This is a genomic window from Kitasatospora sp. NPDC004745 (assembly GCF_042873275.1).
In the GTDB taxonomy this organism is placed as follows: domain Bacteria; phylum Actinomycetota; class Actinomycetes; order Streptomycetales; family Streptomycetaceae; genus Kitasatospora.
Window position 1 is genome coordinate 162,795 of record NZ_JBIALK010000011.1, and the last position, 54,374, is coordinate 217,168.

Sequence of the window (54,374 nt, forward strand, 5' to 3'; positions counted from 1 at the left end):
GCGCCGGTGGCGCGGCGGTGCGCCGGTGGCCGGGCACCCGACCACCGGGGTGGGCGGACCACGGGCTGGACGGTCCCCGCGGCCGCCCCCGCACGGTGCGAGGATGGCCGCAGTACCGAGGGTAAGGAGCGGCCATGGGCGCCAGCGCAGCACACGGACAGAAGATCGCCTTCCTGGGCACCGGCAAGATCGGCGAGGCCCTGCTCTCCGGTCTGCTGCGGGCCGGCAAGGACCCGGCGGACGTCCTGGTGACCGCCCGCCGCCCCGAGCGCGCCGCCGAACTGGCCGCCCGCCACGGCGTGGTGGTGGTCTCCAACGCCGAGGCGGCGAAGCTCGCCGACACCCTGATCCTGGCCGTCAAGCCGCAGGACATGGGCAGCCTGCTGGAGGAGCTGGCGCCGCACGTCGCCGCGGACCGGCTGGTGATCTCGGCCGCGGCGGGCGTCCCCACCGCCTGGTTCGAGGAGCGGCTGGCGGCCGGCACCCCGGTGGTCCGGGTGATGCCCAACACGCCCGTCCTGGTGGACGAGGGGATGAGCGTCATCTCCGGCGGCTCGCACGCGACGGAGGAGCACCTGGAGCGCGCCGAGGAGATCTTCAGCTCGGTCGGCAAGGCGCTGCGGCTGCCGGAGTCCCAGCAGGACGCGGCCACCGCGCTGTCGGGCTCCGGGCCGGCCTACTTCTACTTCCTGGTCGAGGCGATGACCGACGCGGGCATCCTGCTCGGTCTGCCCCGGCAGGTGGCGCACGACCTGATCGTGCAGTCCGCGATCGGCGCCTCGGTGATGCTGCGGGACTCCGGGGAGCACCCGGTGAAGCTGCGCGAGGCGGTCACCTCGCCGGCCGGCACCACCATCGCGGCCATCCGGGAGCTGGAGAACCACGGGGTGCGGGCCGCGCTGCTGGGCGCCCTGGAGGCGGCCCGGGACCGCTCCCGGGAGCTCGCCTCCGGCGGGAAGTAGCCGGACCCGGGACGCGTCCCGCGGATCACCGCCGGGGCGAGGTCCACGAGGCGCGCCCCGGGGGCGCCGAGTCCGCGCCGGGGCCCGCCGCGGCCCGGTGCGCGGAAAGTCGCTGTGCGGCCCCGTGCACGGAAGGCCCCTGCGCGGCCCCGTGCACGGAAAGTCCCTGCGCGACCCCTCCCGCAATCGCGGCCCACCCCCTACGCTCTCGCCAACATCGTCGTACCGGCCGGTAGCGAGGTCCCGCATGCGTGAGGCGCCACCCGCGACACCCGAGACACCCCCCGGGGCCCCGCCCGCGGCACCGCCCGCCCTGCGCGCCGGGCGGGCCGCGCTCGCGGTGAGCTTCCTGCTCCAGGGCGTCACCTTCGCCCTGCTGGTCACCTGCATCCCGGAGATCCAGCACCGGTACGGGCTGAGCGACGGCCTGCTGCCGGTCTTCCTGGCCGCCGTGCCGGTCCTCGCCGGGGTCGGCTCGATCACCTCCGAGCAGCTGGTGAAGCGCACGGGTGCCCGGGCCGTGCTGCGGGTGGTCCAGCCGCTGGTGTGCCTCAGCCTCGCGGGTGCCGGGCTCGGCGGCTCGCTCTGGCAACTCGCCCTCGCGCTGGGCGCGTTCGGGCTGCTGGTCGGGGCGCTGGACGCCAGCATGAACATGCTGGGGGTGGGGCTGCAGCACCGCTACGGCCGGTCGATCATGATCGGCTTCCATGCCGCGTTCAGCCTCGGCGGCATCGTGGGTGCGGCGGTCGCCGGGCTGGGCTCGCACTACGACCTGGGCCTGCCGGTGCTGTTCGGCACCGCCGCCGCGGTGATCGCCCCGCTGGCCCTGCTGACCGGTACCAGGTTCGCCGGGCCGGTCGAACTCGGCGACGCCGTCCGGGAGGCCGCCGAGGCCGCCGCCCGCTCCATCCCCTGGCGGCCGCTGCTGCCGCTCTGCCTGGCGATGGCGTTCGCGTACATCGCGGACGCCTCGGTCTCCAACTACAGCGTCAAGTACCTGACCGACGGCCTGGGCAGCGCCGAGGACGTCGCCAAGCTCTCCTACCTCGGCTACATGGTGGCGATGCTGCTCGGCCGGGCCCTGGGCGACCGCGCGGTGCAGCGCTGGGGCGCGGTCGCGGTGGTCCGGGCCGGTGCCGGGCTGGCCGCGCTCGGCTTCGCGCTGGCCGCCGCGGCGCCGGCGCCCTGGGCGGGCATCGCCGGGTTCACCGTGCTGGGCTTCGGCATCTGCGCGATCATCCCGCAGGTGTTCGCGGCCGGCGGCCGGCTGTTCCCGGCCGACTCGGACGCCGCGGTGGCGCGGCTGAACCTCTTCAACTACGTGGGGTTCCTGATCGGTTCGCCGCTGGTCGGGGCGCTGGCGGACGCCGGCTCGTACCGCTGGGCGCTGCTCGCCCCGATGCTGCTGGTGCTCGCCGTGCTGCCGCTGGCCGAGCGGTTCTCGCCGGCACCGGCGTTGGCCCCCGCCCCCGCCGGCTGAGGGCGGGGACGGGGGCGGGGCGGGGCGGGCAAGGGCGGGCGGGATCAGCCCAGGATCGTGGTCGCCAGGCTGGCGGTGCCGTAGGCCCAGCCCTGGTCCTGGGCGGTGGAGGTGCCGCCCACCTGGCCGAACTCGTAGTAGACGTAAGGCGCCCAGTTCACCGTGTACGGCGTGGTGGCGTCCCACGGCGGGGTGTCGGTGATCTTGACGGTGAGCGTGACGGTCTTGGTGGCACCCGGCACGATCGGCGCGTTGAAGTGGAAGCTGGCGCTGTTCCCGCTGGTCGTGCAGTCGACGGTGTCGCCGGCGCAGCCGGTGACGGTGAAGGCACCGTTCAGCTGGTTGGCCGGCCAGGTCGGCTGGATGGACTCGTAGGCGAAGTAGATGTCGCTGGTCTCGTTGTTGGTGAGGGCCAGCGTCAGGGTCAGCTGGTCACCGGCCTTCGCGGTCGACTTGTCGACGCTGAAGTTGGTCCCGTTGACCGTGGCGGAGGCCGGTTGGGCGGCAAAGAACACACCAAGTCCCAGTATTGCAGCGAGAATTACCCCAAGGCGTTGCACGCTGAATGGCTTCATGGCGGAGAGCATAGGTACTCGCACAGCTCTTGTCTGTACCGCCTCAACAAATCACCTCCACCGTTGCCGCACGCGCGCACCACACCTGCCGTACGCGCACCGCGTGACCAGCGCCGCGTCCGCCGCCCCGGCGCGCCCCGCGGGCGGCCCGGCCACCCCCACCCACTACGGTGGAGGCCATGCCCGAAGCCGAGCGTGACACCCCCTGCGGCCTGCACCTCTTCTGGGACGAGGCCGTCACCGCCTACGACTTCGGCCCCGGCCACCCGATGGACCCGACCCGGCTGGCGCTCACCATGCGCCTCGTCGAGGCCCTCGGCCTGGACGCCGGACCCGGGGTGACCGTCCGGGCCGCACCGCCGGCCGGCGAGTCCACCCTGCACCTGGTGCACACCCGGGAGTACGTGGAGGCGGTCAAGCACGCCGCCGCCCACCCCGAGCTGTCGGACCCCCGGCACGGGCTCGGCACCGACGACAACTGGGCCTTCCCGGCGGTCCATTCGGCCTCCGCGCTGATCGCGGGCCAGTCCGTGGCCGCCGCCGAGGCGGTCTGGCGCGGGGAGACCCCGCACGCGGTGAACTTCGCCGGCGGGCTGCACCACGCGATGCCCGCCAAGGCCTCCGGCTTCTGCGTCTACAACGACCCGGCGCTGGCCGTCGCCCGGCTGCTCGAACTCGGCGCCGAACGGGTCGCCTACGTCGACGTGGACGTCCACCACGGCGACGGCGTCCAGCAGGCCTTCTGGGACGACCCCCGGGTGCTCACCGTCTCGCTCCACGAGCACCCCGCCACGCTCTTCCCGCAGACCGGCTGGCCCACCGAGACCGGCGGCCCCGACGCCCCCGGCACCGCCGCCAACCTCGCGCTGCCGGCCGGCACCGGCGACGCGGGCTGGCTGCGCGCCTTCCACGCCCTGGTGCCCGAGCTGCTCGCCGCCTTCCGGCCGCAGGTGCTGGTCACCCAGCACGGCGCGGACACCCATCTGGAGGACCCGCTCGCCCACCTGGCCGTCACCGTGGACGCGCAGCGGCTGATCGCCGAGGAGCTGCACGGGCTGGCCCACCGGCTCACCGGCGGCCGCTGGATCGCCACCGGAGGGGGCGGCTACGCCGTCGTGGACGTCGTGCCGCGCAGCTGGACCCATCTCGTCGCCACCGCCGCCGGGCGGCCCGTCGACCCGGCCACCGAGACCCCGGAGGCCTGGCGCGCCGAGGTCTACCACCGCACCCGCCGCCCGGCCCCGCTGCGGATGACCGACGGCGCCCGGCCGGCCTGGCGCGACTTCGACGCGGGTTACGATCCGGCCGACCGGCTCGATCAGGCCATCCTGGCCAGCCGCCGCGCGGTGTTCCCCCACCACGGCTTGCTGGCCTGAAACCGGTCCGCCGGCTCCCGCCCTGCGTACGGGCGCTCCGGCGATCCGCCGAGTGACTACGTACTGCAACAGTCCTATCTCTCACCGTACGAGGACTGCACCTCCCCTCTTCCCACTGGTACCACCCATAACTACTCTGGGGATACACGTGTGCCGGTGGAGTCACCGGAGGGGAAGCCGGTGCCTTGCACACGGGTAAGGGTCGGGTGATGGTCATGAGTTCCGGCGAGCGTCCCCTGCAGGAAGTCGTCTTCCTGACCGTGGCGGAGGTTGCCTCGGTCATGCGGGTGTCCAAGATGACGGTGTACCGCCTGGTGCACAGCGGAGAGCTGCCGGCCATCCGGGTCGGACGGTCCTTCCGGGTGCCCCAGCAGGCGGTGCACGAGTACCTCAAGGAGTCCTACGTGCGGCTCGAGAGCGCGTAGACCGAGGGCGGCGGGGGCCGGATCCGCGACCGCGGATCCGGCCCCCGTTCGCCGCAGATTTTCCGCGTGTTTCCCGGTCATGGGGACCACGATTACGGCCCTGGCCCCGTGGACGGTAGGCTAGGCCCTCCGTCAGTCGTATGGACTCCGTCTCGTCACGGGCGAGAGTCTCAGTGAGCGAGGGTTGTTCCGTGGGCTCTGTCATCAAGAAGCGTCGCAAGCGTATGGCCAAGAAGAAGCACCGCAAGCTTCTGAAGCGGACTCGCGTTCAGCGTCGCAACAAGAAGTAAGCGCCCCCGGCCGCGCTCAGCGCGCCAGGCGCTTCCACCGCCCGCCCAGGCCCTCGCGGCCCGGGCGGGCGGTGTCGTTTCACGGCCCGGCCCGGCGGCGCGGTACGGTGCACGCAGGCCGCTCGGCTTCTGGGAATGGGGTGCAGCACCGTGGGCGTGGTCGTACTCGTCACCGGCGTGGCGCGCCATCTCGGTGCCCGCTTCGCCGCCGAGCTCCGCCGCCGACCGGGGGTGGACCTGGTGGTCGGCGTGGACGTGCAGCCGCCCGGGCTGCCGGTCGAGGAGCCGGACGGGCCCGCCGCCGAGTACCGCTTCCACCAGCTCGACCTGCGCCGGCCCGCGGTCTCCCGGGTGATCGCCGAGCACGGCGTGGACACCGTGGTGCACCTCAGCGTCAGCGCCACCGGTCTGGGCTCCACCAACCGCTCCGCGGTGAAGGAGTCCAACGTCATCGGCACCATGCAGCTGCTCGGCGCCTGCCAGAAGGCCCCCGGGGTGCGCCGCCTCGTGGTGAAGTCCACCACCGGCGTCTACGGCTCCGCGCCCCGCGACCCGGCGGTGTTCACCGAGCGGATCCAGCCGAAGAACCCGCCCGGCGGCGGCTTCGCCAAGGACGCCTCGGAGGTCGAGGGGTACGTCCGCGGCTTCGCCCGGCGCCGCCCGGACGTCGCGGTCACCGTGCTGCGCTTCGCCAACATCGTCGGCCCCCACGCGGACACCCCGCTCAGCGAGTACTTCGCGCTGCCGGTGCTGCCGACGGTGCTCGGCTACGACCCGCGGCTGCAGTTCGTCCACGAGGACGACGCCGTCGAGGTGCTCTGCCGGGCCGCCGGTGAGGCCGTTCCGGGCACCGTCAACACCGGGACGTTCAACGTGGCGGGGGAGGGTGTCCTGCTGCTCTCCCAGTGCGCCCGGCGGCTCGGCCGGCCGACGCTCCCGCTGCTGCTGCCCGCGATCAGCTGGATGGCCGGGATGGCCCGGCAGACCAGACTGGTCGACGTCTCGCCGGAGCAGCTGCGGCTGCTCACCCACGGCCGCGTGGTGGACACCACCCGGCTGCGCGAGACCTTCGGCTACCGCCCGGCCTTCACCACCACGGAGGCCTTCGCCGACTTCGCCGCCGCGCAGCGGCCCGGCCTGCTGCCGCCCGAGCGGCTCGCCGCCGTCACCGACCGGCTGGCGGGCCTGCTCGGCCCGGAGCGGGCCTCCGGCGAGCGGACCCGTACCGACCGCCCCCGTCCACCGAGGAGCTGAACCCGCGATGAGTGCCGCAGCCGAGAACGCGCCGGGCGAGGCGAGGGTCATCCCGATCGAGTCCGCCCCCAGCTGGACCGCGCCCGAGGGGCCCGGGCTGGCCGACCGCCTCGCCGACGCGGTCGGCGGGGCGCTGTCCGGACAGCTCGGTCCGGCCGCCACCCGGCTGTTCGGCAAGGGCTGGGAGGGCCGGGCCGCGGACCGGCTGGCCTTCCTGCGCCGCCGGATCACCGGCGACTACGAGGTGGACGAGTTCGGCTTCGACCGGGAGCTCACCGAGGAGGTGCTGCTCGGACTGCTGCGTCCGCTGGCCGAGAAGTACTTCCGGATCGACGTCCAGGGCGTCGAGAACATCCCGGCGGAGGGCGGCGCGCTGATCGTCGCCAACCACTCCGGGACGATCCCGCTGGACGCCCTGATGACCCAGGTCGCCATCCACGACCACCACCCGCAGCGCCGGCACCTGCGGATGCTCGCCGCGGACCTGGTGTTCGTCCTGCCGGGCGTCAACGAGCTGGCCCGCAAGGCCGGCCACACGCTGGCCTGCAACGAGGACGCCCAGGCGCTGCTGGAGCGCGGCGAGGTGGTCGGGGTCTGGCCGGAGGGCTTCAAGGGCATCGGCAAGCCCTTCGCCGAGCGGTACAAGCTGCAGCGGTTCGGCCGCGGCGGGTTCGTCTCCTCGGCGCTGCGGGCCGGGGTGCCGATCGTGCCCTGCTCGATCGTCGGGGCCGAGGAGACCTACCCGATGATCGGCAACGTGAAGACGCTGGCCCGGCTGCTGGGCCTGCCGTACGTGCCGATCACCCCGACCTTCCCGTGGCTGGGGCCGCTGGGCGTGCTGCCGCTGCCGACCAAGTGGACCATCAGGTTCGGCGAGCCGATCGCCTCCGACGGGTACCCGCCGGAGGCGGCGGACGACCCGATGCTGGTCTTCGACCTGGCCGACGAGGTGCGCGAGACCATCCAGCACACGCTCTACAAGCTGCTGGTGCAGCGCCGCTCGGTGTTCTTCTGACCCCGCCGCCCGCGGTCCGGTGAACGGCGCGGACGGCACGACCGAGGGCCCCGGCGGGGATCGCCGGGGCCCTCGACGCCGTTCGGTCAGCCGCCGAGGATCCGCAGCCCGGGCAGCAGGCCCGGGATCAGCGGGGGCACCTCGACGCCCTGGGGCTGGCCGCTGACCGGGGCGCTGGGCGTGCCGGTGGGCGGCTGGGGAACCTGCGGCGGGGCCGGGTCGGCGCTGGGCGAGGGCTTGCCGCCGGTGAGCCCGCTGGTGAGGTCTCCGACGAGCCCGTTGACGGCGTCCGGGGCACTGGTGGGCAGGGTGCTGGGCAGTCCGCCGCCCTTGGCGCCGCTGCCGCCGGGGGTGCTGGTCCCGCTGCTGGCCGGGGCCCGCTCGGTGCCGCCGGGGCGGCCCGCGCCGCCGCTCGCCCCGGTGCCGCCCTTCTGGGCCGGTCCGGTGTCGGGCGCGGTGCCCGGGTCGCCGGCCGTGGTGTCGGCGGGTGCGCCGCCGGTCGGTCCGGCCGTGCCGCCGCCCGCTCCGGTGCCGGTCTTCCCGCCGTTCTTGGTGGCGGGCGGGACCAGGCGCAGGGGCGCGACGTCCTCGCTTATGTCGTCGAAGAGCTGGCTCACCAGGTGGGCCTGCTGGGTGAGCTGGACCGGCAGCTGCCCCTCCAGTTCGGCCCAGCGGCCGTCCTCGTCGTGGGCGAAGCCGGCCAGGGCGCGCATCGGGTCGAGCGAGCCGTTGCTGCGGTAGACCGAGCGGAGCAGCTCGCGGCCCTTGAGGGCGTCGGCGTGCATGTCGTCCAGCGCGCGGCGGACCCGCTCGACGGTGCCCGGGCTGAGGGTGCTGCCCTGGTCGCCGTGGCCGACCAGCGTCCTGACCTCGCCGAGCCGGGTGGCGGCGTTGTCGAGCAGCAGTTCGCCGCGCTCGGAGTCGGTGTCCGCGAGGTCGAGCCGCAGCCCTTCCAGGCCGCGCTTCATGCCGTACAGCGTGTCCCCGGGGAGGGCGTTGGAGCTGGCCGCGGCGGCGCCGGCGAGGCTGCCGACGGCGAGCCCGGCGACCAGTCCGCCGATCGCGAACCGGCGGCTCCAGCGGCCGCGCGGTGCCGTCCGGATCGCCCGGTGCCGGCGCTGGCGGGGCACCGCCGCGCCCCCTCCGCCGGCGAAGGCCTGCTCGAACGCGGCCATCAGCTGGGCGCGTTGGACGGTCCGGACCTCCCGGTCCAGGGCCGGTCCGGGCAGGGCTCCCAGTACGTCGGTCAGCCCGACCAGTTCGGCCGTCGCGGCCGAACCGGAGCCGCCGGCAGCGGTGGTGGCCGATTCGGCGTCGTCCGCTCCGCGTAGCTCCGCCTGGTGGGCCTCCAGCGCCTCGGCGAAGGCCTTCGCCCGTCGGTGCTCCAGCACGTTTGCCGTCACGGGCCACACCTCCCTTCGTCGTTGTCGACACCCCGGCCTGCCGGACGGTTGCCTCGGCGGGCCAAAGCCACTCCATCGGGTGACAGGTCGCAATTCGGCTTGACCGCACGCCTGGTGGGGGCTTGCACGCTGGCCAACGAGTGGTGCGGGCGGTGGGTTACGCACGGCTGATCATCGGACCGACCGTTCACCCGGACGTGTCGGTCGCGCACGGATGGTGACGGGCCGGCGGGCCCGCCCTCCGCTATGCCGCCCGCGGTCACCGGCACCGCCGCCTCACCGCGCGTCCGGCGGCAGCAGCCTGGCCAGGGTTCGCACGGCGCGGTACTGGAGGGTCTTGATGGCGCCCTCGTTCTTGCCCATGATCCGGGCGGTCTCGGCCACCGAGAGCCCCTGCAGGAAGCGGAGCGTGACGCACTCCTGCTGCTGCGGGTTGAGCCGGCGCACCGCCTCCAGCAGGGCGGCGTTGGAGAGCGACTCCAGCACCGACTCCTCCGGGCTGCGCTCGCACTCGTTGGAGTCGAGCATCTCGCCGGTGGTCACCTCCAGCCGGAACCGGCTGGACTTGAAGTGGTCCGCGACGAGGTTCCGGGCGATGGTCACCAGCCAGGCGCCGAAGTCCCGGCCCTGCCAGGTGAAGGTGCCGATCCGGCGCAGCGCCCGCAGAAACGTCTCGCTGGTGAGGTCCTCGGCGGTGGCCCGGCTGCCGACCCGGTAGTAGATGTAGCGGTAGACGGTGTCCGCGTAGTGGTCGTACAGCCGGCCGAAGGCCTCGCTCTCGCCGGCCTGGGCGCGCTCGACCAGCTCCATGATCGGGTTGTGCTCGGTCTCGTAGCCGGGGCTGGGTGCCGTCCGGGTGCGGCCGCGGCCGACGCCGGCGGTGCCGCTGCGGCCGCGCGAGCCGGTGCCGGTGGAGCCGGCGGCGGTGGTCCGCAGCGCCAGGCCGGCGGCCTGCGGCTGCCCGAACGGAACGCCGGCGGGCACGAGTTGGGGCGAGACGGAGAGCTGGCTGCGGAGCAGGCTGCGCAGCAGGTCCAGGCCGGTGGAGATCTGCCGGTCGGTGGCGGGGCGACCGCGGAGGCCGGTGCGGGGACGCAGGGGCGCGGACGACGGGCGGGAGGGTGCAGGCGCGTCGTTCCGGACGGGTGGGTACACGGGACTCCCAGAGGCAGAACTGTGGACGGATCACCTCCGCCTGCGCGGAGAGCACGCCCGCGCCGCCCGTTCGAGCGGGGCGCGTGGGTGACGTGCATCCAGGAGAGAATAACGCTTTGTGCAATGACAGCTACACCGTGTGGTCGAAGTGGTCGCTTGGGATCCATTTGGCGCGCATATTCGGCTGACACTGACCGAAGCTGTCATCGTTCATCCGGCTCAACGTGATCGAACGGGCGCTCAGGGTGACCAATTCGGTGGTCCGGCGGGCGGTTTCCCTGTCTTGGCGCTCGGCAACCCCCGACTTTCCCGGCCTGGCGAACGATCAGAACCGGTCACCGGCTTGCAAGTTCGCTCATGGCGTCCGGAAAGCCCTGTGGCGGGCGGCAGTTCGCCCGTACGAGGGTCCAGGTCAGAGCCCCCGTTGACGGCTGGTCGCCCGCACGGGGGAGGTCCGCCCGGGGGTGGTCGGAGGCGGGAGGAGGCGGTCGGAGGAGCGCCCGGGAACGGCCGTCAGGCGCAGCTGCGGCGCCGGTGCAGGGCCACCGCGGCGGCCGTCGCGCCGGCGAGCACCCCGACCGCGACCGCCGCCGGCAGGCCCACCCGGGCCGCCTTCCGGCCGGTCCGGAAGTCCCGTACCCGCCAGCCCTGCGCCCGGGCGTGGCGGCGCAGCGCGCCGTCCGGGTTCACCACGTACGGGTGGCCGACCAGCGAGAGCATCGGGATGTCGTTGGCGGAGTCGCTGTACGCGGCGCAGCGGTCCAGGTCCAGGTGCTCGCGGCGGGCCAGCGCCCGCACCGCGGCGGCCTTGGCGGGCCCGTGCAGCAGCTCGCCGACCAGGCGGCCGGTGTAGCGGCCGCCCTCGGCCTCGGCGACGGTGCCCAGGGCCCCGGTCATGCCGAGCCGCCCGGCGATCACCCTGGCGACCTCCAGCGGGGCGGCGGTGACCAGCCAGACCCGCTGGCCGGCGTCCTGGTGCATCTGCACCAGGGCGCGGGTGCCGGGCCAGATCTTGTCGGCGACGACCTGCTCGAAGACCTCCTCGCAGAGCACCTCCAGGTCGGCCGTGCTCTTGCCCGCGACGATGCCGAGGGCGGTGTGCTGGGCGTCCGAGATGTGGTCCGGGTCCTCGGCGCCGTGCAGCCGGAACCAGGCCTGCTGCCAGGCGAACCGGGCGATGTCCCGGCGGGTGAGGAAGCCGCGGCGGTAGAGGCCGACGCCGAGGTAGAAGATCGCGGCGCCGCGCAGGATGGTGTTGTCGCAGTCGAAGAAGGCGGCGGCCCGGGGGTCGTCCGGCTCGGGGGTGTGGTTCCCGGCCGGCGCCTTGGGGGCCTTCCCGGGGCGGTCCTCGGCGCCTTCCGCGGCGGGGCCCCCGGTGCCGGCGTCCGGTTGCGGCTCGGCCCGCAGGGCGGCCTCCGCCGCCTCGGCGGCGGCCTCGCCCGCCAGGGCGGTCCGCTCGCTGGGGGAACGCCTCGCCTGGGTGAGCCTTCGGAGCACGGCCATGTCATCGAGCATAGCCAGCCGGGCGAGGAGCGGCCGTGACGGCGGCGTGCCCGTGCGGTGAACACCGGGCGGCGCCCCCGGCCGGCCCGGGGGTCGGGCGGCCGGGGCCGGGGCGGTGGCCGGTCGGGCGCACAATGGCCCGGTGAGCCCACTGCTGCGACGTGACAAGAGCCCCCGGCCCTCGCCGGCCGACCGCACCGTGACCCTGGTCGGCAAGCCCGGCTGCCACCTGTGTGACGAGGCCAGGGAGGTGATCGTCCGGGTGGCGGGCGAGCTGGGCGCGAGCTTCGAGGAGAAGGACATCACGCAGGACGAGGAGCTGTACCGGCGCTACTGGGAGCAGATCCCGGTCACCCTGATCGACGGGCGGCAGCACGACTTCTGGCGGGTCGACGAGCGCCGCCTGCGCGCCGCGCTCGGCGGCTGACCGGCCCTCCGCGGCGCCTTCGCGCCCCCGCCACTCGGCGGGGGCGCTTCGCCGAATCGTTGCCAAAGACACCCCGGTTCGGCTTGGGCCGGGGCCGCTTCGTCGGCTTACGATCGAACGCGTTTGCGCCCGAGGGGGGCTGAGCACACGAGGAGTGCCGCCATGCTTCCCGGTCCGACCCCTGGGACGCCCGAAGCCCCGTCGGGGGCGGGGGGCTTCGCCGTGGTGGACGTGGAGGCGACCGGCCGCAGCCCGTGGCGGCACCGGGTGGTCGAGATCGCCGTGGTGCTGCTGGACGAGGGGCTCCGCCCGGAGGCGGAGTTCGCCACCCTGCTCGACCCGCTGGGCCCGGTCGGGCCGACCCACGTGCACCGGATACACCAGGCGGACGTCGAGGGCGCCCCGCGCTTCCGGGAGATCGCCCCGCAGCTGCTGGAGCTGCTGGCCGGCCGGGTCCTGGTGGGCCACCACGTGAGCTGCGACCACGCCTTCCTCGAGCGCGAGTTCGCCCGGATCGGCGTGCCGCTGCCGCCCGTCCCCCTGCTCTGCACGATGCGGCTGGCCGGCGCCCACCTCCCGGAGGCCCGCGGCCACGGCCTGGCGGCCTGCGTGGAGGCGGCGGGCCTGGGCTGGTACCCGGCGCACACGGCGCTGGGCGACGCCCGGGTGACGGCCGAGCTGCTGCGGTACTGCGCGGGGGTGCCGGGCTGCCCGCCGGACGACTGGGCGGGCCCGCTGCGGGAGGCGGCGCGGGTGCCGTGGCCGAGGCTGGGCCGGGCCCGCTCCAGGCCCTCCGGGGCGCCCGTCCCGTTGATGCGGCGGGAGGCGCCGTATGGTCCGTGGCTGCCCGGGGTACCTGCCCCGGCAGTGGTGCTGTCGGACCGCGGTGCTATGGGGTCGACGGCGTGATGCGCATCACTGTGCGGGGACAAATCGGACACCATCTTTGTGCACACGTTCACAAACGCATAGCCTGGCTGCCTAAGCCCAGCTTCACCCACAGGAGCACCGTGGCAATCGGCCGATCACCACAGAGCAGTTCGCAGACGCCCGAGCAGGGCGCCGCGCGCCGACCCTCGCGTGCCCGGGGCATCCCGGAGGCGACCGTCGCCCGCCTGCCCCTCTACCTGCGGGCGCTCACCGCGCTGTCCGAGCGCTCGGTGCCGACCGTCTCCTCCGAGGAGCTGGCCGCCGCGGCCGGGGTGAACTCGGCCAAGCTGCGCAAGGACTTCTCCTACCTCGGCTCCTACGGCACCCGCGGCGTCGGCTACGACGTCGAGTATCTCGTCTACCAGATCTCCCGCGAGCTCGGCCTGACCCAGGACTGGCCGGTCGTCATCGTCGGCATCGGGAACCTCGGCCACGCCCTCGCCAACTACGGCGGCTTCGCCTCCCGCGGCTTCCGGGTGGCGGCCCTGCTGGACGCCGACCCCAACGTGGTCGGCAGCAGCGCGGCCGGCCTGCCGGTGCGGCACATGGACGAGCTGGAGTCGATCGTCGAGAGCCAGCACGTCTCGATCGGCGTGATCACCACCCCGCCGGGCGCCGCCCAGCAGGTCTGCGACCGGCTCGTCGAGGCCGGCGTCACCAGCATCCTCAACTTCGCCCCGACCGTGCTGACCGTCCCGGACGGCGTGGACGTGCGCAAGGTGGACCTCTCCATCGAGCTGCAGATCCTGGCCTTCCACGAGCAGCGCAAGGCCGGCGAGGAGCCCGACCAGCCCGAGTCGGTGCTGGACCGCGCCCCGGGCCCGGTCCGTGCGGCCGCCGCCAAGCTGCGCCGCGCGGCCGGCGGCAGCGGCAAGGGCCGCGGCACCGCCGAGTCCGCGGCCAAGGAGCAGCCCGAGCAGGGCAAGGGCAAGTCCGCCAAGGGCGGCGACGGAGATCGCTCCGCGGTGATGCCCGCATGATCGAGAACCGTGGGACCAGGGGGCGGGCATGAGTCTTCTCGTCGTTGGACTGAGCCACCGCACGGCGCCGGTCGGCGTGCTGGAGCGCGCCGCCCTGACGGGCGAGGTGCCGACCCGGCTGCTGCACGACGCGGCCGCCACCGCGACGGTCGGCGAGGCCGCGCTGCTCAACACCTGCAACCGGATCGAGCTGTACGCGGACGTGGACAAGTTCCACGCCGGCGTCGCCGAGCTGTCGCTGCTGCTCGCCCACCACAGCGGGGTGGACCTGGAGGAGCTGACCTCCCACCTGTACGTCCACTACGAGGACCGCGCCGTCCACCACCTCTTCTCGGTGGCCTGCGGCCTGGACTCGATGGTCGTCGGCGAGGGCCAGATCCTCGGTCAGCTGCGCGACGCCCTGGCCAAGGCGCAGGAGGAGCACACCGCCGGCCGCGGCCTGAACGAGCTGTTCCAGCAGGCGCTGCGGGTCGGCAAGCGGGCGCACAGCGAGACCGGCATCGACAAGGCCGGCCAGTCGCTGGTCACCTTCGGCCTGGAGCAGGTCGCGGCGGGCGCCGGCGAGATCGCCGGCAAGCGGGCGCTGGTGGTCGGAGCGGGCTCGATGAGCTCGCTGGCCGCCGCCACCCTGGTCCGCGCCGGCGTCACCGACCTGCTGATCGCCAACCGGACCCCGGCCCGCGCCGAGCGTCTGGTGGAGATCCTCGGCCCCGGCGCGGCCCGCACCCTGGACCTCGCCAAGGTGCCCGAGGCGCTGGCCGACGTCGACCTGGTGATCTCCTGCACCGGCGCCGCCGGCGTGGTGATCCGGGCCGGGGACGTGGCCGCGGCGGTCGCCGCCCGGACGTCCGGCGAGCCGCTCGCGCTGCTCGACCTGGCCATGCCGCGCGACGTCGACCACGCCGTGCACGAGCTGCCCGGCGCCCTGCTGGTCGACCTGGAGAGCCTCTCCCACGCGCACGCCGCCAGCCCCGGCGCCGGCGACGTCGACCAGGTCACCCGGATCGTCGCCGACGAGGTGGCCGCCTTCGGCGCCGCCCAGCGGGCCGCCCGGATCGCGCCGACCGTCGTCGCGCTGCGCTCGATGGCCTCCGACGTGGTCGCCGCCGAGCTGGGCCGGCTGGACTCCCGGCTGCCCGACCTGGACGAGCGCTCCCGCGCCGAGATCACCCAGACCGTCCGCCGGGTCGTCGACAAGCTGCTGCACGCCCCGACCGTCCGGGTGAAGCAGCTGGCCGCCGAGCCCGGGGGCGCCTCCTACGCGGACGCCCTGCGCGAGCTCTTCGACCTCGACCCGGCAGCCGTGCACGCCGTGTCGGGCACCCCCGTCGGCGGACCCCAGCCCTCGGGCGGGGGCGCCAGATGAACCGTCAGCCATCCCACGAGTACCACCGGGACGATCACCTCATGAATGGTCAACCGATCACGGAGCAGGCTCCGGCAGCCACCGCGACCCTGCGGCTCGGCACCCGGCGCAGCGCGCTCGCCATGGCCCAGTCGGGCATGGTGGCCCGCGAGGTCACCCGGGTCACCGGGCGCCCCGTCGAGCTGGTGGAGATCACCACCTACGGCGACACCTCCCGGGAGGCGCTGGCGCAGATCGGCGGCACCGGCGTGTTCGTCTCCGCGCTGCGGGACGCGCTGCTGGAGGGCCGGATCGACTTCGCCGTGCACTCGCTCAAGGACCTGCCCACCGCCGCGCCGGAGGGCCTGGTGCTGGCCGCCGTCCCCGAGCGCGAGGACGTCCGGGACGCCCTGGTCGCCGCCGAGGGGCTCACCCTGGACGAGCTGGTCGAGAAGCTGGCCGGCGCCGGCCGCCCGGCCCGGATCGGCACCGGCTCCCCGCGCCGGATGGCCCAGCTGAACGCCTGGGCCACCGCCCGCGGCGCCCAGCTGGAGACCGTCGCGATCCGCGGCAACGTGGACACCCGGATCGGCTACGTGACCGGCGGCGAGCTGGACGCGGTGGTGCTGGCCACGGCCGGCCTCAACCGGCTCGGCCGCGGCGCCGAGATCTCCCAGCACCTCGACCCCGACCTGATGATCCCGGCCCCCGGCCAGGGCGCGCTCGCGATCGAGTGCACCACCGCCGACACCGGACTGGCCGCCGCGCTCGCCGCCCTGGACCACGCCCCCACGAGGGTCGCCGTGGCCGCCGAGCGCGCCCTGCTGGCCACCCTGGAGGCCGGCTGCTCGGCCCCGGTGGCCGCGCTGGCCACCTGGGTCCGGCCGAACGAACTGCGGCTGGAGGGCGTGGTCGGAGACCCCGACGGCGCCACCCTGCTGAAGATGACCGCCAACGGTCCGATCGTCCTCGACGAGACCGCCGAGCAGCACGCGACGGCCCTCGGCCGTGCGCTGGCCGCCCGGCTGCTCGACGCGGGCGCGGCCACCCTGATGGGGGAGCGAGCCCGATGAGCCCCACCGCCGCCACCGACACCCCGTTCCCGGGCGGCCAGTCCGCCGCCGGACGGTGCACCTTCCTGGGCGCGGGCCCCGGGGACCCGGGGCTGCTGACCCTGCGCGCGGTCGAGGTGCTGTCCTCGGCCGACATCCTGGTCGCCGACCCGCTGACCGCCGCCGCGGTGCGCACCCACTGTCCGGCCGGTGTGCAGGTGCACACCCCGGCCGCCGAGGGCACGGACTTCGACCTGACCGGCCTGGTCGCCGAGGCCGTCCGGGCCGGCAAGCACGTGGTCCGCACCGTCGACGGCGACCCGGGCCTGGACGGCTGCGCCGCCGAGGAGATGCTCCGCTGCGCGGGCGACGGGATCCCCTTCGAGGTCGTCCCGGGCGTCGCCCAGTCGGTCGGCGTCCCCGCCTACGCGGGCGTCCCGCTGCGCGGCGCGGCCGGCACCGACGTGCGCTTCGTGGACGGCGCCGCGCTGCTGGCCGGCAGCCCGGTGGACCTGGGCGCGCCGGAGACCACCCTGGTGGTCCGCACCACCCTGGGCCAGCTCCCGGCCACCGCCAACGCACTGGTCGCCAACGGCCGCAAGCCGGAGTCGGCGCTGAGCGCCACGCTCTCCGGCACCACCACCCGCCAGCGGACCTTCACCTCCACGCTGTCCGCCATCGCGGCCGACCTGAAGGCCGCCCGGGTGCTGCCCTCGCCGGTCTCCGCCCCGGTGGACCCGGCGACCTCGGTGATAGCCGTGGTGGGCGAGCAGGTCGTCCACCGTTCCTCGCACTCGTGGTTCGAGACCAAGCCGCTGTTCGGCTGGAACGTGCTCGTGCCGCGCACCAAGGAGCAGGCGACCGGCCTCTCCGAGCAGCTGCGCTCCTACGGCGCGGTGCCGCAGGAGGTGCCGACCATCGCGGTCGAGCCGCCGCGCACCCCGCAGCAGATGGAGCGGGCCATCAAGGGCCTGGTCACCGGCCGCTACGAGTGGATCGCCTTCACCTCGGTGAACGCCGTCCGCGCCGTCCGGGAGAAGTTCGAGGAGTACGGGCTGGACGCCCGGGCCTTCGCCGGGATCAAGGTCGCCGCCGTCGGCGAGACCACCGCGCAGGCCCTGGTGGACTTCGGTGTGAAGCCGGACCTGGTGCCCTCCGGCGAGCAGTCCGCCGCCGGTCTGCTCGAGGACTGGCCGCCGTACGACCCGGTCTTCGACCCGATCGACCGGGTGCTGCTGCCGCGCGCCGACATCGCCACCGAGACCCTGGTGGCCGGCCTGGTCGAGCTGGGCTGGGAGGTCGACGACGTGACGGCGTACCGGACGGTGCGCGCCTCGCCGCCGCCGGCCGAGACCCGCGAGGCGATCAAGGGCGGCGGCTTCGACGCGGTGCTCTTCACCTCCTCCTCGACCGTCCGCAACCTGGTCGGCATCGCCGGCAAGCCGCACAACGTGACGGTCATCGCCTGCATCGGCCCCGCCACCGCCAAGACCGCCGAGGAGCACGGCCTGCGGGTCGACGTGATGGCCCCGGCGCCGTCGGCGGCCGCGCTGGCCCAGGCGCTGGCGGACTTCGGGGCCAAGCGCCGGGACACCGCGACGGCGGCCGGCGAGCCGGTCTACCGGCCCAGCGAGCGCCGTCCGGGTTCGCGCCGCAAGGCCCGCTGACACCCCGGCCGGGGGCGGTGATCCGCCGCCCCCGGCACTGCACAACCGTTCGGAGAGAGAAGCCGTGTCCGCTGAATTCCCGTACGTTCGCCCGCGCCGGCTCCGGCAGAGCCCGGCGATGCGCCGGCTGGTCGCCGAGACCCGGCTGCACCCGGCGGAGCTGATCCTGCCGCTGTTCGTCCGCGAGGGCGTCCGCGAGCCCGTTCCGGTGAGCTCGATGCCGGGCGTCGTCCAGCACACCCGGGACACCCTGCGCAAGGCCGCGGTCGAGGCGGCCGAGGCCGGTCTGGGCGGCCTCATGCTGTTCGGCGTGCCGCAGGTGCAGGACGCGACCGGCAGCGAGGGCACCAACCCGGACGGCATCCTGCAGCAGGCCATCCGGGACGTGGTCTCCGAGGTCGGCGACTCCCTGGTGGTCATGTCGGACCTCTGCCTGGACGAGTACACCGACCACGGCCACTGCGGCGTGCTGGCCGCCGACGGCAGCGTGGACAACGACGCCACCCTGGAGCGCTACGCCGAGATGGCCCGGGTGCAGGCGGACGCCGGCGTCCACCTGGTCGGCCCGTCCGGCATGATGGACGGCCAGATCGCGGTGATCCGGCGGGCGCTGGACGAGGCCGGGCACCAGGACGTGGGCATCCTCGCCTACACGGCCAAGTACGCCTCGGCGTTCTACGGCCCGTTCCGGGAGGCCGTCGGCTCCTCGCTCAAGGGCGACCGCAAGACCTACCAGCAGGACCCGGCCAACGCCCGCGAGTCGCTGCGCGAGCTGGAGCAGGACCTCGCCGAGGGCGCCGACCTGGTGATGGTCAAGCCGGCCATGGCCTACCTGGACGTCCTGCGCCAGGTCGCCGACGCCTCGCCGGTGCCGGTCGCCGCGTACCAGGTGTCCGGCGAGTACGCGATGGTCGAGGCGGCCGCCGCGAACGGCTGGATCGACCGGGAGCGCATGATCATGGAGACGCTCACCTCGATCCGCCGGGCCGGTGCCCAGCAGATCCTCACCTACTGGGCCGCCGAGGCCGCCGCGCTGCTGGACTGACGTCCCGTCCCGGATCGCGCCGGGCACGCCGAAGGCCGGGCCCCTCCCCGCAGGAGGGACCCGGCCTTCGCCGTCTGCTACCAGCCGCCGACGTGCGCGAAGCCTTCCTCGCCGCCGATGACGTCCTCGGAGGTCGCGGCGCCCCAGCCCGCACCGCCCGCGGCGACGTGCGAGGTGTGGGCGATGCCCCACCAGTCGCCGGCGACGAACGGGTGGTGGCCGGAGGCCGCGAACTCGCCGCCGCCCGCCAGGCCGACGTGCGCGAACGCCGGGGTGGCGGCACCCGCCAGCGCCAGCGCGGCGGTGACGGTCAGCGCGGCCTTGGCCAGCTTGCTCTTCATGGGTTCTGCCTCTCTGTCGGAGCGCCCCCGGGGGGCGCCCTGCCTCTGACACGTGATCACATCCGGTCGTGGGGGGCGGCGCCCCACGCGCCGCCCCCGACGACCGGTCACCCGGCCGGTCCCACCCGTGCGGGCGGACCGCCGGGAACCTCGTCCGCAGAGCCCGGAGGGCCCGGGGAGACGTACCTCCCCGGGCCCTCCGTCCGTACCAGGCCCCTTGATCAGCCGATCAGGTGCGAGACACCCGCGTCGCCCGAGGACTGGGTGTTCTGGCCGACGTTGCAGATCTGCTTCGGGGTGCTGTTCAGGACGGGCACCTCGACCGGAACCGCGACGCCGACCACGGCGACGGCGATGTTGTGGACCTCCGGCAGGCAGATGTTCGCGTTGTCCAGGGTGTGGAAGTTCGGGCTGCCGTTGCCGTGGGTGCCGGTCTGGTTGGTACCGCCGTTGCCCTGGACGGAGGTGGCGGCGCCGTCCGAGTCGACGATGGCGGAGGCCGAGCCGGCGGACATCGCGATGGCGGCGGCGGCCAGGCCGGCGGCGGCGAGGGACTTCTTGATCATTTCCGGTTTTCCTCTCGAGGGGTGAATCGGGGAGCGATTCGAAGGGTGGATCGGGGGGGAGTGCGGCTGGGGGAGCGTCAGCCGACGAGGTGGGACACGCCCGCGTCGCCGTGGCTCTGGGTGCCCTGGCCCTGGGTGCAGTACTGCTTGCCACCGCTGTTGGCGATCGGGACCTCGACCGGGACGGCCACACCGAGAACGCCGACGGCGATGTTGTGGATCTCGGGGAGGCAGACGTTCGCGTTGTCCAGGAAGTGGAAGTTCGGGCTGTTGTTGCCGACGGTGCCGGTGAAGTTGGTACCGCCGTTGCCCTCGATGGAGGCGGCGGCGCCGTCCGCGTCCCCGATGGCCGAGGCGGGCGCGGCGGCGGCGGCCAGCGCGGCGACGGCCAGGCCGGCGGCGGCGAAGGACTTCTGGATCATGGGGAGATCCCTCTCTGAAATGCTCTTGGTTTCCGTGCGTACAACGCGTAGAACGCTCAGACCCGGTCTGCAGTCACTGACGTCCAGATCAAAGAATGACGGCACGGAAGGTTACGGGCATTTTTTAAAACAGTCCGGGAGGCGCGTCGAGGGGTGGTTTCCGGTCGGATTATTAGGCCGAACCGGTTAACCGCCGCAATCCGGGCTCACCGTCACTCGTTGAGGCAGATTGCTTTCCGGCTGCGGCCCCGCAGCCCTCCCCGAAGGAACGGTGAAAAGCATGAAGTTCTCCAAGCGGGCCGGCGCGATGCTGCTGGCGGTCGGTGCGGGCGTGCTCGCCTCCCAGGGAGCGGCCTCCGCCGCCCCGGCCGTGAGCCCCGACCAGGTCGGAGCCCTGGAGGACAAGCTGGCCACCCAGCAGGTCCCGGCCGACGTGCCGCTCACCCCGCTGGGCAGCCGCGTCACGGCCGGCATCCCCACCTCGCTGGTCATGCCGCCGGCCGGCCGGACCACCGACAACGGGCTGCTCCCGGACCACCTGGTGCCCCAGCTGGCCACCGGCAAGGTCGGCCCGAGCGCCAAGGCCCAGTTGCCGCTCCCGCTGGTCGACCAGGGCGCCGACCTCGGCGAGGTGCTGCTGGAGGCCCCGGCCGCGCCGCTCCAGGCCAAGACGCCCGGCCTGGACGTGGGCAAGCCGCTGTCCCTGGTGCACGACGGCACCGGCCAGCTCGCCGACGGCCGGATCCGGGTGGACGAGGTGGACCCGCGCCTGGTGCCCGGTGCCGTGCAGACCGTCCCCGGGGCCACCGCGAGCCTGGGCGGCGACGAGAGCCGGCTCTCCGTCACCGACGAGGCGAACGCGCTGGCCACCACCACCACCGCGACCGCCACCGGCGTCCTGCAGCAGACCGACGCGACCGACACGGCGACCTCGACCGTCACCGGCCTCGTCCGGCAGAGCGGTCTGGCCGACCTCACCCGGCTCTGAGCTCACCCGGCTCTGAGCCGGTCGGGCACCGGCCCGACGCGCCGGAGCCCGGCACCCCTGGCCACCAGGCGGGGTGCCGGGCTCCGGCGCGTCCGCGCCCTCAGCCCGGCAGGGCGCCGGTCAGCCCGCCGACCAGCGGGAGGTCCTTGACCCCGCCGCCCGCGCTCAGCGGTCCGGTCAGCGTGCCGGTGCCCACCGGGGCCAGGCCCTGGTCCGGCTGCACGGTCGCACCGTTGTTGAGCACGTCGGCGGAGGAGTTGGCCCACGGGTCCAGGCGCAGGCTCTTGATCGGCGCGACGCCGTAGCCGAGCCCGGAGGTCGTGCCGTTCAGCGCCTGGCCGACGTCGGTCTTGGCCAGCGTGGCCGGCCCGGGTGCGGGGCCCGCCGCGGGGGCGGCCTGCGCCGAGCCCGCACCGAGCAGCATCGCGGCGCCGACGGCGGCGGCCACGCCAGCCCCACCCTTCTTCGAAACCATGCGGTATCACCCTTCGGTGGATCGGGGGCCCGGTCGGCCACCGGGCGCCGGGGACGCCGAACTGCCCCCCGGCCGGCTGGTCGGGGGGCAGTTCGGCCGGAACGCGTGCCGATCGGGGATCAGCAGTCGTCCGCGTGCTGCGGGTGCATCTCGGCGTTGGCGCAGCTGTTGCCGAAGGCCGGGTTCAGGGCGCCGATGACGTTGATGCTGTTGCCGCACAGGTTGACCGGGATGTGCACCGGGATCTGGATCTGGTTGCCGGAGGCGACACCGGGGGAACCGGCGGCCACGCCCTCGGCGCCCGAGCTCGCGGCGGCGGAGCCGGCCGCGCCCAGCACCAGGCCGGCGGCGGCGGCGGAGAGGACAGCGGCCTTCTTCACGTTCTGCATGGGGGTTGATCTCCTCGATCACACACGGGTGGAGCGTGCCGCGCCCCGGCGCTCCGGGGCGCGGCACGGTCGGTGAATCAGCAGTCGCCGCTGCGGCGACCGCGGGTTCAGCCGATGTTGGCGCAGGAGTTGCCGAACGCCGGGTTCAGGATGCTGATGACGCCGATGCTGTTGCCGCAGACGTTGACGGGGATGTGCACCGGGATCTGGATCTGGTTGCCGGAGAGCACGCCCGGGGAGCCGGCGGCGACGCCCTCGGCACCGGAGCTGGCGAACGCGCCGCCGGCCGCACCGAGGACCAGGCCGGTCGCGGCCAGGGAGAGGGCGGCGGCCTTCTTGAGGTTACGCATGTTCTTTCCTCCGTTTTCTGCCCGACGGATGCGAAATGTCGGGGGCCGGGCGAGTGGGAATACTCACCCGATGGCTTCTGGGATTGCCGTGATTGTCACTCCGACGGCGCACACCGGCGTGTTTCGCCCGTGGCGCGGGCGCACGCAGCCGTCGCGTCGTTTCCGGCTCCCCGCGGACGGTTCCCGCACGGCCGGGAACGGTTCGGAGGGGGAGCGACCAGGAATTCCCGGTCAGGCGTTGAGGCAGTGGTTGCCGAACGCCGGGTTCAGGAGGCCCACCACGTCGATCGAGTTGCCGCAGAGGTTCACCGGGACGTCGACGGGAACCATCAGCAGCTCGTTGCCCGAGACCACGCCGGCGGAGCCGGCCGCGGCACCCTCGGCGGACGCGCCGTGCAGGTGGTGTGCGGACGCGGCGCCTGCGCCGGCGGCGAGCAGGGCGGCGGTGGCCGCGGTGCCGACGACGCCGTGGGCGAGCTTGCGCATGGGCGGTACTCGATTCGTTGTGTAGGACCGGATGGAGCGTGTTCCGCCAGGGAGAACGAGGGAGGGGGCCGGGGGAAACGGTCCGGTCGGCGGATCACCCGTGATCACCCGAATGCCGGTCGCCGTGCCCGTTGGGCCACACGGGTGACAGTGCGCGCACCGTCGCAACCGCTCCGGACGGGTGTCGTTCTAGATGTCGCACTCCCCGTGCATCTCTGTTGAACAGTCAGGAGGCTCGTATGAGCATCAAGAAGACCGCCGCCGTCGGCGCGGCCGTGGTGGGCATCGTGGCCGCCGGCGCCGGCACCGCGATGGCCAGCTCCGGCGCCGAGGGCGTCGCCGCCGGTTCCCCCGGTGTCATCTCGGGCAACCAGGTCCAGGTTCCGGTGCACGTTCCGGTCAACCTCTGCGGCAACACCATCGACATCGTCGGCCTGCTGAACCCGGCGTTCGGGAACCACTGCGCCAACGTGGGCTGATCCCGCACCCGGTTCGGCCGGGGTGTGAGCCGCCGCTCCGCGCTTCCCTCCTGGGGTGCGGAGCGGCGGCTTTCGTCGTGCCCGCCTCCCGGCGGGCGCCAGGCGGGCCGACGGGGCCTCAGGTTCCGCCGCTGTCACGAGCCTTGTTGCACTACTTGTCAGTACCTAGAATGTGAGACCTGCTCACCTTTCTTGCCCCGCGCCGCTCGGCGCCCCTCCGGGCGGCCCCCCACCCCCGCAAGGAGTCGCGTGTGATCAGGTCCCGACTGTCAGCGGCGCGGCGCCCACGGAAGCCGGCGCGCCGCTCCCCCTACGGCGCACTGCTGGCCACCGGCGCCCTCGTCGCCTCCCTGGGCCTGGCCGGCGCGCCGGCCGCCCTCGCCGACCCGGCCCCGCAGGCCGGCGCCACCCGTCCGGCCGCGATCGTCGCCCTCGGCGACAGCGCCATCTCGGGGGAGGGCGCCGGCACCGACACCGGCGACGGCTACTTCCCCGAGACCGACAGCCCCACCAACTACTGCCACCGGCACCCCAAGTCGGAGATCTTCGTCACCGACATCCCCGGGGTCACCCCGATCGACCTCGCCTGCTCCGGCGCCCAGACCGGCGACCTGGTCAGCGACCCCGAGCTGGCCAAGGTCACCGGCTCCGGCAGCGGGGACTTCGGCGAGCCGAAACAGGACGTCCGACTCGCCGACGTGGCCGGGAAGTACGACGTCAAGATGGTCGTCGTCACCATCGGCGCCAACGACGACTTCGACTTCAGCGGGATCATGATGCACTGCCTCGCGCAGTACTTCCCGATCCCCAAGGACCAGGGCTGCCGGGACACCATCGGCAGCGCCGAGATCGTCCAGCGCGCCAAGCGGGTCCAGCCCAAGGTCGTGGCCGCGCTGCAGAACATCCGGCAGACCATGCGCCGGGCGGGCTACCCGGACACCTCGTACCAGCTGGTCTACCAGTCGTACTTCAACCCGATCACCCCGGACATCCGGCGCAACGACTACCTCGGCAAGATCGCCGACGGCTGCCCGGCCTTCCCCGAGGACCTCGCCTGGGGCCACAACTGGGTGGTGCCGACCTTCAGCGACGCGCTGCGCGGCGCCGCCGAGCAGGTGCCGGGCGTGCGCTACCTCGACCAGCGCAGGGTCGCCTTCGGGCACGAGGTCTGCGCGGAGTGGACGAGCTCCCCGTACGAGTACTCCAACGGGGACGTCATCAACCTCTCCGAGTGGGCGCGCAACGGGTGCGACTCGCAGATCGGCATCCCGGGCCTGTGCATGAACATGGTCCGGCAGTCGTACCACCTGCGGGTCGCCGGCTACCGGGGCGAGGGCGTCTGCCTCGGCCAGTTCTTCGCCGAGCCCGACCTGGCGCAGGCCTACTGCACGCTCGATCCGAAGAACACCACCTCGATCCGGCCGCTCACCCCCGGCAAGCCGTTCGGCGACGCCCCCGAGGACGGCTCCTGGTACCAGCTCACCAACGCGGGCAACGGGAACGTGCTCGACCTCAGCGGCGGCGGCACCTACGGCGACTCCACCAACGGCCGGGCCGCCATCACCTATCCGGCCGGCGGCGGGCTGAACCAGTCCTTCGTGCTGGAGGCCAAGGCCGGCGGCAGCTTCGAGCTCGACTTCAGCGGCAACCGGGACATGTGCCTGGACGCCAACGCCGCCTCCACCGCCCCCGGCACCCGCATCCAGCAGTGGCGCTGCAACGGCGGCGGCAACCAGCACTGGGTCCTGGTGCCCGCGGGCGACGGCCGCTACAAGATCGCCGACTCCCAGGACCGCGGCAAGGTGGTCGCGCCCGGCAGCACGCTCGACGCCAAGGGCAACCCGCTCGTCGAGCTCACCGCCGACACGGGCGCCCCGAACCAGCTCTGGCAGCTCACCAAGCTCGGCATCGTCTACCTCCCGAGCTGACCCTCCGCACCCGACGCCCCGCCACCGCCCGGATCCGGTGCGGCGGCGGGGCGTCGGCACGCGGGGCCGTCGCCGGTGCGGGCGGGGCGGCGCCACGGGGTTCCGGGCGGGCGGCTGGGAGCCGGGCGCTCGGGGGCGTGCCGTAGGCTCACCTGAAAAATCGCTGCGCCGTAGCCGCGCGGACCCACGAGCGGGGCGGGGAGTACCGAGAGCAGATGAGCACGGCATCGAGCACCGAGTCGTCCAGCAAGGAGCCCGGTGCGCCCGCGGCACCGGACGTGGAGCGTTCCGAGGAGTCGTCGGGCCGGGTGCCCGGGCGGTTCGGGGCGCTGGTGGACCGCTTCGCACCCGCGCTCGGCGCGTACGCGGTGGTCAAGGCCGTCGGCCTGACCGTCTTCATGGTGCTGCTGTCGCACACCGGGGACTTCCTGAAGAAGGACCCGGGCCGCGGCGGCGGGGCCCAGCCGTGGGACGTGCTGGGCACCTGGGACGGCGTCTGGTACCAGCGGATCGCGGAGAACGGGTACGACCCGCAGCTGATCCCGCTGCACGGCTGGCCGCTGGCCACCTACTACGAGAACTCGGCGGCCTTCTTCCCGCTGTACCCGTGGCTGATGCGGCTGGTCGGCGCGGTGACCGGGCTGGGGCCGTACGGCTCGGGGATAGCGGTCTCGGTGCTGGCCTCGCTGGTCGCGGCGGCCGGGATCTTCGCGGTCGCGGAGCGGCTCGGCGGGTTCCGGGCGGGTGTGATCGCCGCGGTGATCTGGGGCCTGTTCCCTGGCTCGGGCGTGGAGTGGGCGGTCTACTCGGACTCGCTGTTCGTCGCGCTGTCCGCCTGGGCCTGCTACTGCGTGATGACCCGCCGCTGGGTGGCGGCCGGCCTGCTGGCCCTGGTGGCGGGCCTCAACCGGCCGACGGCGGCGGCGCTGATCGCGGCGGTGTCGATCGCGGCCCTGGTGGCGCTGGTGCGGCGCACCGACGGCGTGGGCCGGCCGCTGTTCGCGATGCTGGTCACGCCGTGGGGCCTGCTCGGCTACGTGGTCTGGGTCGGGTACCGGATGGGCGACTGGGGCGGCTACTTCAAGCTGCAGCGCGGCGCCTGGAACCGCTACTTCGACGGTGGTGCGTCCACGGTCCGCACGGTCATGGACGTGATCACCGGGCACTGGGACTTCTGGCAGTCCAATCCCGTTCCGGACCTGATCGCGATCGCCCTGCTGATCGCGCTGCCCGGTCTGCTGGTGCTGCTCCGACGGACCCGCCCGCCGCTGGTGCTGGTGGTCTACACGGCGCTGACCATCATCACCGCGCTGAGCAGCAACCAGATCTTCGGCAACATCTCGCGCTACCTGCTGCCCGCGTTCCCGCTGTTCATCGGACTGGCGGTGGCGCTGCGCCGGGTGCGGACCTCCTCGCTGGTCGGACTGTTCGCGATGCCGGTGGTGGCGGCGGGCTGGTACGCGGGCTATGCGCTGTTCGAGTTGGGTATCCCGTAGACCCGCGTTGGTTGGCAACGGGATCATCCGGGAGTGGACGGGCCGTTGCTAACCTCGGACGTATGACGACGACCCCGCCCGTGCGCCAGATCCGAGACATCTCCGGCCTGCTGGACCACGCGAGCCACGTGCTGGCGACCCGGATGGCGGCCGCCTTCACGGAGCTCGGCATCACGCCGCGCGCGTACTGCGTGCTCTTCCACGCGCAGGAGTCCGAACGCACCCAGATCCAGCTGGCCGAGCTGGCGGACCTGGACAAGACCACCATGGTGGTCACCGTGGACGAGCTGGAGAAGCTGGGGCTGGCCGAGCGCCGCCCGTCCGCGACGGACCGGCGGGCCCGGATCATCTCGGTCACCGAGGCGGGCGGGCGCGTCGTCGAGCAGGGCACCGCGATCGCCGACCGGGTGCACCGGGAGCTGCTGGAGTCGCTGCCGCAGCCCGAGCAGGAGGTGTTCGTGCGGGCGCTGACGCACCTGGTGGGCGGGCACCTGGCGGAGCCGGTGGAGAGCGAACGGACGGTACGCCGCGCGCGGCGCGCCCGGGGCTGAGCCCTGCCCGGGGGCCCGCGGGGAGGGCTGACCGGGCGTCAACCGACCTCGCCCCGGCCCGCGTCGAGCGGCCGGGGCGGCGGAGCCGCTAGGGCCAGACCAGGCAGTACAGCTGGTGCCCCGCCTCGTGCAGGCGGTTGGCGAAGTCCTGCCACTCGTGCAGCATGCTGTAGATCACGAAGGCGTCGCGCGGTCCGCGCCGGTCGGGGACGGTGGACCAGATGAAGGCGGCGGCGCCGAGCTCGGTCTCGTCGGCCTTGCGCAGCGGCTCGACGACGTTGTGCGGGAGCTGGACGACGGCGTAGTCGGGGTGCAGCACGACCAGCTCCAGCGGCGGCACCTGGTGCAGCGGGACGCCCTGGATGCCGGTGAGCACCATGGCGCTCATGGTCTCCGGCTTGATCTTGGTGGAGAGGTGGCCGTTGGGGGAGCCGCTGGTCTCCATCAGGTCGCCGAGGCGCCCGAGCGAGCCGAGCTCGCCCGCGTCCAGACCGAGCCCCCCGGGGCCGAGGGCGGTGGGGACTCTGGCGGCGGTGGCGCGGTCCGGTGCGCCGAAGTACTTGTACGTCACCCCCACGCGTCCCTCACCCCGCCTCTCGCCACCGCGACGACCACGACCCGTACCCGCTCCCGTACCCCCGCGTGCGGCTTCGGCAGGCCTGCGGGAGCCCCCCGCGGCCTCGTCGTAGCCGTCCTGCGCCTCGGACACTCGGACCATCCTCACCGGAATTCGCCGGAATCGACAGACCCCCGCACGCCCGGCGTCCCACCGGACGTGCTCCTTACCCGTCATGCGCCGCTGTACCCACTCGCGGTACGCGGCAGTCCTCTCCACACCCCTGCACACAACCGGAGCGCCTGCGCACCCCGAGTGCACAGTCTGACCGGTCCGTGCTCCGGAGCGGTCAGGGCCCCTGCTGTACGGACAACCGTACAGACAACGGTGCCCGGATCATCGTTCCAGATGATCGGGTCCGACATGCAGAGCTCAAGGACACGATTTGAGACCATGTCTCCCGTGAGCTACCCCTACGAAGCCCCCCAGTCCCAGTCGCTGTTCGACCGCGCCTCCGTGGTGACGCCCGGCGGCGTCAACTCCCCGGTGCGCGCCTTCCGCGCCGTCGGCGGCACGCCGCGCTTCATGGTGTCCGGCACCGGCCCCTACCTCACCGACGCCGACGGCCGCGAGTACGTCGACCTGGTGTGCTCCTGGGGCCCGATGATCCTCGGCCACGCGCACCCCGCCGTGATCGACGCCGTCCAGCGGGCGGTCTCCCACGGCACCTCCTTCGGCACGCCCGGCCAGGGCGAGGTCGAGCTGGCGGAGGAGATCGTCGCCCGGGTCGCCCCGGTCGAGCAGGTCCGCCTGGTCTCCTCCGGCACCGAGGCCACCATGTCCGCGATCCGGCTGGCCCGCGGCTTCACCGGCCGGGCGAAGGTCGTGAAGTTCGCCGGTTGTTACCACGGTCACGTGGACGCGCTGCTGGCCGCGGCCGGTTCCGGGGTGGCCACCTTCGGTCTGCCGGACACCCCGGGCGTCACCGGCGCCCAGGCCGGCGACACCATCGTGCTGCCCTACAACGACCTGGCCGCCGTCGAGCAGGCGTTCGCCGCCCACCCGGGCGAGATCGCCTGCGTGATCACCGAGGCCTCGCCCGGCAACATGGGCGTCGTCCCGCCGCTGCCCGGCTTCAACGCGGGCCTGGCCCGGCTCTGCGCGGCGAACGGCGCGCTGTTCGTCTCCGACGAGGTGATGACCGGCTTCCGCGTCTCCAAGGCCGGCTGGTACGGCCTGGAGGCGGCCGGCGAGGGCTGGGCGCCGGACCTGCTGACCTTCGGCAAGGTCATGGGCGGCGGCTTCCCCGCCGCGGCCTTCGGCGGCCGCGCCGACGTGATGGCCCACCTGGCCCCGGCCGGCCCGGTCTACCAGGCGGGCACCCTGTCCGGGAACCCGGTCGCCACCGCGGCGGGCCTGGCCCAGCTGCGCGGCTGCACCGACGAGGTGTACACGACGGTGGACCGGGTCGCCGCCGAGGTCTCCGGGCTGGTGTCGGAGGCGCTCACCAAGGAGGGCGTGGTGCACCGGCTGCAGACCGCCGGGAACATGTTCTCGGTGTTCTTCACCGACGCCGCCGTCACGAACTACGACGAGGCGAAGACCCAGGAGGCGTACCGTTTCACCGCCTTCTTCCACGCGATGCTCGCCGAGGGCGTCTACCTGCCGCCGTCCGCCTTCGAGTCCTGGTTCGTCTCGGCGGCCCACGACGAGCGCGCCCTCGAGCGGATCGCCGCGGCCCTGCCCGCCGCCGCCCGCGCGGCCGCCGCTGCCACGGCCTAGCCACGCCCCAGTTCACCCCGATTCCCAGGAGTACCGAGAAGTGAGCGCCGAAGAGATCACCGTCGTCCACGTGATGCGGCACGGTGAGGTGCACAACCCGGAGGGCGTCCTGTACGGCCGCCTGCCGGACTACCACCTGTCCGAACTGGGCCGGCGGATGGCCGACCGGGTGGCCGAGGACCTGGCCGGCCGGGACATCACCCACGTGGTGGCCTCCCCGCTGGAGCGGGCCCAGGAGACCGCCGAGCCGATCGCGAAGGCGCACGGCCTGGAGGTCGCGGCGGACGCGCGGCTGATCGAGGCGGAGAACGTCTTCGAGGGCAAGACCTTCGGGGTGGGCGACGGCTCACTGCGCAACCCGGGCTACTGGAAGTACCTCACCAACCCGTTCAAGCCCTCCTGGGGCGAGCCCTACCTCGACCAGGTGGTGCGGATGATGGGCGCGCTCGGCGCCGCCCGGGACGCCGCGCGCGGGCACGAGGCGGTCTGCGTCAGCCACCAGCTGCCGATCTGGATCCTCCGCTCCTTCGTCGAGCGCCGCCGGCTCTGGCACGACCCGCGCAACCGGCAGTGCTCGCTGGCCTCGCTGACCAGCTTCACCTTCGAGGGCGACAGGATCGTCTCGGTCGGCTACCGCGAGCCGGCCCGCGACCTGCTGCCCGCGCACCTGGTGGGCAAGGGCCGCAAGGGCGACAAGCCGGTCGGCAAGAGCTTCGGCGCCTGAGCGGGCCCGGGCCCCGCGCGCCCCGCCCACGCCCCGCACGGACGGCGCGTAAGCGGTGCGTAAGTATGGGGTCGGACCGCCCGGCGCACGCCGGGCGGTCCGGTCCAGTCGCAGGTCAGGAGGGGTGCGACGCGCAAGGCAGGACCCCCCCGAACCCTCCCGGGACTCCATGCGAAACTTTTCACATGTCTGCCATGGCGCGCCCCCGTCCCCGTGTCGCCGCAGCCGCCGCCGCCACCGCCGCCGCCGCTGCGCTCGCCCTCACCGGCTGCTCCTCCTCGGGCTCGTCCAGCAGCGGTGAGAGCCAGCTGGGCTTCGTCACCGTCAAGGGCACCAACGTCTCCAAGGCCGAGGCCGGCCACCGCCAGGAGGCTCCGGACATCTCCGGCGAGACGCTGGACGGCGCCCAGGTGAAGCTCTCCGACTACCGGGGCAAGGTCGTGGTGCTGAACGTCTGGGGCTCCTGGTGCGGGCCGTGCCGGGGCGAGGCGGACGACCTGCAGCGGGTCTCGGAGAAGTACAAGGACCAGGGCGTCCAGTTCCTCGGCGTCAACACCCGGGACACCGAGAAGGCCAACGCCGTCCGGTTCGAGCAGGAGAAGGGCGTCACCTACCCGAGCATCTTCGACCCGGCCGGCACCCAGCTGCTGAAGTTCCCCAAGGGCAGCCTGAACCCGCAGTCCATCCCGACCACCCTCATCGTCGACCGCGACGGCAAGCTGGCGGCCCGGGCCGTCGGCGGCACGGTGGAGGACGCGCTGGAGTCGATCCTGCAGCCGGTGGTCGCGGAGCAGAAGCAGTGAGTGCCGCGCTCCAGCTGGCCGGCGCGCACCTGGCCGACACCACCACGACCGTCCAGAGCGGGGCGCTGCTGGTGGCCGCCCCGGTCGCGCTGGCGGCCGGGCTGGCGTCGTTCTTCTCGCCCTGCGTGCTGCCGCTGGTGCCCGGCTACCTCTCGTACGTGACCGGGTTCTCCGCCGCCGACCTCGCGGACGCCCGCGGCTCGCGGCGCGGCCGGATGCTGCTCGGCGTGGTGCTGTTCATCCTGGGCTTCACCGCGGTGTTCGTCTCCACCGGGGCGCTCTTCGGCTACTTCGGCCAGGAGCTGCAGGACTACAAGCGGACGATCAGCATCGTGCTGGGCTCGCTCACCGTGGTGATGGGCCTGGCCTTCATGGGCCTGGTGCCCGGGCTGAGCATGCGCGAGGTCCGCTCGCACCGCCGCCCGGCGGTCGGCCTGCTCGGCGCGCCGATGCTCGGCGTGGTCTTCGGCGTCGGCTGGACCCCGTGCATGGGCCCGACCCTCACCGCGGTGCAGAACCTCGCGCTCAACCAGGCCGACGCCCAGCGTGGCGCGCTGCTCACCACCTTCTACTGCCTCGGGCTGGGCGTACCGTTCATCCTGGCCGCCGTCGCCTTCCGCCGGGCGCTGGGCGCCTTCGGGTGGGTCAAACGGCACTACCCGCTCGTGATGCGGATCGGCGGCGGCATGCTCGTCGCGGTCGGTCTGCTGCTCGTCACCGGTGTCTGGGACTCGATGATGAGCGAACTGCAGACCTGGACCGCCGACTTCCGGATCGGAATCTGACCGTGAGCAACACCACGACCGAGACCGAGCCGCCCCAGGCTCCGGACGACGCGGCCGCCGAGCGGCTCAGCACCGCGCCGGTCGAGTCCGACGGACCGGCCGGCATGGGGGCGTTCGGCTGGGCGCGCTGGATGTGGCGCCAGCTGACCTCGATGCGGGTCGCCCTGATCCTGCTCTTCCTGCTCTCGCTGGCCGCCATCCCCGGCTCGCTGATCCCGCAGTACCAGAACGGCCAGGGCCAGCTGAAGGTCGAGGCCTGGAAGGCGCAGCACGCCACCGTCGCGCCCGTCTACGAGAAGCTCCAGCTGTTCGACGTCTACAGCTCGGTCTGGTTCTCGGCGATCTACATCCTGCTGTTCGTCTCGCTGGCCGGCTGCATCGTCCCGCGCACCTGGCAGTTCGTCGGCGTGCTGCGGGCCCAGCCGCCGGCCGCGCCGCGCAACCTGACCCGGATGCCGGTGCACGCGGCCTGGCGCACCGCGGCCGACCCCGACGCGGTGAACGCCGCCGCCCACCGCCTGCTGCGCAAGCGCGGCTTCCGCGCCAACCTGGCCGGCGGCTCGGTGGCCGCCGAGAAGGGCTACCTGCGCGAGGTCGGCAACCTGCTCTTCCACATGTCGCTGTTCGCCCTGCTCGGCGGTTTCGCCTGGGCCAGCCTGGCCTCCGGCACCGGCGGCAAGCTGATGGTCGAGGGCGAGGGGTACTCCAACACGATCACCCAGCTCGACGACTTCAACGGCACCCGCTTCTACGGCAACGAGGACCTCGATCCCTTCTACCTGAAGCTGGACGGCTTCACCGCCAAGTTCCAGGACAAGGGCGACCAGATCGGCGCCGCCCGGCAGTTCACCGCGAACGTCGAGTACTCGACGGGCAGCGACGCGTCGAAGCGCAGCAAGGGCACCATCGAGGTCAACCACCCGCTGGAGATCGGCGGCAGCAAGGTCTTCCTGATCGGGCACGGCTACGCGCCCGTCATCACCGTCCGCAACGGCAAGGGCGAGGTCGTCTACCAGGGCGCCACGCCGTTCCTCCCGCAGGACGGCAACCTGACCTCCACGGGCGTCGTGAAGGTCTCGGACTACGGCACCGGGCCCGACGGCAGCAGGACCCAGCTGGGCTTCTCCGGCTTCTTCCTGCCGACCGCCCCGCTGAGCTTCGAGGGCACCGGGCCGGTGTCCCTGTTCCCCGGCGACGCGGCCCCCGAGCTGGTGCTGAACGCCTTCGCCGGCGACCTCGGCACCGACTCCGGCCTGCCGCAGAACATCTACCAGCTGAACACCCGCAAGCTGACCCAGCTGACGCAGGACGACCAGCCCGCCAAGGCCCGGCTCAAGCCCGGCCAGGCCTGGGAGCTGCCGAACGGCTACGGCAGCGTCACCTTCGACGGCTACAAGCAGTGGGCCAGCTTCAACGTCTCGCACCGCCCGGGCAACTCGATCGCCCTGGCCGGTGCGGTGCTGGCGATCCTCGGTCTGATCGGCTCGCTGTTCGTGCAGCGCCGCCGGATCTGGGTCCGGGCGGTCGCCCTGCCCGGCGGCGGCACCCAGGTGGAGCTGGCCGGACTGGCCCGCAGCGAGTCGGCGAAGATCGCCGAGGAGCTGGCCGAACTCGCGGTGGACCTCCAGGACGACGCCCCGGCGTCGGAGGACGAGGACGGTACCGCACCCGGGGAGCCGGGTCCCGGAGGCCCGGGACCGGAGACCGCCACGGCCCCGGAAGCACCCCCGCAACCCGCAGCCCCTGCCGACCAGAACTCCAAGGAGTAGACGGTGCATCTCGCCTCGGGGGTCGACCCACAGCTGGCCGACCTCTCCAACAAGCTGATCTATTCGGCCATGGTGGTCTACACGCTCGCCATGTTCGCCCACATGATCGAGTGGACCTTCGGCAGCAAGGGCGCCGTCGCCGTCCGCTCGACGGAGCAGTCGGGCAGCCTGGCCGAGACCGTCGCCGCGGCGGACGCCAAGGGCACGAAGAAGGTGACCGTCACCGTCGCCAAGGCCGGCGGCGGCACCGCCACGCTCACCCGCACCGCCGTGGCGGGCGCGGGCGCGACGGTGGTCACCAGCGGGCGCGGCGCGGACGAGGAGGACGGCCCGGGCGCGGCCGGCACCAGCGACCGGGCCGACCTGGCCGGCCGGATCGCGGTCTCGCTGACCGTCCTCGGCGCGCTGCTGCACGCGGGCGGCATCGTCACCCGCGGCCTGTCGGTGTCCCGCTGGCCGTGGGGCAACATGTACGAGTTCTCCTGCGCCTTCGCCTTCGCCATGACGGCGGCGTACCTGGTGCTGCTGGCCGCGCGGAAGAACGTCCGCTGGCTGGGCCTGCCGGTCGTCCTCGCCGGGCTGCTGACCCTCGGCATCGCCACCACGGTGCTGTACACGGACTCCGAGCAGCTCGTCCCGGCGCTGCACTCGCCGTGGCTGGCGATCCACGTCTCCACCGCGATCTTCTGCGGCGGCGCCTTCTACGCGGCGTTCATCGCCACGCTGCTGTACCTCGGCAAGGACGCCTTCGACAAGCGGATGGCGGCCGGCCTGACCAGCGGCCCGCTGGGCACCCCGGCGTCGGTCTGGCGCCGCCTGCCGGCCGCGTCGACCTTCGACAAGCTGTCCTACCGGATCAACGCCCTGGTCTTCCCGCTGTGGACGTTCACCATCATCGCGGGTGCGATCTGGGCCGAGGCGGCCTGGGGCAAGTACTGGGAGTGGGACCCGAAGGAGACCTGGTCGTTCATCACCTGGGTCGCCTACGCCTGCTACCTGCACGCCCGGGCGACGGCCGGCTGGAAGGGCCGCAAGGCGGCCTACCTGGCGCTGGCGGCCTTCGCCTGCTGGCTCTTCAACTACTACGGCGTGAACATCTTCGTCACCGGCAAGCACTCGTACGCGGGGATCTGACCGGGGCACAGTCACCCACCGGCCCGGCTCTCCGCAGAAGGTGGCCGGGCCGAGGTGCGACAGGGGTAGTTCGTGCCGGCCGTCGGTGCCGGCACGGGGAGGAACGAGGAGGAAATCGCGCAATGGAGTGCGACGAGGTCATGCTGACCGTCCGAATCACCGCCGCCGAGCGCATGCTGCTCCGCCGGCTCGCCCAGGGACACCGCAGCGACGTGTCCGAGGTGGTGGCCGACGGCCTGCTGGACATCATCCCCGTGCTCAGCGCGCCGGGGGACGCCTACCGGCTGCTGGGGGCCCTCGCCACGCCGGCGCCGTGTGCGCTGACGGTCTGGCTGCCGACCCCGCTGGCCGACCTGCTGGTGCCCGGCGCGGCGCGGATCGCGCAGGTCACCGAGGTCCGGATCGATTCGGCCAGCGCGGCGCTGGGCGCGGCGCTGCGGCTCTGGCTGGCCCAGGACCCGGTCCGGCTGGCGGCCAACCTGAGCGTGATGCACGCCGGGCGGCCGTCGGCCCTGGTCGCCGCCTGACCGGCCGCTGGCGCGCGGGGCGCCGGCCGGAGCCGGACGGGCGTTGACCGCGTCCGGCCGAGGCCGGACACGCCTCAGCTGGCCAGCGGCAGTCGGGGGCCGCCCAGGACGGGCTCGGCGGGGCGGTCCTCGAAGGGCTCCCGCCGGGCGGGCACCGTCGGGCGCCCCGCCGGGCGGTCGGCCGGCCCGTCGGTGGGGCCGTCGGCGGGCCCGTCGATCGGCTCGGTGAGCAGCCGGCAGTCCGCGGCCGTGCGCCCGTCCTGGACCAGCAGCACCCGGACGGGCAGCCGGCGCCCGTCCGGCGCCTGCTCGTGGACGGCCCGGACGAGGCAGGGCCGGTCCAGCTCGATGTAGTGGTCGAAGGAGCTGACGAACTCGACCGGCACCACCGGTTCGGGGTGGCGGAGCCGCTGGGCGGCCTGCCGGGCGGCCTCCAGCATCAGCATCCCGGGCACGTGGTCCAGCGCGTGGTCGAAGAGCACCGGGTGCCGGGCGTCGGTGCGCAGCAGCCAGGTGTCGGGGCGCAGGGTCGGGCTCAGCACGACGTCCCCGGGGTGCGCGCGGCCGACCAGCTCGGGCGCGGTGGGCGCGGGCGGTGCGGGCGGCACGGCGCCCCGCGGCCCCGGGCCGCGCAGCCGTGCGTACGAGGCGGGGGAGACGACCCGCAGCTGCCCGGTGCCGTGGCCGACCGGACGGCCGGCGCGGGTGACCTCGGTGTGCACCCGCAGCGAGACGAGCCGCCCGTGCCGCATCCGGACGTCCTCGCAGCGGACCGCCAGCATCAGCGAGGCGGGTTCGTCGGTGACGGCGATGGTGCGCAGCCCGTCCGGGGCGAGGGCGTAGGAGAGGTCCTCCATGACGAACTGGTGGTCGCGCGGCACCCCGAATCCGGCGTGGCCGATCAGCAGTCCGGCCTGCCGAATCGTTTCGGCCAGCAGCAGCGGGTCGTGGTAGCGGTCACCGGGCAGCCGGTAGAAGCCGTGCAGCCGGGGCCACTGGGCGCCGAGGAGGAAGTCGTACGGGCCGGTGGCCTGCCAGCCGGTCAGGAACACCTCCGACACCGAGGTGCGGTGCACCAGGTGGCGGGAGACGGTCCGCTCGTGGAAGTCGTAGCCGGGACCGGGGTGGGCGTACGGACCGTGGAAGTCCGGCTCTACGATCAATGGCATGACGGGCCCTACTCCAGGGTGTCGGTCGAGCGGCCGGTACGGACGCTAGGCAAAACATACAGACCACCCGGTTTCTCTTCTGCGTCTGGGGTGGCTCCTGCCGCGCAGCCCGGCACAACCACGCTACCCGGCCCCTGGACTGGGGTAATGCCCGCCCGGGGGACGGCAGACCTTGGACGGGGGTCCTCCCCGCTGGACGGCGGGGTCGGTCAAGGGGCTAGATTAGATACCAACCATGCGGTTTCGGTCAGTGCCGTCCGCATGCGAGGCGTCGCCCCCCACCGGCGGCGCGCTGACAGCAGCCGGGCGGGGAGGGAACGCGCCCGGCCGAGTCCGGAGGGGCCCAGTGGTCAAGCAGGAACGCGCGGGGCGGACCAGGCAGGCGGTGCTGCTCGCCGCTGCGGACAGTTTCGCGAGCGTCGGGTTCGAAGCCGCCAGCCTGGTCGACATCAGCCGGCGGGCCGGGGTCAGCAAGGGCGCCCTCTACTTCCACTTCGTCTCCAAGCAGGCCCTCGCCGACGGCGTCCGCGCCGCGGCCGGGCGCGAGATCGGGTCGGCCGCGCTGCGCGCCCTGCGCACCGGCGATCCGGCGCTCCAGGGCCTGATCGACTTCTCGCACGAACTCGCCCGGCTGCTGCGCGAGGACGTCCTGGTCCGGGCCGGCGTGCGGCTCGGCCGGCAGGGCCCGCCGCGGGCCGGCACCCCGGACGACCTGCCCGGTACGGACGCCACCTGGCGCAGCCTCACGGCCGTCGTCCGGCGCCTGCTGGACCGCGCCGCCGAGGGCGGCGAGCTGCGTCCCGGTCTGGACCGGCGGGCCGCCGCCGAACTGCTCACCGCGGTCGCGGCCGGCCAGGTGCTGCTCGCCGCAGAGGAGCCGGACCGGCCGTGCTCGGAGGCCGTGGGGCGGCTCTGGGCGGCGGCGCTGCCGGCCCTGGTGGCGGCGGAGCGCTGCGGCGGCTACCGGCTCTGAGCCGCCGCCGGCAGCCGTGCCGTCCGGCGCGCCGTCGGGCGGGCGGGAGGCCGGGCCGTGAGGCCCGGGACCGGGCCGTCGATCCGTCAGGAGGGCACGCGCTCGGCGACGCTCAGCCGGGCCAGCGCGTGCGGCTGCACCAGGCCGGGCAGCACCAGCGTCCACAGGTCGGCCATCCGCTGGATCAGGTCCCGGCGGTCGGTCAGCACCTGGGAGCTCAGCTGGATCCCGGTGACGGCCCCGGTGATCACTCCGGCGGCCGCCGCGAGGTCCACGCCCGGGTGCAGGTCGCCGGCGTCGCGGGCGCGTTCCAGCAGCCCGCGGGCGACGTCCGACCAGCCCTGGTAGGCCGCGATCTGCGGCTGGGTGAAGCTGCCGTGCTCGATCGTCAGCCGGATGCTGCCGCGCACCAGCGGGTCGTCCTGGAGGGCGTGGGCGAAGGCGTACCCGAGGTCGATCAGGGTCTGCACCGGGCTGTCCGAGGACGGCTGCCAGGTGGCGAGCCAGGCGCCCTGACCCTCGATGACGGCGAGTGCCAGCTCCTCCTTGGAACGGAAGTGGAAGTACAGCGCACCCTTGGTGACGCCGGCGCGATCCAGGATCTCGGACATGGTGGCGGCGGCGTAGCCCCGCTCGTCGAAGACCTCGGCCGCCGCGAGGAGTACCGCCTGGCGGGTCGCCAGCGCGCGGGCCTGCCTGGCCATCGCAGCCTCCCTGGATAGTTCTGGTAGCTCGGCAGCGGCCGATCCTATGGGGGCCGGCGGGGCGGCGGGCCGCATACCGTCCAGTAGGTATTCTACCGAGCCCGTTCGGGGCGGAACCGACCCCCGGTGGCACGGCACCGGAGGCCGCCGGAAAGGGGTGACGGCCGGCCACCCGGGTGGGGTGACCGGCCGTCGGCGGTGCCGTGGGCCGTCAGGCGGCCTGCTGCCAGCTGACCGGCGAGTAGTAGGCCGGGCGGCGGTCCAGCCGCTGCCAGGTGGCGATCGGCTCGACCAGGGCGGCCGCGCCGGCCTGCTGCGCGGCGGCGGCGCGCGCCATCAGCACGGCGGTGAGGGCGGCCAGCTCCTCGTCGGAGAGGGAGCCGCGGACGATGCGGACGAGGGGTTCGGCGGAAGCGGTCATTTTCTGGTTTCTCCCCCGGTGTCTGTGGTGTGGTGTCGCTCGGACGTGCGTGCTGCGGGACCGCGCTCGGCGCGGACGCTACATCGGCGGGTTGCCGTGCTTGCGGCTCGGCAGGTCGGCGTGCTTCGTGCGGAGCATGGCCAGGGCGGAGGCGACCACCTGGCGGGTCTCGGCGGGGTCGATGACGTCGTCCACGAGGCCGCGCTCGGCCGCGTAGTACGGGTGCATCAGCTCGCTCTTGTACTCCTTGATCTTCTGGGCCCGCATGGCGTCCGGGTCCTCGGCGCCGTTGATGTCGCGGCGGAAGATCACGTTGGCGGCGCCCTCGGCGCCCATGACGGCGATCTCGTTGGTCGGCCAGGCGTAGGAGAGGTCGGCGCCGATGGAGCGGGAGTCCATCACGATGTACGCGCCGCCGTAGGCCTTGCGCAGGATCAGCTGGATGCGCGGCACGGTGGCGTTGCAGTACGCGTACAGCAGCTTGGCGCCGTGCCGGATGATGCCGTCGTGCTCCTGGTCGACACCGGGCAGGAAGCCCGGCACGTCGAGCATGGTGACCAGCGGGATGTTGAAGGCGTCGCACATCTGGACGAAGCGCGCGGCCTTCTCGCTGGCGTTGATGTCGAGCACGCCGGCCAGCGACTGCGGCTGGTTGGCGATGATGCCGGTGACGTGGCCGTCGACCCGCGCCAGCACGCACAGCACGTTGGTGGCCCAGCGCTCGTGGACCTCGAGGTACTCGCCGTGGTCGACGATCTCCTCGATGACCTTGCGCATGTCGTACGGGCGGTTGCCGTCGGCCGGCACCAGGTCGAGCAGGGACTCGTTGCGGCGGTCGACCGGGTCGTCGTTGAGGACGGTCGGCGGCATCTCGCGGTTGTTCTGCGGCAGCAGCGACAGGAGGTAGCGGACCTCCTCGATGCAGGACTGCTCGTCGTCGTAGACGAAGTGCGAGACGCCGGAGACGCCCGCGTGGACGTCGGCGCCGCCGAGGCCGTTCTGGCTGATCTTCTCGCCGGTCACCGCCTGGACGACGTCCGGGCCGGTGATGAACATCTGCGAGGTCTCGCGGACCATGAACACGAAGTCGGTCAGCGCGGGGGAGTACGCGGCGCCGCCGGCGCACGGGCCGAGCATCACCGAGATCTGCGGGATGACGCCCGAGGCGCGGGTGTTGCGCTGGAAGATGCCGCCGTAGCCGGCGAGGGCGGTGACGCCCTCCTGGATGCGGGCGCCGGCGCCGTCGTTGAGCGAGACCAGCGGCGCACCGGCCGCGATGGCCATGTCCATGATCTTGTGGATCTTCTGCGCGTGGGCCTCGCCCAGCGCGCCGCCGAAGATCCGGAAGTCGTGCGCGTAGGTGAAGACGGTCCGGCCGTGCACGGTGCCCCAGCCGACGATGACGCCGTCGGTGTGCGGCTTCTTCGCCTCCAGGCCGAAGCCCTGGGCGCGGTGCCGGCGCAGCGGCTCGACCTCGCGGAAGGAGCCCTCGTCCAGCAGCAGCTCGATGCGCTCGCGGGCGGTCAGTTTGCCCTTCGCGTGCTGGGCCTCGGTGGCCTTCTCGCTGGGGCCGCGACGCACCTTCTCGCGGAGCTCGTGCAGCTCGGCGACGCGCCCGCGGGCGTCGGCCGGGACCTCGGGGACCTCGCCGCCCACCGGCGCCTCATGCACAACCGTCATCTCGAACCACTCCAAGGGTGAGGGAACTGTCCGACAGCCAACGTCTGCTGTGCCCCCGGCTGCGAATCACTTTCTTCACTTATGACTGTACGAGGGGCCGTGCGTTGGTTTCGGCGTCGATTCCGTACAAGGTCGGGTCCGTTTAGATGTCAGGCCTGCACAGAAGCGGCGGGGGCGAAGCCGGAGCGCTCGGTGTCCGTTCGAATACCGGGGGTTGTCGGGCAGATGATGGTCCGATGATCTGAGCGTGAAGAAAAGCGCAGGTCAGGGCCGTCGCTCAGTAATGTAGGGCGGCCGACTTGGGCCTCGCTCAAGCTCCGCTCAAGTCGGGTGCGGAGGCGGCCCCGATCCGTGCTAGGGGGCTCCCGGTCGTAGGGAAGCGCCAAAAACACTCCAGCCCACCCGGAACGTTCCGGGTGGGCTGTCCGAGGTAGCGGCCGGGCCTGCGCGATCAGCTCCTGCGGCCGTCGCCGGGCTCGTCGTCGTTGCGCAGCTCCTGCTCGCGGCGGCGGAGATCGGCCTCCCAGCGCTTCAGCATCTCCTCGTGCTCCTTGTCGCTCTTCTTCAACGAGGCGAGGAAATCGGGGTCGTCGTCCGGGGCGAGCGGCCGGCCGCCGCGCGGGGCCGACCGCTCGGGGCCGCCCGCATCCCCGTCGTACGGCCCCGCGAGCAGCGGACGGCGCTGCTTCCCGGCCACCAGCCAGGCGATCGGGCCGACCGGCGGGAACAGCAGCACCACCAGCACCCAGACCGGCTTGGGGAGGTGCTTCACCCCGTCCTCGGGCGTGGTCAGGCAGTCGATGAAGGCCCACACCCAGAGTGCGAGCGGAAGGACGATGGTCAGAAGAATCCTCAGCACGGTGGCTGTCTCCCCCGGCGGCGGTGGCGACGGGCGCCTTCCCGGGGCCCTTGACGGAGCCAGGCTATCCGGTGGCGGATACTGACAGGCATGGCATACGACGATCTCCGCTCCTTCCTCCGGGCACTCGACCGCGAAGGGGACCTCAAGCGCATCAAGGCAGAGGTGGACCCGCACCTGGAGATCGGCGAGATCGTCGACCGGGTCCAGAAGGCGAAGGGCCCCGCGCTGCTCTTCGAGAACGTCAAGGGCTCCTCGATGCCCCTCGCGATGAACGTCTTCGGCACCGAGCGGCGCCTCGCCAAGGCCCTCGGCCTCAAGGGCCCCGACGACATCTCCGAGAAGATCGCCGGACTGCTCAAGCCCGAACTCCCGCAGGGCTTCACCGGCTTCCGGGACGCCTTCGGCAAGCTCGCCTCGATGGCGCACGTGCCGCCCCGCAACGTGAAGGACGCCCCGGTCCAGGAGGTCGTGCTCACCGGCGACGACGTCGACCTGGACGCGCTGCCCGCCCTCTTCACCTGGCCGCAGGACGGCGGGTCCTTCTTCAACCTCGGGCTCACCCACACCAAGGACCCGGACAGCGGCGTCCGCAACCTGGGCCTCTACCGGCTCCAGCGGCACGACCGGCGCACCATCGGCATGCACTGGCAGATCCACAAGGACAGCCACAACCACGCCGCGAAGGCCGCGAAGCGGGGCGAACGGCTGCCCGTCGCGATCGCCTTCGGCTGCCCGCCGGCCGTCACCTACGCGGCCACCGCGCCGCTGCCCGGGGACATCGACGAGTACCTGTTCGCCGGGTTCGTCGCCGGCGAGCGGGTGCGGATGGTCGACTGCAAGACGGTCCCGCTGCAGGTCCCGGCCGACGCCGAGGTGGTCCTGGAGGGCTGGCTGGAGCCCGGCGAGATGCTCCCCGAGGGCCCGTTCGGCGACCACACCGGCTTCTACACCCCGCAGGAGCCGTTCCCGGCCCTGACGATCGACTGCGTGACGATGCGCCGCCGGCCGCTCCTGCAGTCCATCGTGGTCGGCCGCCCGCCGACCGAGGACGGCCCGCTGGGCAAGTTCACCGAGCGCTTCTTCCTGCCGCTGCTGAAGATCATCATCCCGGACATCGTCGACTACGACCTGCCCGAGGCCGGCGGCTTCCACAACTGCGTGATCGTCTCGATCGACAAGAAGTACCCCAAGCACGCCCAGAAGACGATGCACGCCATCTGGGGCGCCCACATGATGTCGCTGACCAAGCTGATCATCGTGGTGGACTCCGACTGCGACGTGCACGACTACCAGGAGGTCGCCTGGCGGGCCTTCGGCAACGTCGACTACAGCCGCGACCTCACCGTGGTCGAGGGCCCGGTCGACCACCTCGACCACGCCTCGTACCAGCAGTTCTGGGGCGGGAAGGCGGGCATCGACGCGACCCGCAAGCTCCCCGAGGAGGGCTACACCCGGGACGGCGGCTGGCCGGAGATGGTCTCCTCGGACCCGGCCACGGCCGCACTGGTGTCGCGTCGCTGGAAGGAGTACGGGCTGTGAGCACCGCCGCCGTCGAGACCCCCGGGCGCACGAAGGCCTTCCTGCGCCTGGTGATGATCGAGCACTCGGTCTTCGCCCTGCCCTTCGCCTACATCGCCGCGCTGACGGCCATGTTCCTCGCCGACAAGCGGGTGCACTGGGGCCAGCTGTTCGTCGTCACCGTCTGCATGGTCGGCCTGCGCACCTTCGCGATGGCCGCCAACCGGATCATCGACCGCGAGATCGACGCCCGGAACCCGCGCACGGCCTCCCGCGAACTGGTCACCGGGGCCGTCTCGCTGAGGACCGCGTACATCGGCTCGGCCGTGGCGCTGGTGGTGTTCCTCGGGGCGGCGGCGCTGCTCAACCCGCTCTGCCTGGCGCTCGCGCCGGTGGCCGTGGTGCCGATGGTCGTCTACCCGTACGGCAAGCGGTTCACCGACTTCCCGCAGGCCATCCTCGGTCTGGCCCAGGCGATGGGGCCGGTCGGCGCCTGGCTCGCGGTGACGGGCCGCTGGTCCTGGGACGCGGTGGTCCTCGGCGTGGCGGTCGGCGTCTGGATCGGCGGCTTCGACCTGATCTACGCCTGCCAGGACGTCGAGTCCGACCGCCACGGCAACGTGCGGTCGGTCCCGGCCCGCTTCGGCGTCCCGGCCGCGATCCGCGGCGCACGGGCGTGCCACCTCGTCACCACGCTCCTGCTGGGCTGGTTCGGGGTCCTGACGCACGCCGGACCGGCCTTCTGGATCGGTCTGGTCGTCGTGGTGGGCGCGTTCCTGTACGAGCACACCATCGTCAAGCCGAACGACCTGTCGCGGCTCAACCGGGCGTTCTTCCAGACCAACGGCTTCGTGGGCATCTCGCTGTTCTTCTTCGCCCTGGTGGACCTGGTCGTCCGCGGACTCGGCGTCTGACGCCCCGCCGGGCGGCCGCCGGGACGGGGCGGCTCACCGGAACAGCGCGGCGTGGTCGGCGGCCCAGGTGCGGAAGCTCCGGGCGGGCCGGCCGGTGACGTCCCGGACGGTCGTGGTGACCGGATCCGGGTCGGTGAGGCGGGCCTGGACGAGGTCCAGCGCGGCGTCGGCCTCCGCCGGGGGCCGGCCGGCGGCGAGCATGCGCCGGCGGGCCGTCCCGCGGGGGACCTCCTCCCACCGTGCCGGGCGGCCGGCGGCCTCCCCGATGATCCGCACCTGCTCCGCCTGGGTCGGCGCCCCGGGGCCGGTGAGCAGGTGGCGGGCGCCGTCGTGGCCGTCGTCGAGCAGGGCGCGGACGGCGACCGCCGCGACGTCCCGCTCGTCGACCGGGTGGAGCCCGGCCGCACCGCCGTAGCCCTGCACGGCACCGCCGGTCCTGATCTCCTCCGCCCACCGCAGCGCGTCCGCCGCGAAGCCGTACGGCCGCAGCGCGGTGTGCCGCACCCCGCTGCCCGCGAGGAGCGCCTCGACCTCCCCGGCCGGCCCCCGCGGGCCCGCCCCTGGCGCGTCCCGGACGGCGGCCGAGGAGAGCTGCACCACCCGCCCGACCTCGCCGGCCAGGGCCGCCACCGCCCCGGCCGCGCCCTCGGCGGTCGGGAGGGGCCAGGCCAGGAAGGCCGCGTCGATGCCGCGCGCGGCGGCCCGCAGCGAATCCGGATCGAGCAGGTCCCCCTGGACGTGTCCGCGCTGCCGCGCCCGGTCGCCGCGCCGGGTCAGGGCCCGGACCCGCACCCCGGCGGCCGCGAGCTGCAGCACCAGGTGGCGTCCGACCGCCCCGGTGGCGCCGATCACCAGGACGGACGTCACATCGTCAGTTCGCTTCTCCGTCATGCCTCGACGGTAGGCGAGCCGCATGAGAGGCCCAATGCGCACGGGTCTCCCGTCCATGCGTCATCGTCTACGGCGCGCCTGCGGGGCCCGCCGGGGCCGGGGAGCCGGGGCCCGGGTGGGGCCGCGGGCCGCGCGGAGGCGGTCAGGCGCTGCGGCGGCGGCGCGCGGCGAAGAGCGCGCCGAGGCCGCTGACGAGCAGGGCGGCGGCGCCCGCGGCGGTCGTGAGGACGCCGTCCGACCCGGTGTGCGCGAGCTCGCCGCCCGCCAGCCGGGCGGTGCCGGCGGTGGTGCCCGTGGTGGCGCCGGTGCCGGTGGTGGCGGCGTCGTCCGCGGAGGCGGCGGTGAAGCCGGCCTTGACGGCGCTGCCGGTGCCGGGCGCGGTGGAGAGGTCGACCCGGAATCCCTGCGGGCCGATGGACGCGGGCATGTACTGGCCGCCCTCGCCGAGGATGACCACCCCGTGGACGTAGGACGCGCCGATCGCGGCACCGGCGGTGAACGCCAGCCGGACGTGCTTGGTGACGGATGCTCCGGCCGCCAGGTCCTTGCCGTCGGTGAGGTGGTAGGTCAGCGGGCCGGTCGACTGGCGGCTCGGGGTGCCGGTGACGTCCTGCCAGCCGCCGTCGGCCTTCTGCACCTGGAGGGTGCTCTGCTGGTCGGCCTGCACCACCAGGGAGGCGTCGTCGTAGGCGGAGGCACTGGGGTTGGTCGCGGTGACGTCGAACTCGACCGGGGCGCCGCCGATGACGGCGCTGGTCGGCGCGTTCTTGACCTGCACGGTGAGGGCCTTCAGCGCCACGTCCTTGGTGCTCTCGGCGACGACGGTGTTCGCGGAGTCCGCGATCGCGGAGTAGAGCTTGACGGTGCTGCTCTGGCTGGCCCAGTCGTTGTTGAGCGGGGCGGCGAGGCGCAGCTGGAGGGTCCTGCTGACGCCGGCGGCGACCGTCACGCCCGGGATCTCCCCGGAGAAGTCGACGGTCTTGTCGCCCAGCGCGAAGTTCAGCGTCACGGGCTTCCAGGTGCCGTCGGCGTCGCGGTACTCGAGGGTGATGCGGTCCTTCGAGCGGGCCCACTGGTTGCTGGCCTTCAGCTTCAGCGTGAACGAGGCGTCGGTGCCGCCCGGGTTGGTGACGGTCTCGGTGAACTCCACCGGACGGCCGCCGTTGCCGATCGAGGCCGGCTCCTGGACGGTCAGCGAGGGCTTGGCGGCGACCGGGGCGGCGGTGACGTCGACCGCGACGAACTGGGGGCCGATGACGAGGGGCATGAACGCGCCGCCCTCGCCGAGCATGGCCCACGGGTGGATGTACTCGGTGCCGGGCGCGGCGTCGGCGGTGAAGGCGATGCGGACGTGCTTGGTGAAGGAGGCGCCGGCGGCGAGGGTCCGGTCCTCGGTGAGGTGGTAGAGGACCCGGCCGTTGTCCTGCGGGGTGCCGGTGACGGTCTCCCAGCCGCCGTCGGCCTCCTGCACCTGGAAGGTGCTGTTCCGGGTGGCCTCCACGACCTTGGAGACGCCGGTGTAGCCGGACGCGCTGGGGTTGGTGACGGTGACGTCGAACTCGACCGGCGCACCGCCGGCGACGGCGCTCGTCGGCGCGCCCTTGACCTGCAGGGTGAGGGCCTTGGCCACGACCTCCGCGGTGCTCTCGGCGAGGACGGCCTTCGCCTGGTCCAGGACGGCGGAGCGGAGCGTGACGGGCGCGTCCTGGTTGCCCCAGGCGTTGTGGAGCGGGGTGGCCAGGCGCAGCCGGACCGTCCGGGTGGCGCCGGCGGCGACGGTCAGCCCGGGGACCTCCCCGCCGGAGCCGAGGGGCTTCCAGGTGCCGTCGGCGTCGCGGTAGTCGACGGTGATGCCCTTGGCGGGGGCGGCGGGGCTGCTCGCGTCGACCCTCAGGGTGTACGAGGCCGCGGCGTCGCCGGGGTTGGTGACGGTCTCGGTGAACTCGACGGGCTCGCCGCCGTGGCCGATGGACGCGGGGGCGTTGACGGTCAGCGCGGGCTTGCCGGCCTCGGCGGTCTTGGCGGCGGGCTTGTCGGCCGGCTTCTCGGCGGGCTTCTCCGTGGCGGCGGCGGAGGCCGCGGCGGTCGGCTCGGCGGCCGGGGTGGCGGCCGGCTCGGCCGGGGCGGTGACCGCGGCCGGGGCGTCGGCGGCGTAGGCGGCCGGGGAGGCGACCACGGCACCGGTGGCCAGCAGCACGCCGAGGGTGGCGGCGGTGAGGACGGTGGAGCCGGAGCGGCGTGCGCGCACGACGGACATTCTGAATACCCCCAGGGTGTTGCACCGTCGGCGTTCCGTCGCCGGCCGGCAAGCTCGGTAGGTGCCGGACGCGAGGTTCGGGGGTGGTGCCCCCGGCGTCACCCGCAGTCCGGCCCGGCGGGCTTCCCCGCCGCTCACTCCCATAGACGTGCGGGGCCCGCGGGGGTTGCAGGGAAGATCGAAGATTTTTCCGGGAATCCTGGAGAAGGCCCTGACCTGCGGTTCCGTGCCCGCTCGGGGTGGTCTCAGTGCAGCGACAGCTCGTCTCCGACGCTCAGCCGCCCCGGGGAGGCGACCTCGGCCAGCGCGTCGAGCCGGCCGTCGTGGGCGTGCACGAGGGCCTTGAGGATCTCGGGTGCGTGCGGCAGCCCGGGCTGCGGGGCGCCGGTCATCGCGCAGCGCTCGCTGGACCGGACGAAGCCCAGCCGCACCCCGGCGCCGCCGAGCCCCTCCCGGCCGAACCAGCCGTCCTCGACGAACGGCGGGGTGCCGGGCGGGGTCCGCAGCACGATGTTGGGGCGGAACCGCCGTTCGTCGACCGCGGTGAACGGGACGGCCTCGCGGACCCAGTCCAGGGTGGCGGTGGTGAGCACGCTGACCGGCAGCTGGTCGAAGTGCGAGACGGCGTCCTCGCGGGCCAGCTCGACGTCCTCGCGCTGGAGGTAGGCCCGCAGGAACGCGCCGGGCTCGGTGACCGGGCGTCCGAGCGGGTCGAACAGCTCGGGTCCGTCGATCCGGTGGCCGAGGCGGGCGGAGAGGCGGAGCAGGCCGTCCATCCGGCGGAACCGGCGGGTGCTCTTGCCCGAACCGAGTCTGCCGTCGCCGTCGCGGACGGCGTAGAGGCGGTCGCCGGCGAGGCCGCGCTCGTCCACCTCGACGGAGTCGAGCCGCTCGCCGCCGGTGGACTTCACGGGGTAGCGCCAGAGTCGCTCGATCACTCCGATGATCTCAGCCATGGCCGGACAGCGTAGCGGCGGCGCCGGGGGATGGTCTAGACCAAGTCCGTTGGGGGGTGCGGTCGGAGGCGTCTCAGCCCAGCCGGGCCACCGCCCGGACCGGCGCGCCGTCCGCCGCCACCAGGCGCAGCGGGAACAGCGACACCTCCACCGGCAGACCGGCCTCCTGGGCGGCCAGCAGCGGCCGCAGGTCGGTCAGGTTCTCCGCGATCACCCCGCCACCGGGCGCCCCCAGCAGCACGCGGTGCGCGGCGAGGGTCGGCTCGTCGGCGGGCCGGTCGTGCTCGTCGGCGAGGTCCGCGAGCAGCGCCGCCACCGCCGGGTCGCCCGGGCCCGGGTCGGGGGTGGGGTCGACGCTCAGCGCGTCCACCCCGACGGTCCGCACCCCGGCGGCGACGATCGCCCCGGCGGCCTCCGGCGTCAGGGCGGGGTGGGCCAGGTAAGCGTCGGTGCCCCAGTGCCGGGCCCACCCGGTGGCCAGCAGCAGGACGGACCCCTCGCCGACCCGCTCCAGCGCGGGCGCCAGCAGGTCGGGGGTGACGGCCGCCCGCGGCTCCAGCCCGCGCAGGTCGGCGAGCACCGCCGGGCCGGTGAACCGCTCCAGCGGCAGCCCGTCCAGGGTCGGCCAGGTGACGTCCACGTGGTACGGCGCGTCCACGTGCGTCCCGGACTGCGAGCCCAGGTGCAGGGCCAGCACGTTCACCCCGGCCGTGGCTGTGGTGAGCGCCGGCTCCAGCAGGACGGTCGGGTCGCCGGGGTAGACCGGCATCGCGGTGGTCACCTGATGGGTGAGGTCGACGAGGGTCGCTGCCATGCGCCCATCCTCCCAGGGACGCCCGCGGATGCGGCCGGGGCGGGTGCGGCCGGATAGAAAGGGGCCATGGGAACAGCGAAGCGTCAGCCGTGGGTGGTCGGGGTCTCGGGCGCGTCGGGGACGCCGTACGCGGCCTCGGTGATCCGGGCCCTGCTCGACGCCGGGGAGCCGGTGGACCTGATCGTCAGCCGGGCCGCCCGGCTCACCATCCTCGACGAGACCGGCATCTCCTTTCGGGACGCCCACTGGCGCACCGACCTGGCCGCCTGGCTGGGCCTCGACGAGGACCGGGCGGGCCTCCTGGACGACGTCCGCTACTGGCCCGCCGGGGACTTCGCGGCCGGCCCGTCCAGCGGCTCCTACCCGGCCAGGGGCATGCTGGTGGTACCGGCGACCACCGGCGCGGTGGCCGGGATCGCGCTCGGCCTGAGCAAGGACCTGCTGCAGCGGGTGGCGAGCGTCACCCTCAAGGAGCGCCGCCCGCTGGTCGTCTGCGTGCGCGAGACACCACTCAACGGGGTGACGTTGAAACACCTGGTGGAACTCGACGCGCAGGGCGCCGTGGTCCTGCCCGCCTCGCCCGGTTTCTACGCCGGTGGCTCCACCGTGCGCGAACTCGTCGATTTCGTGGCCGGCCGGGTGCTGGACGCGGTCGGCGTACCGCATTCCCTGTACCTGCGCTGGGAAGGGGAGTTGGGAGCGGCGGCCCGCCGGGCCGGCGGGAACGGCAGCGCGTCGGCTGAGGGGGAGTGAGGAGACCGAAGGCGGGAGAGTATCTTCTCTGCGATACCCGGGTTGTTCCGCGCATGGCGCCTTTGAATCCGGATAATGATCTGTGGGTCTGGTGAGGTTCGGAAGGACGCGGACGGTATATGGACACGGTGGACAGACAGCTCATCCAGGCGCTCCGGGAGAACGGACGGGCGTCCTACGCCGAGCTGGGCCGGCTGGTGGGCCTCTCCGGCCCGAGCGTCACGGACCGGATCAACCGCCTCGAGCAGGCCGGCGTCATCACCGGCTACCGCGCGACGGTCAACCCGGCCTCGCTCGGCTTCGGGGTGACGGCCCTGATCGGCCTCCAGCTGACCGACGCGGCCGACCACGAGGACGTCGCGTTCCGGCTGAAGGACCTCAACGAGGTCGAGGACTGCTGGTTCATCGCGGGTGACGACTCGTACATGCTCAAGGTCCGGGTGGCCGACGTGGCCGGCCTGGAGTCCGTGGTGAAGCGGATCTCCGGCACGAAGGGCGTGGCCCGCACCCGGACCACCGTCGTACTCTCCACCAAGTGGGAGAACCGGGTGAGCGACCTCCCCCCAGAAGGAGAGTGACGTCATGGCACTGGTCGGACTGGAGGAGCTGCGCGCGGCCCGGCAGCGGATCGCGGGGGTGGCCGTGCGCACCCCGCTGGTCCCCGCCCCCTGGGCGGCCGACGGCGGGCGCAGCCTGTGGCTCAAGCCCGAGAACCTCCAGCCGACCGGCGCCTTCAAGACCCGTGGCGCCTACAACCGGCTGGCCGCGCTCACCGAGGACGAGCGGGCCCGCGGCGTGGTCGCGCAGTCCAGCGGCAACCACGCGCAGGCCGTCGCCTACGCGGCGGCACTGCTCGGGATCAAGGCCGTCATCGTGATGCCGGACACCTCCCCGGCCGTGAAGGTGGAGTACACCCGCGGGTTCGGCGCCGAGGTGCTCCTGGTGTCGCCGGAGGAGCGGGACACCGTGCCCGGCGAGCTCGCCGAGCGGCACGGCTACGTCTGGGTGCCGCCGTACGACGACCCGTACATCATCGCGGGCCAGGGCACGGTCGGCCTGGAGATCGCCGAGGACGCCCCGGCCGGGCTGGACACCGTGCTGGTGCCGGTCAGCGGCGGCGGCCTGATCTCCGGGACGGCGGCCGCGCTCAAGCTCACCCGTCCGGGTGTCCGGGTGGTCGGCGTCGAGCCGGAGCTGGCCGCCGACGCCCGGGCCAGTCTGCGGGCCGGGCGCCGGCTCGCCTGGCCGGTCGCCGACACCTACCGCACCATCGCGGACGGGCTGCGCACCCCGTCGGTCGGCGAGCTGCCCTTCGAGCACCTGACCGCGTACGTGGACGACATCGTCACCGTCACCGAGGACGAGATCCGGGCCACCGTCGCCCTGCTGGCCCGCCGCGGCCGGCTGGTCGCCGAGCCCTCCGGCGCGGTCGCCCCGGCGGCCTACTTCCACCGAGCCGACGAGACCGGGGGCCGGACGGTGGCCGCCGTGGTCAGCGGCGGCAACATCGAGCCCGCCCTGCTCGCGGAGCTGCTCTCGACCTGATCCCCGGGCCGGCGGAGCGCCGCGGTGAGACGCGTCGTCCCGCGGTCGGAGCGGCCCGGAGCTGCGGCCGTCAGGTGACGTACGCTCGTTCCGGCAAGGAACCGAAGTCGGAGGAGGCGGGGCACCGCATGGACGCAGGGCTCAAGCGCGAGCTGGAGGCGAAGGTCTACGCGGGTGAGCGGCTGACCCGCGAGGACGGGATCGCGCTCTACGAGAGCGACGACCTGGCCTGGCTGGGTGGCCTGGCCCACCACGTGCGGACGCGGAAGAACGGCGACGTCGTCCACTTCAACGTCAACCGCCACCTCAACATGACCAACGTGTGCAGCGCGTCCTGCGCGTACTGCTCGTTCCAGCGCAAGCCGGGCGAGAAGGACGCGTACACGATGCGCATCGAGGAGGCCGTCCGGCTCGCCAAGGCGATGGAGAGCGACTCCCTCACCGAGCTGCACATCGTCAACGGCCTGCACCCGACGCTGCCCTGGCGCTACTACCCGCGCTCGCTGCGGGAGCTCAAGGCGGCCCTGCCGAACGTCTCGCTGAAGGCCTTCACCGCGACCGAGATCCACTGGTTCGAGAAGATCAGCGGTCTGTCCGCGGACGAGATCCTGGACGAGCTGATCGACGCCGGTCTGGAGTCGCTGACCGGCGGCGGCGCGGAGATCTTCGACTGGGAGGTCCGCCAGCACATCGTCGACCACGACACCCACTGGGAGGACTGGTCGCGGATCCACCGCCTCGCGCACGCCAAGGGACTCAAGACGCCCTGCACCATGCTGTACGGGCACATCGAGGAGCCCCGCCACCGGGTGGACCACGTGCTGCGGCTGCGCGAGCTGCAGGACGAGACCGGCGGCTTCCAGGTGTTCATCCCGCTGCGCTACCAGCACGACTTCCACGACTCCAAGGACGGCGTCGTGCGCAACAAGCTGATGGCCCGTACCGAGATGGCCACCGGCGCCGAGGCCCTGAAGACCTTCGCCGTCTCCCGGCTGCTCTTCGACAACGTCCCGCACGTCAAGGTGTTCTGGGTGATGCACGGCGTGACCACCGCCCAGCTGGCGCTCAGCCACGGCGCCGACGACATGGACGGCTCGGTGGTCGAGTACAAGATCACCCACGACGCGGACAACTTCGGCACCCCGAACAAGCTCGGCCGCGACGACCTGCTCGACCTGATCCGCGACGCCGGCTTCCGCCCGGTGGAGCGGAACACCCGCTACGAGGTCATCCGCGAGTACGACGGACCGGACCTGACGCGCCGCGAGACCCCGCAGGCGATGCGTCTCTGACCGTGCCCCACCCCCGCCGCCCCGGCCGTTCCACGGCCGGGGCGGCGGCTTCTTCACCGCCTCCGCACGCGCCCCGGGTTTACCAACGGGTACGGCGTTTGGCAGGATCGACCGTATGTCCGGTTCACATCGCGCCACCGCGTACCCGTCGTACGAGCCGATGCCGGAGCCGGTGTACGAGGCGCCACAGCCCTCCCACCAGGACTACGGGGCGTACCAGCAGCCGGTTCAGCAGGGCCACGGCGACTACCGGCCCAACCCGCAGGACGGCTACTTCGAGGCCTACGACCAGCCGTTCCGGCCCCACCCGGCCGGCCACGCGGCGCAGGCCGGCACCGCCCAGCAGTACGCGTACGGCGCCGGGCCGGGCTACGGCCAGCAGAGCGGCTACGAGGCGGCGTACGAGGCCGGTTACGAGGCGCCGTACGGCGCTGGCTACGACCCGGAACCGGTGTACCTGTCGGAGCCCTTCGCCGGGTCGGAGCCGGTGCACCCGGCGGAGTCCTTCCCCGCACCGGAGTCCTTCCCCGCACCGGAGTCCGCCCCGCCGGCGGACCCCTCCCTCGGACCGGTGTCCGTTCCGCTCGCCGCCGAGGCCCCCGCGGGCTCCCGGGCGGCCGCCCGGGGCCGGCGTCGCAAGGCCAAGCAGAAACGACACGGCAAGGCCGTGATGGCCGGTACGGCGCTGCTGGTCGCGGCCGCCGCCGGCTGGTACACCGTCGGCCAGGAGGGCGCCAAGCCCGGCGTCACCGCCGCCGACGGCCCCGGCCCGGAGGGCGTCAGCACGCCCGACCAGCCGTCACCGGGCGTGGCCGCCGCCCAGCCGGCCGCCGCCCAGGCCGCCGCCGACCGGCAGAACACCGACCCCGCCGCCGCCCGCAGCCAGGCCCGCGCGGACGCCTCGGTCGCCGCGATACCCGGCCTCGGCGCTTCGTTCACCGCGAAGATCCCCGCCGAGACCACCCAGGTCGTGGTCGCCTCCGGTCAGGACAAGGGCACCGACAAGAACAGCGTCACCCTCTGGACCCGCACCCCGGAGGGCCGCTGGCTGGCCGGCGAGACCTGGCAGGGCCACAACGGCAAGAACGGCTGGACCACCGACCACAGCGAGGGCGACCTGCGCAGCCCGATCGGCGTCTTCTCGCTCACCGACGCCGGCGGCCGCAACGCCGACCCCGGCAGCAAGCTCCCGTACGACAAGGACCCGAGCTTCGTGGTCTCCGGGACCGGCTTCTTCGGGGACCAGCTGGCCGGCTCCTTCGACTACGTGGTCGCGATCAACTACAACCGCGTCCCCGGCAACTCCCCGCTCGACCCGCGCCGCCCGATGGGCGCCAAGAAGGGCGGCGGCATCTGGATCCACGTCGACCACGACGGCCCCACCCACGGCTGCGTCTCCATCCCGGAGGACAAGATGGCCGAGCTGATCCGCACCCTGGACCCGGCGGCCCACCCGGTGATCGTGATGGGGGACGCCACCTCGCTGGCCGCCTGAGCCGGCCCCGGGGGCCCTCCGGGCGCCCGCCCCCCGCCGCGGTGCCGGTGACGGCCCGGAGCAGAGGTCAGGCGCCGCAACGCCCCTTGTCAGTCCCCTACAGATCGCGGGGGCGGACCTTGTAGCCGGTCGCGCCCCGCTGACCAGTGAGTAACCCGGTTCCATGGCAGTATGAGCGGTTCGCGCATTGTGGCACTAGGCCACTACCAGCCCCCCAAGGTCCTCACCAACGACGACCTGGAGGCGCTCGTCGACACCAACGACGAGTGGATCCGCAGCCGGGTGGGCGTCAGAACCCGGCACGTCGCCGAGGGCGAGACCCTGGTCGACCTCGCCACCGAGGCGGCGCAGAAGGCGCTCGCCAACAGCGGCCGCACGGCCGAGGAGATCGACCTGGTCGTGGTCGCCACCTGCACCGCGATCGAGCGCAGCCCCAACACGGCCGCCGCGGTCGCCGCCAGGCTCGGCGTCCGGGCGCCCGCCGCCTACGACATCAACACCGTCTGCTCCGGCTTCTCGTACGCCCTCGCCACCGCCGACCACGCGATCCGGGCCGGTGCGGCGCGGCGCGCCCTGGTCATCGGCGCCGAGCGGATGTCCGACACGCTCGACTGGACCGACCGCACCACCTGCGTGATCTTCGGCGACGGCGCCGGCGCCGCGGTGGTCGAGGCCCAGGAGGAGGGCGCCGAGCC

Annotated in this window: 56 protein-coding genes (1 of these 56 only partly in view); 35 read left to right on the forward strand and 21 right to left on the reverse strand. The window is 73.5% G+C overall.

The features are described from left to right. The first annotated feature begins 134 nt into the window (after positions 1-134). Together proC and ACFYUY_RS19980 are read left to right on the forward strand one after the other, a co-directional pair. Positions 135-962 carry a pyrroline-5-carboxylate reductase gene (gene proC, locus ACFYUY_RS19975; protein ID WP_360212776.1) on the forward strand — a complete coding sequence of 276 codons (828 nt, stop codon included), beginning with the start codon at positions 135-137 and terminating at the stop codon, positions 960-962. 247 nt (positions 963-1,209) lie between these two features. After that, positions 1,210-2,442, forward strand: a complete 1,233-nt coding sequence (locus ACFYUY_RS19980; protein WP_360212778.1) for an MFS transporter — start codon at positions 1,210-1,212, stop codon at positions 2,440-2,442. A gap of 44 nt (positions 2,443-2,486) precedes the next feature. Here ACFYUY_RS19980 and ACFYUY_RS19985 read toward each other — a convergent pair whose 3' ends face one another. Continuing rightward, on the reverse strand, positions 2,487-2,957 hold the full coding sequence (locus tag ACFYUY_RS19985) for a hypothetical protein (RefSeq protein WP_387902088.1): 471 nt from the start codon (positions 2,955-2,957) through the stop codon (positions 2,487-2,489). Positions 2,958-3,196: 239 nt separating this feature from the next. Here ACFYUY_RS19985 and ACFYUY_RS19990 point away from each other — a divergent pair, with 239 nt between their 5' ends. From ACFYUY_RS19990 to ACFYUY_RS20010, 5 genes are all read left to right on the forward strand, one after another. After that, positions 3,197-4,393 carry an acetoin utilization protein AcuC gene (locus ACFYUY_RS19990; protein ID WP_360212782.1) on the forward strand — a complete coding sequence of 399 codons (1,197 nt, stop codon included), beginning with the start codon at positions 3,197-3,199 and terminating at the stop codon, positions 4,391-4,393. Positions 4,394-4,608: 215 nt separating this feature from the next. Beyond that, complete coding sequence (locus ACFYUY_RS19995; RefSeq protein WP_063351305.1) at positions 4,609-4,818, forward strand: helix-turn-helix domain-containing protein; 210 nt, start codon at positions 4,609-4,611, stop codon at positions 4,816-4,818. A 191-nt stretch (positions 4,819-5,009) separates the two neighbouring features. Next, complete coding sequence (locus ACFYUY_RS20000) at positions 5,010-5,108, forward strand: 30S ribosomal protein bS22 (RefSeq protein ID WP_003948845.1); 99 nt, start codon at positions 5,010-5,012, stop codon at positions 5,106-5,108. Between the two features lie 150 nt (positions 5,109-5,258). Further along, on the forward strand, positions 5,259-6,362 hold the full coding sequence (locus ACFYUY_RS20005; protein ID WP_387902090.1) for an NAD-dependent epimerase/dehydratase family protein: 1,104 nt from the start codon (positions 5,259-5,261) through the stop codon (positions 6,360-6,362). Between the two features lie 7 nt (positions 6,363-6,369). Then, positions 6,370-7,377: a lysophospholipid acyltransferase family protein gene (locus tag ACFYUY_RS20010; protein WP_387902093.1), complete on the forward strand. Its 1,008-nt coding sequence runs from the start codon at positions 6,370-6,372 to the stop codon at positions 7,375-7,377. 86 nt (positions 7,378-7,463) lie between these two features. Here the strand turns inward: ACFYUY_RS20010 and ACFYUY_RS20015 are convergent, their stop codons facing one another. The 3 genes from ACFYUY_RS20015 to ACFYUY_RS20025 all read right to left on the reverse strand — a co-directional run bounded on the left by ACFYUY_RS20015 (position 7,464) and on the right by ACFYUY_RS20025 (position 11,438). Next, positions 7,464-8,780 carry a DUF5667 domain-containing protein gene (locus ACFYUY_RS20015; RefSeq protein ID WP_387902096.1) on the reverse strand — a complete coding sequence of 439 codons (1,317 nt, stop codon included), beginning with the start codon at positions 8,778-8,780 and terminating at the stop codon, positions 7,464-7,466. A gap of 276 nt (positions 8,781-9,056) precedes the next feature. Further along, positions 9,057-9,830, reverse strand: coding sequence for an ECF subfamily RNA polymerase sigma factor, BldN family (locus ACFYUY_RS20020; RefSeq protein ID WP_360212815.1), 774 nt, complete (start codon positions 9,828-9,830; stop codon positions 9,057-9,059). Between the two features lie 618 nt (positions 9,831-10,448). Beyond that, positions 10,449-11,438 carry an HAD-IB family hydrolase gene (locus ACFYUY_RS20025; protein WP_360212790.1) on the reverse strand — a complete coding sequence of 330 codons (990 nt, stop codon included), beginning with the start codon at positions 11,436-11,438 and terminating at the stop codon, positions 10,449-10,451. Positions 11,439-11,580: 142 nt separating this feature from the next. Here ACFYUY_RS20025 and ACFYUY_RS20030 point away from each other — a divergent pair, with 142 nt between their 5' ends. From ACFYUY_RS20030 to hemB, 7 genes are all read left to right on the forward strand, one after another. After that, complete coding sequence (locus tag ACFYUY_RS20030; protein WP_360212792.1) at positions 11,581-11,865, forward strand: glutaredoxin family protein; 285 nt, start codon at positions 11,581-11,583, stop codon at positions 11,863-11,865. A 162-nt stretch (positions 11,866-12,027) separates the two neighbouring features. Next, positions 12,028-12,774, forward strand: coding sequence for a 3'-5' exonuclease (locus ACFYUY_RS20035; protein WP_360212794.1), 747 nt, complete (start codon positions 12,028-12,030; stop codon positions 12,772-12,774). Between the two features lie 101 nt (positions 12,775-12,875). Beyond that, positions 12,876-13,775 carry a redox-sensing transcriptional repressor Rex gene (locus tag ACFYUY_RS20040; RefSeq protein ID WP_360212796.1) on the forward strand — a complete coding sequence of 300 codons (900 nt, stop codon included), beginning with the start codon at positions 12,876-12,878 and terminating at the stop codon, positions 13,773-13,775. Positions 13,776-13,803: 28 nt separating this feature from the next. Continuing rightward, on the forward strand, positions 13,804-15,141 hold the full coding sequence (locus tag ACFYUY_RS20045; RefSeq protein ID WP_360212798.1) for a glutamyl-tRNA reductase: 1,338 nt from the start codon (positions 13,804-13,806) through the stop codon (positions 15,139-15,141). A gap of 41 nt (positions 15,142-15,182) precedes the next feature. Beyond that, positions 15,183-16,193, forward strand: coding sequence for a hydroxymethylbilane synthase (hemC, locus tag ACFYUY_RS20050; protein ID WP_360212800.1), 1,011 nt, complete (start codon positions 15,183-15,185; stop codon positions 16,191-16,193). Beyond that, positions 16,190-17,839, forward strand: a complete 1,650-nt coding sequence (locus ACFYUY_RS20055) for a bifunctional uroporphyrinogen-III C-methyltransferase/uroporphyrinogen-III synthase (protein WP_360212802.1) — start codon at positions 16,190-16,192, stop codon at positions 17,837-17,839. The genes hemC and ACFYUY_RS20055 overlap by 4 nt, the downstream gene beginning before the upstream one ends. Positions 17,840-17,903: 64 nt before the next feature. Beyond that, positions 17,904-18,884, forward strand: coding sequence for a porphobilinogen synthase (gene hemB, locus ACFYUY_RS20060; protein ID WP_360212804.1), 981 nt, complete (start codon positions 17,904-17,906; stop codon positions 18,882-18,884). Between the two features lie 77 nt (positions 18,885-18,961). Here the strand turns inward: hemB and ACFYUY_RS20065 are convergent, their stop codons facing one another. The 3 genes from ACFYUY_RS20065 to ACFYUY_RS20075 all read right to left on the reverse strand — a co-directional run bounded on the left by ACFYUY_RS20065 (position 18,962) and on the right by ACFYUY_RS20075 (position 20,213). Then, positions 18,962-19,225 (reverse strand): hypothetical protein, encoded by a 264-nt coding sequence (locus ACFYUY_RS20065; protein ID WP_360212806.1) that lies wholly within the window; start codon positions 19,223-19,225, stop codon positions 18,962-18,964. A gap of 221 nt (positions 19,226-19,446) precedes the next feature. Further along, positions 19,447-19,791 (reverse strand): rodlet layer protein, encoded by a 345-nt coding sequence (locus ACFYUY_RS20070; protein WP_188309838.1) that lies wholly within the window; start codon positions 19,789-19,791, stop codon positions 19,447-19,449. 77 nt (positions 19,792-19,868) lie between these two features. Beyond that, positions 19,869-20,213 (reverse strand): hypothetical protein, encoded by a 345-nt coding sequence (locus tag ACFYUY_RS20075; RefSeq protein ID WP_031063477.1) that lies wholly within the window; start codon positions 20,211-20,213, stop codon positions 19,869-19,871. 280 nt (positions 20,214-20,493) lie between these two features. On the opposite strand from ACFYUY_RS20075, the gene ACFYUY_RS20080 reads away from it, so the two are divergent. Further along, positions 20,494-21,201: a hypothetical protein gene (locus ACFYUY_RS20080; protein WP_360219186.1), complete on the forward strand. Its 708-nt coding sequence runs from the start codon at positions 20,494-20,496 to the stop codon at positions 21,199-21,201. Between the two features lie 100 nt (positions 21,202-21,301). On the opposite strand, the gene ACFYUY_RS20085 is transcribed toward ACFYUY_RS20080, so the two are convergent. The 4 genes from ACFYUY_RS20085 to ACFYUY_RS20100 all read right to left on the reverse strand — a co-directional run bounded on the left by ACFYUY_RS20085 (position 21,302) and on the right by ACFYUY_RS20100 (position 22,901). Further along, a complete protein-coding gene (locus tag ACFYUY_RS20085) occupies positions 21,302-21,676 on the reverse strand; it encodes a hypothetical protein (protein ID WP_360219183.1) in 375 nt (124 codons plus the stop codon). A 119-nt stretch (positions 21,677-21,795) separates the two neighbouring features. Next, on the reverse strand, positions 21,796-22,065 hold the full coding sequence (locus ACFYUY_RS20090) for a chaplin (protein WP_360219180.1): 270 nt from the start codon (positions 22,063-22,065) through the stop codon (positions 21,796-21,798). 107 nt (positions 22,066-22,172) lie between these two features. Next, positions 22,173-22,415: a chaplin gene (locus ACFYUY_RS20095; protein WP_360219177.1), complete on the reverse strand. Its 243-nt coding sequence runs from the start codon at positions 22,413-22,415 to the stop codon at positions 22,173-22,175. A 231-nt stretch (positions 22,416-22,646) separates the two neighbouring features. Next, positions 22,647-22,901, reverse strand: a complete 255-nt coding sequence (locus ACFYUY_RS20100; protein ID WP_360219174.1) for a chaplin — start codon at positions 22,899-22,901, stop codon at positions 22,647-22,649. A 239-nt stretch (positions 22,902-23,140) separates the two neighbouring features. On the opposite strand from ACFYUY_RS20100, the gene ACFYUY_RS20105 reads away from it, so the two are divergent. From ACFYUY_RS20105 to ACFYUY_RS20120, 4 genes are all read left to right on the forward strand, one after another. Continuing rightward, positions 23,141-23,380 (forward strand): chaplin, encoded by a 240-nt coding sequence (locus ACFYUY_RS20105; RefSeq protein WP_360219171.1) that lies wholly within the window; start codon positions 23,141-23,143, stop codon positions 23,378-23,380. 251 nt (positions 23,381-23,631) lie between these two features. After that, positions 23,632-25,308: an RICIN domain-containing protein gene (locus tag ACFYUY_RS20110; protein WP_387902108.1), complete on the forward strand. Its 1,677-nt coding sequence runs from the start codon at positions 23,632-23,634 to the stop codon at positions 25,306-25,308. Positions 25,309-25,523: 215 nt separating this feature from the next. Then, entirely contained in the window at positions 25,524-26,804 is a 1,281-nt protein-coding gene (locus tag ACFYUY_RS20115) for a glycosyltransferase family 39 protein (protein ID WP_360219165.1), read from the forward strand. A 62-nt stretch (positions 26,805-26,866) separates the two neighbouring features. Next, positions 26,867-27,355 carry a MarR family transcriptional regulator gene (locus ACFYUY_RS20120; protein ID WP_360219162.1) on the forward strand — a complete coding sequence of 163 codons (489 nt, stop codon included), beginning with the start codon at positions 26,867-26,869 and terminating at the stop codon, positions 27,353-27,355. A gap of 88 nt (positions 27,356-27,443) precedes the next feature. On the opposite strand, the gene ACFYUY_RS20125 is transcribed toward ACFYUY_RS20120, so the two are convergent. Then, on the reverse strand, positions 27,444-27,926 hold the full coding sequence (locus tag ACFYUY_RS20125; RefSeq protein ID WP_078881187.1) for a hypothetical protein: 483 nt from the start codon (positions 27,924-27,926) through the stop codon (positions 27,444-27,446). Between the two features lie 438 nt (positions 27,927-28,364). Here ACFYUY_RS20125 and hemL point away from each other — a divergent pair, with 438 nt between their 5' ends. From hemL to ACFYUY_RS20160, 7 genes are all read left to right on the forward strand, one after another. Next, the gene (gene hemL / locus ACFYUY_RS20130) at positions 28,365-29,693 is read left to right on the forward strand and encodes a glutamate-1-semialdehyde 2,1-aminomutase (RefSeq protein WP_360219159.1); all 1,329 of its coding nucleotides are present in this window, start codon (positions 28,365-28,367) and stop codon (positions 29,691-29,693) included. A gap of 73 nt (positions 29,694-29,766) precedes the next feature. After that, positions 29,767-30,417 carry a histidine phosphatase family protein gene (locus tag ACFYUY_RS20135; RefSeq protein ID WP_360219192.1) on the forward strand — a complete coding sequence of 217 codons (651 nt, stop codon included), beginning with the start codon at positions 29,767-29,769 and terminating at the stop codon, positions 30,415-30,417. Between the two features lie 185 nt (positions 30,418-30,602). After that, positions 30,603-31,220: a TlpA disulfide reductase family protein gene (locus ACFYUY_RS20140; protein ID WP_360219156.1), complete on the forward strand. Its 618-nt coding sequence runs from the start codon at positions 30,603-30,605 to the stop codon at positions 31,218-31,220. Next, positions 31,217-32,005, forward strand: coding sequence for a cytochrome c biogenesis protein CcdA (locus tag ACFYUY_RS20145; protein ID WP_360219153.1), 789 nt, complete (start codon positions 31,217-31,219; stop codon positions 32,003-32,005). The genes ACFYUY_RS20140 and ACFYUY_RS20145 overlap by 4 nt, the downstream gene beginning before the upstream one ends. Before the next feature lie 2 nt (positions 32,006-32,007). After that, positions 32,008-33,774 carry a cytochrome c biogenesis protein ResB gene (locus ACFYUY_RS20150; RefSeq protein ID WP_360219150.1) on the forward strand — a complete coding sequence of 589 codons (1,767 nt, stop codon included), beginning with the start codon at positions 32,008-32,010 and terminating at the stop codon, positions 33,772-33,774. A 3-nt stretch (positions 33,775-33,777) separates the two neighbouring features. Next, positions 33,778-34,908, forward strand: coding sequence for a c-type cytochrome biogenesis protein CcsB (ccsB, locus tag ACFYUY_RS20155; protein WP_360219147.1), 1,131 nt, complete (start codon positions 33,778-33,780; stop codon positions 34,906-34,908). 140 nt (positions 34,909-35,048) lie between these two features. After that, positions 35,049-35,435 (forward strand): hypothetical protein, encoded by a 387-nt coding sequence (locus ACFYUY_RS20160; protein ID WP_360219144.1) that lies wholly within the window; start codon positions 35,049-35,051, stop codon positions 35,433-35,435. Between the two features lie 74 nt (positions 35,436-35,509). On the opposite strand, the gene ACFYUY_RS20165 is transcribed toward ACFYUY_RS20160, so the two are convergent. Further along, positions 35,510-36,604 (reverse strand): ScbA/BarX family gamma-butyrolactone biosynthesis protein, encoded by a 1,095-nt coding sequence (locus tag ACFYUY_RS20165; protein WP_387902115.1) that lies wholly within the window; start codon positions 36,602-36,604, stop codon positions 35,510-35,512. Positions 36,605-36,950: 346 nt separating this feature from the next. On the opposite strand from ACFYUY_RS20165, the gene ACFYUY_RS20170 reads away from it, so the two are divergent. Then, a complete protein-coding gene (locus ACFYUY_RS20170) occupies positions 36,951-37,577 on the forward strand; it encodes a ScbR family autoregulator-binding transcription factor (RefSeq protein WP_360219138.1) in 627 nt (208 codons plus the stop codon). A gap of 86 nt (positions 37,578-37,663) precedes the next feature. Here ACFYUY_RS20170 and ACFYUY_RS20175 read toward each other — a convergent pair whose 3' ends face one another. From ACFYUY_RS20175 to ACFYUY_RS20190, 4 genes are all read right to left on the reverse strand, one after another. Further along, entirely contained in the window at positions 37,664-38,281 is a 618-nt protein-coding gene (locus ACFYUY_RS20175; RefSeq protein WP_360219135.1) for a ScbR family autoregulator-binding transcription factor, read from the reverse strand. 211 nt (positions 38,282-38,492) lie between these two features. Next, a complete protein-coding gene (locus ACFYUY_RS20180; protein ID WP_360219132.1) occupies positions 38,493-38,702 on the reverse strand; it encodes an acyl-CoA carboxylase subunit epsilon in 210 nt (69 codons plus the stop codon). 78 nt (positions 38,703-38,780) lie between these two features. Then, positions 38,781-40,382 (reverse strand): acyl-CoA carboxylase subunit beta, encoded by a 1,602-nt coding sequence (locus tag ACFYUY_RS20185; protein ID WP_360219129.1) that lies wholly within the window; start codon positions 40,380-40,382, stop codon positions 38,781-38,783. A 451-nt stretch (positions 40,383-40,833) separates the two neighbouring features. Then, entirely contained in the window at positions 40,834-41,241 is a 408-nt protein-coding gene (locus ACFYUY_RS20190) for a PLD nuclease N-terminal domain-containing protein (protein ID WP_360219126.1), read from the reverse strand. Between the two features lie 90 nt (positions 41,242-41,331). Here ACFYUY_RS20190 and ACFYUY_RS20195 point away from each other — a divergent pair, with 90 nt between their 5' ends. Both ACFYUY_RS20195 and mqnP read left to right on the forward strand, forming a co-directional pair. Further along, positions 41,332-42,783 (forward strand): menaquinone biosynthesis decarboxylase, encoded by a 1,452-nt coding sequence (locus ACFYUY_RS20195; protein ID WP_360219123.1) that lies wholly within the window; start codon positions 41,332-41,334, stop codon positions 42,781-42,783. Beyond that, positions 42,780-43,676 (forward strand): menaquinone biosynthesis prenyltransferase MqnP, encoded by an 897-nt coding sequence (gene mqnP / locus ACFYUY_RS20200; protein ID WP_360219120.1) that lies wholly within the window; start codon positions 42,780-42,782, stop codon positions 43,674-43,676. The genes ACFYUY_RS20195 and mqnP overlap by 4 nt, the downstream gene beginning before the upstream one ends. A 33-nt stretch (positions 43,677-43,709) precedes the next feature. On the opposite strand, the gene ACFYUY_RS20205 is transcribed toward mqnP, so the two are convergent. The 4 genes from ACFYUY_RS20205 to ACFYUY_RS20220 all read right to left on the reverse strand — a co-directional run bounded on the left by ACFYUY_RS20205 (position 43,710) and on the right by ACFYUY_RS20220 (position 48,594). Further along, on the reverse strand, positions 43,710-44,567 hold the full coding sequence (locus ACFYUY_RS20205; protein ID WP_360219117.1) for an NAD(P)H-binding protein: 858 nt from the start codon (positions 44,565-44,567) through the stop codon (positions 43,710-43,712). A gap of 142 nt (positions 44,568-44,709) precedes the next feature. Continuing rightward, a complete protein-coding gene (locus ACFYUY_RS20210) occupies positions 44,710-46,815 on the reverse strand; it encodes an LPXTG cell wall anchor domain-containing protein (protein ID WP_387902122.1) in 2,106 nt (701 codons plus the stop codon). 254 nt (positions 46,816-47,069) lie between these two features. Next, on the reverse strand, positions 47,070-47,780 hold the full coding sequence (locus ACFYUY_RS20215) for an MOSC domain-containing protein (protein WP_387902125.1): 711 nt from the start codon (positions 47,778-47,780) through the stop codon (positions 47,070-47,072). A gap of 73 nt (positions 47,781-47,853) precedes the next feature. Then, positions 47,854-48,594, reverse strand: coding sequence for a cyclase family protein (locus ACFYUY_RS20220; protein WP_360219108.1), 741 nt, complete (start codon positions 48,592-48,594; stop codon positions 47,854-47,856). Positions 48,595-48,660: 66 nt separating this feature from the next. On the opposite strand from ACFYUY_RS20220, the gene ACFYUY_RS20225 reads away from it, so the two are divergent. The 6 genes from ACFYUY_RS20225 to ACFYUY_RS20250 all read left to right on the forward strand — a co-directional run. Further along, positions 48,661-49,347, forward strand: coding sequence for a UbiX family flavin prenyltransferase (locus tag ACFYUY_RS20225; protein WP_360219105.1), 687 nt, complete (start codon positions 48,661-48,663; stop codon positions 49,345-49,347). Between the two features lie 119 nt (positions 49,348-49,466). Beyond that, entirely contained in the window at positions 49,467-49,925 is a 459-nt protein-coding gene (locus ACFYUY_RS20230; protein WP_329930404.1) for an Lrp/AsnC family transcriptional regulator, read from the forward strand. A gap of 4 nt (positions 49,926-49,929) precedes the next feature. Then, positions 49,930-50,892: a threonine/serine dehydratase gene (locus tag ACFYUY_RS20235; RefSeq protein WP_360219102.1), complete on the forward strand. Its 963-nt coding sequence runs from the start codon at positions 49,930-49,932 to the stop codon at positions 50,890-50,892. A 128-nt stretch (positions 50,893-51,020) separates the two neighbouring features. Then, positions 51,021-52,184 carry an aminofutalosine synthase MqnE gene (mqnE, locus tag ACFYUY_RS20240; RefSeq protein WP_360219099.1) on the forward strand — a complete coding sequence of 388 codons (1,164 nt, stop codon included), beginning with the start codon at positions 51,021-51,023 and terminating at the stop codon, positions 52,182-52,184. A gap of 115 nt (positions 52,185-52,299) precedes the next feature. Continuing rightward, positions 52,300-53,679 (forward strand): L,D-transpeptidase family protein, encoded by a 1,380-nt coding sequence (locus ACFYUY_RS20245; RefSeq protein ID WP_387902129.1) that lies wholly within the window; start codon positions 52,300-52,302, stop codon positions 53,677-53,679. Between the two features lie 171 nt (positions 53,680-53,850). Continuing rightward, a protein-coding gene (locus ACFYUY_RS20250) for a beta-ketoacyl-ACP synthase III (protein ID WP_360219093.1) crosses the window boundary here: on the forward strand, positions 53,851-54,374 show its 5' portion. It continues 421 nt past the right edge of the window; only the first 524 of its 945 coding nucleotides appear in the window; the start codon lies at positions 53,851-53,853; its stop codon lies off the right edge, out of view.

What these genes read in the sequence shown, in the direction of transcription:
- proC (WP_360212776.1), top strand. Translation starts at nt 135, where the DNA reads ATGGGCGCCAGCGCAGCACACGGACAGAAGATCGCCTTCCTGGGCACC.
- ACFYUY_RS19980 (WP_360212778.1), top strand. Translation starts at nt 1,210, where the DNA reads ATGCGTGAGGCGCCACCCGCGACACCCGAGACACCCCCCGGGGCCCCG.
- ACFYUY_RS19990 (WP_360212782.1), top strand. Translation starts at nt 3,197, where the DNA reads ATGCCCGAAGCCGAGCGTGACACCCCCTGCGGCCTGCACCTCTTCTGG.
- ACFYUY_RS19995 (WP_063351305.1), top strand. Translation starts at nt 4,609, where the DNA reads ATGAGTTCCGGCGAGCGTCCCCTGCAGGAAGTCGTCTTCCTGACCGTG.
- ACFYUY_RS20010 (WP_387902093.1), top strand. Translation starts at nt 6,370, where the DNA reads ATGAGTGCCGCAGCCGAGAACGCGCCGGGCGAGGCGAGGGTCATCCCG.
- ACFYUY_RS20025 (WP_360212790.1), bottom strand. Translation starts at nt 11,438, where the DNA reads ATGGCCGTGCTCCGAAGGCTCACCCAGGCGAGGCGTTCCCCCAGCGAG.
- ACFYUY_RS20035 (WP_360212794.1), top strand. Translation starts at nt 12,028, where the DNA reads ATGCTTCCCGGTCCGACCCCTGGGACGCCCGAAGCCCCGTCGGGGGCG.
- ACFYUY_RS20045 (WP_360212798.1), top strand. Translation starts at nt 13,804, where the DNA reads ATGAGTCTTCTCGTCGTTGGACTGAGCCACCGCACGGCGCCGGTCGGC.
- hemC (WP_360212800.1), top strand. Translation starts at nt 15,183, where the DNA reads ATGAATGGTCAACCGATCACGGAGCAGGCTCCGGCAGCCACCGCGACC.
- ACFYUY_RS20055 (WP_360212802.1), top strand. Translation starts at nt 16,190, where the DNA reads ATGAGCCCCACCGCCGCCACCGACACCCCGTTCCCGGGCGGCCAGTCC.
- ACFYUY_RS20065 (WP_360212806.1), bottom strand. Translation starts at nt 19,225, where the DNA reads ATGAAGAGCAAGCTGGCCAAGGCCGCGCTGACCGTCACCGCCGCGCTG.
- ACFYUY_RS20070 (WP_188309838.1), bottom strand. Translation starts at nt 19,791, where the DNA reads ATGATCAAGAAGTCCCTCGCCGCCGCCGGCCTGGCCGCCGCCGCCATC.
- ACFYUY_RS20075 (WP_031063477.1), bottom strand. Translation starts at nt 20,213, where the DNA reads ATGATCCAGAAGTCCTTCGCCGCCGCCGGCCTGGCCGTCGCCGCGCTG.
- ACFYUY_RS20080 (WP_360219186.1), top strand. Translation starts at nt 20,494, where the DNA reads ATGAAGTTCTCCAAGCGGGCCGGCGCGATGCTGCTGGCGGTCGGTGCG.
- ACFYUY_RS20085 (WP_360219183.1), bottom strand. Translation starts at nt 21,676, where the DNA reads ATGGTTTCGAAGAAGGGTGGGGCTGGCGTGGCCGCCGCCGTCGGCGCC.
- ACFYUY_RS20090 (WP_360219180.1), bottom strand. Translation starts at nt 22,065, where the DNA reads ATGCAGAACGTGAAGAAGGCCGCTGTCCTCTCCGCCGCCGCCGCCGGC.
- ACFYUY_RS20095 (WP_360219177.1), bottom strand. Translation starts at nt 22,415, where the DNA reads ATGCGTAACCTCAAGAAGGCCGCCGCCCTCTCCCTGGCCGCGACCGGC.
- ACFYUY_RS20100 (WP_360219174.1), bottom strand. Translation starts at nt 22,901, where the DNA reads ATGCGCAAGCTCGCCCACGGCGTCGTCGGCACCGCGGCCACCGCCGCC.
- ACFYUY_RS20105 (WP_360219171.1), top strand. Translation starts at nt 23,141, where the DNA reads ATGAGCATCAAGAAGACCGCCGCCGTCGGCGCGGCCGTGGTGGGCATC.
- ACFYUY_RS20115 (WP_360219165.1), top strand. Translation starts at nt 25,524, where the DNA reads ATGAGCACGGCATCGAGCACCGAGTCGTCCAGCAAGGAGCCCGGTGCG.
- ACFYUY_RS20120 (WP_360219162.1), top strand. Translation starts at nt 26,867, where the DNA reads ATGACGACGACCCCGCCCGTGCGCCAGATCCGAGACATCTCCGGCCTG.
- hemL (WP_360219159.1), top strand. Translation starts at nt 28,365, where the DNA reads ATGTCTCCCGTGAGCTACCCCTACGAAGCCCCCCAGTCCCAGTCGCTG.
- ACFYUY_RS20135 (WP_360219192.1), top strand. Translation starts at nt 29,767, where the DNA reads ATGCGGCACGGTGAGGTGCACAACCCGGAGGGCGTCCTGTACGGCCGC.
- ACFYUY_RS20140 (WP_360219156.1), top strand. Translation starts at nt 30,603, where the DNA reads ATGTCTGCCATGGCGCGCCCCCGTCCCCGTGTCGCCGCAGCCGCCGCC.
- ACFYUY_RS20160 (WP_360219144.1), top strand. Translation starts at nt 35,049, where the DNA reads ATGCTGACCGTCCGAATCACCGCCGCCGAGCGCATGCTGCTCCGCCGG.
- ACFYUY_RS20165 (WP_387902115.1), bottom strand. Translation starts at nt 36,604, where the DNA reads ATGCCATTGATCGTAGAGCCGGACTTCCACGGTCCGTACGCCCACCCC.
- ACFYUY_RS20175 (WP_360219135.1), bottom strand. Translation starts at nt 38,281, where the DNA reads ATGGCCAGGCAGGCCCGCGCGCTGGCGACCCGCCAGGCGGTACTCCTC.
- ACFYUY_RS20180 (WP_360219132.1), bottom strand. Translation starts at nt 38,702, where the DNA reads ATGACCGCTTCCGCCGAACCCCTCGTCCGCATCGTCCGCGGCTCCCTC.
- ACFYUY_RS20185 (WP_360219129.1), bottom strand. Translation starts at nt 40,382, where the DNA reads ATGACGGTTGTGCATGAGGCGCCGGTGGGCGGCGAGGTCCCCGAGGTC.
- ACFYUY_RS20195 (WP_360219123.1), top strand. Translation starts at nt 41,332, where the DNA reads ATGGCATACGACGATCTCCGCTCCTTCCTCCGGGCACTCGACCGCGAA.
- ACFYUY_RS20205 (WP_360219117.1), bottom strand. Translation starts at nt 44,567, where the DNA reads ATGACGGAGAAGCGAACTGACGATGTGACGTCCGTCCTGGTGATCGGC.
- ACFYUY_RS20215 (WP_387902125.1), bottom strand. Translation starts at nt 47,780, where the DNA reads ATGGCTGAGATCATCGGAGTGATCGAGCGACTCTGGCGCTACCCCGTG.
- ACFYUY_RS20220 (WP_360219108.1), bottom strand. Translation starts at nt 48,594, where the DNA reads ATGGCAGCGACCCTCGTCGACCTCACCCATCAGGTGACCACCGCGATG.
- ACFYUY_RS20225 (WP_360219105.1), top strand. Translation starts at nt 48,661, where the DNA reads ATGGGAACAGCGAAGCGTCAGCCGTGGGTGGTCGGGGTCTCGGGCGCG.
- ACFYUY_RS20230 (WP_329930404.1), top strand. Translation starts at nt 49,467, where the DNA reads ATGGACACGGTGGACAGACAGCTCATCCAGGCGCTCCGGGAGAACGGA.
- ACFYUY_RS20235 (WP_360219102.1), top strand. Translation starts at nt 49,930, where the DNA reads ATGGCACTGGTCGGACTGGAGGAGCTGCGCGCGGCCCGGCAGCGGATC.
- mqnE (WP_360219099.1), top strand. Translation starts at nt 51,021, where the DNA reads ATGGACGCAGGGCTCAAGCGCGAGCTGGAGGCGAAGGTCTACGCGGGT.
- ACFYUY_RS20245 (WP_387902129.1), top strand. Translation starts at nt 52,300, where the DNA reads ATGTCCGGTTCACATCGCGCCACCGCGTACCCGTCGTACGAGCCGATG.